The following is a 56507-nucleotide window of genomic DNA, read 5'->3' on the forward strand; positions in this document are numbered from 1 at the left end:
GGCGCGCAACCGGTGGACTGGCTGGCGCACTACCCGCTGCTGTCGATCATCATCATTGTCTCCTGGCAATGGCTGCCGTTTGCGATCCTGATCCTGATGACCGCCATGCAGTCGCTCGACCAGGAACAGAAAGAAGCCGCGCGCCTCGACGGTGCCGGCCCGATCGCGATCTTCTGGCACCTGACCCTGCCGCACCTGGCGCGGCCGATTGCGGTGGTGGTGATGATCGAAACCATCTTCCTGCTCTCGGTGTTCGCCGAAATCTTCACCACCACCAACGGTGGCCCCGGCTATGCCTCGACCAACCTCGCCTACCTGATCTACAACCAGGCGCTGGTGCAATTCGATGTCGGCATGGCGTCGGCCGGCGGCTTGATCGCGGTGGTGATTGCCAATATCGCGGCGATCGTGCTGGTCCGGATGATCGGCAAAAACCTGACAGACAAAGCCTGAGGCCTGCACCATGACCCTTCAACAATCCCGTCGTCTGCAAAGCCTGCTGCTGGGCACTCTGGCCTGGGCCATCGCGATCCTGATTTTCTTCCCGATTTTCTGGATGGTGCTGACCAGTTTCAAAACCGAAATCGACGCCTTCGCCACGCCGCCGCAGTTCCTCTTCACCCCGACGCTGGAGAACTACCTGCACATCAACGAGCGTAGCGACTACTTCAGTTTCGCCTGGAACTCCGTGGTGATTTCCTTCAGCGCCACGGCCCTGTGCCTGCTGATTGCGGTGCCGGCGGCTTACTCGATGGCGTTCTACGAAACCCAACGCACCAAACGCACGTTGCTGTGGATGCTCTCGACCAAGATGCTGCCGCCGGTGGGCGTGCTGATGCCGATCTACCTGCTGGCCAAGAGTTTCGGCCTGCTCGACACGCGCATCGCGCTGATCGTGATCTACACGCTGATCAACCTGCCGATCGTGGTCTGGATGATTTACACCTACTTCAAGGACATTCCTAAAGACATCCTCGAAGCCGCGCGCCTCGACGGCGCCACGCTCGCTCAGGAAATGCTTCGGGTGCTGCTGCCGATTGCCAAGGGCGGCCTGGCGTCCACCGTGCTGCTGTCGCTGATCCTGTGCTGGAACGAGGCGTTCTGGTCGCTGAACCTCACCTCGTCGAAAGCCGCGCCGCTGACCGCGTTGATCGCCTCCTATTCGAGTCCCGAAGGGTTGTTCTGGGCCAAGTTGTCGGCGGTGTCGACGCTGGCCTGTGCGCCGATCCTGATCTTCGGCTGGATCAGCCAGAAACAGCTGGTGCGTGGTTTGTCATTTGGCGCGGTGAAGTAGGGACACGGGGCATACACGATCCAATGCAGGAGCTGGTACAGCCTGTGATCTTTTGATCTTCGGCTCCTGCATAAACCCAATCAGAACAATTAAAAATGGAGGCCCATCATGGCCAACCTGAAAATCAAGAATCTGCAAAAAGGCTTCGAAGGCTTTTCCATCATCAAAGGCATCGACCTGGAAGTGAACGACCGCGAGTTCGTGGTCTTTGTTGGTCCGTCCGGTTGCGGCAAGTCCACACTGTTGCGGCTGATCGCCGGGCTGGAGGAAGTCAGCAGCGGAACCATCGAACTGGATGGCCGCGACATCACCGAAGTCAGCCCGGCCAAACGCGACCTGGCAATGGTGTTCCAGACCTACGCCCTGTACCCGCACATGAGCGTGCGCAAAAACATGTCCTTCGCGCTGGATCTTGCTGGCGTGGCCAAGGCCGAAGTCGATAAAAAGGTAAACGACGCCGCGCGGATTCTGGAACTTGCGCCAATGCTGGAGCGCAAACCGAAGCAGCTTTCCGGCGGTCAACGCCAGCGCGTGGCTATCGGTCGCGCCATCGTCCGTAATCCGAAAATCTTCCTGTTCGACGAGCCGCTGTCCAACCTCGACGCCGCCTTGCGGGTGCAGATGCGTCTGGAACTGGCGCGGCTGCACAAAGAACTGCAAGCGACGATGATCTACGTGACCCACGACCAGGTCGAAGCCATGACCCTGGCCGACAAAGTGGTAGTGCTCAATGGTGGACGCATCGAGCAGGTCGGCTCGCCACTGGAGCTCTATCACCAGCCCGCGAATCTGTTCGTAGCAGGATTCCTCGGCACGCCAAAAATGGGCTTTCTCAAAGGCAAGGTCAGCCGTATCGACGCTCAGGGCTGTGAAGTCGAACTGGACGCCGGCACCCGCATCCGCCTGCCGCTCAGTGGCGCGACGTTGAGCGTTGGCGGCCCGATCACCCTGGGGATTCGTCCGGAACACTTGAACCTGGCGCAACCGGGCGACTGCACCTTGCAGGTCACAGCCGATGTCAGCGAGCGCCTGGGCAGCGACACCTTCTGCCACGTCCTGACCGCCTCCGGCGAAGCCCTGACCATGCGCATACGCGGTGACCTGGCCAGCCGTTATGGCGAGAAGCTGAGCCTGCACCTGGACGCTGAACACTGCCATTTATTCGATGCCAACGGTGTGGCGGTTACCCGACCGCTACGCGCCGCCGCCTGATTGCCGAGAGCTCAACATGAAACTGAACAAGCAGAACCTTAGCCGTCTGGCGCCTGAAGTGGCGGTGCCCGCCTATGCCGTGGCGGACGCCCGGCAAGGTATCGCGCATATCGGTGTCGGTGGTTTTCACCGCGCCCATCAGGCGTATTACACTGACGCCTTGATGAACTTGGGTGAAGGCCTGGACTGGAGCATCTGCGGCGTCGGCCTGCGCCCCGAGGATCGCCGCGCCCGGGATGACCTGGCCGGCCAGGACTACCTGTTCACCCTGTTTGAACTGGGCGATACCGATGACACTCAGGTCCGGGTCATCGGCGCCATCAGCGACATGCTGCTGGCCGAAGACGGTGCCGATCCGCTGATCGACAAGCTCGCCAGCCCGCAGATTCGCATCGTCTCGCTGACCATCACCGAGGGCGGCTATTGCATTGACGACAGCAACGGCGAGTTCATGGCGCATTTGCCGCAGATCCAGCATGATCTGGCCCATCCGGGCAGCCCGAAAACCGTGTTCGGTTTCCTCTGCTCAGCCCTGGCCAAGCGCCGCGCCGCTGGCATTCCAGCGTTCACCCTGATGTCCTGCGATAACCTGCCGCACAACGGCGCGGTAGCCCGCAAGGCGCTGCTGGCCTTTGCTGCCCTGCGCGATGCCGGCCTGCACGACTGGATTGGCGCCCACGTCAGCTTCCCCAACGCCATGGTCGATCGCATCACGCCGATGACCAGCGCCGCCCACCGCCTGCAACTGCACGACGAACACGGCATCGACGATACCTGGCCGGTGGTCTGTGAGCCCTTTGTGCAATGGGTGCTGGAGGACAAATTCGTCAACGGTCGTCCAGCCTGGGAAAAGGTCGGCGTGCAGTTCACCGACGACGTCACACCCTATGAAGAGATGAAGATCAAACTGCTCAACGGCAGCCATCTGGCGCTGACCTATCTGGGAGTTCTCAAAGGTTATCAATTCGTCCACGAGACCATGAACGACCCGCTGTTCGTACGTTTCATGCGCGCCTACATGGACCTCGACGTAACGCCGCAACTGGCGCCGGTCCCGGGAATCGATCTGACACGTTACAAAGACACTCTGGTAGAGCGCTTCTCCAACCAGGCGATTGCCGATCAGCTTGAACGGGTGTGTTCTGATGGCTCCTCGAAATTTCCCAAGTTCACCGTGCCGACCATCAATCGGCTGATCGCCAATGGCGAAGAAACAGAGCGCGCGGCATTAGTGGTTGCCGCTTGGGCGCTGTATCTCAAAGGCGTCGATGAGAATGGTGACAGCTACGCCATTGCTGACCCTCGAGCTGAGTTTTGTCAGGCGTTGGTGGCGGATGATGTGTTGGTCACGCAGAGATTGCTCGCGGTTGAGGAGATCTTTGGTACGGCGATTCCTGAATCGGCCGAGTTTGTCGCGGCGTTTGAGCGGTGCTTGAACAGCTTGCGCGAGGATGGGGTGACCAGGACGTTAGAGAAGCTACTCGCAAACTGATCGTTCCCACGCTCTGCGTGGGAATGCAGCCCGTGACGCTCCGCGTCACCTCCAGGAACGGACGCAGAGCGTCCAGTGAAGCATTCCCACGCGCAGCGTGGGAACGATCAAGGTCTTTGCATGGCAAACCAAAAACTATTCCTGGGCATCGACTGCGGCACCCAAGGTACCAAAGCCATTGTCCTCGACTCGGTCAGTGGCAAGGTTCTGGGCCATGGCGCAGCCAGCCATAGCATGATCAGCGGCGCCAATGGCCGTCGCGAGCAGGACACTGACCAGTGGCTTGGCGCCTTGATACTCTCGACGCGCAGAGCGCTGCAGGCGGCCGATATCAGTGGTCAGGACATCCTTGGCATCGGCGTTTCCGGCCAGCAGCATGGCTTGGTGCTGCTCGATGATGAAGGTCAGGTACTGCGCCCGGCCAAGCTTTGGTGCGATACCGAGTCCACCCCGGAAAATGATCGGCTGCTGGCTCATCTGGGCGGCGAACGTGGTTCGCTGGAACGCCTCGGCGTGGTCATCGCACCTGGCTATACGGTATCGAAACTGCTCTGGACCAAAGAGCGGCATCCTGAGGTTTTTGCCGAGATAGCGACGATATTGCTGCCCCACGACTACCTTAATTACTGGCTGACCGGCCGCCGTTGCAGCGAATACGGTGATGCCTCAGGCACCGGTTATTTCAATGTGCGCAGCCGTGAATGGGATGTGTCATTGCTCAACCATATCGACCCCCGCGGTCGGCTGGCCGCGGCCTTGCCACAACTGATCGAAGCCCGTACGCCGGTGGGCACTTTGCTTCCAGACATCGCTGAGCTGCTGGGTGTCAATCCCAAAGCACTGGTATCCAGTGGCGGTGGCGACAACATGATGGGCGCCATCGGCACCGGCAACATTCAGCCCGGGGCGATCACCATGAGCCTCGGGTCCTCCGGCACTGTGTATGCCTACGCCGAACAGCCGCACGTCAGCCCGGACGCGTCGGTGGCAAGCTTCTGTTCATCCAGCGGCGGCTGGCTGCCGTTGATCTGCACCATGAACCTGACCAACGCCACGGGGATGATTCGCCAGTTGTTCGAGCTGGACATCGATCGCTTCAACCAGCTTGTCGCCCAGGCGCCTATTGGCGCCGAAGGTGTGTGCATGCTGCCGTTCCTCAACGGCGAACGGGTCCCCGCCCTGCCCCATGCCAGCGGCAGCCTGCTGGGTTTGAACATGACCAACCTGACTCAGGCCAACCTGTGCCGCGCCGTGGTCGAAGGCACCACCTTCGGTTTGCGCTATGGTCTGGATCTGTTGCGCAACAACGGTTTGCAGAGCCGCAGTATTCGGCTGACTGGCGGCGGATCAAAAAGCCCGATATGGCGGCAGATGGTCGCCGATATCATGAACACCCCCGTGATCTGCCCCGAACAAAGCGAAGCCGCGGCCCTCGGTGCGGCGATTCAGGCTGCCTGGTGCGAGTCCTGGGCAAATGGAACAGAACAAAGCCTGTTTGAACTGTGCGAGCGTTGTGTCAGCCTCGACCCAGTCAGTCAAACCTTGCCGGGCGCGGCCAGCGTAAACGCCTATCAACAGGCCTATGAACGCTATCAACAGCATGTGGCAACCCTTTAAAAGAGAGAACGACTATGTATTTGGTGTGTGGTGAAGCGCTGTTCGATTTCTTCAGCGAAAACGACATCAGCGGTCAGGCTTCGAAAGTGAATTACAAAGCGATTGCTGGCGGTTCACCGTTCAACGTGGCCGTAGGTTTACGGCGTTTGGGCATCGACGTGGCGCTGCTCGCCGGGCTGTCCAACGACTACCTGGGTCGACGTCTGCGGCAGGTGTTGCAGGAGGAAGGCGTGCGCCCGGACTACCTGTTGGACTTCGACGCACCGACCACTCTGGCGATGGTCGCCGTCGGCACCGATGGCTCGCCGCATTACAGCTTCCGCGGTGAAGGCTGTGCTGATCGTCTGCTGTTGCCTGCACATTTGCCTGTGTTGGGCGCAGATGTGCGCGGCTTGCATATTGGTTCGTTCTCGTTGGTGGTGCAGCCGATTGCCGATACCCTGCTTGCCCTGGTGCGCCGGGAAAGCGGCAAGCGTCTGATCAGTCTCGACCCCAATGTACGACTCAACCCCGAACCGGATATCGAACGGTGGCGCGAGCGCATCAGCACACTGGTCGAACATGCCGACCTGATCAAGGTCAGCGATGAAGACCTGAAGCTGCTCTACCCGGAGTGTGATCCGCAGAGCGTGATCGAAGGCTGGCTGGAACACCGCTGTCAGCTGGTATTCCTCACCCGTGGCAGTCAGGGCGCAACGGTATTCAGCCGCCGCCACGGCAATTGGTCGGTACCGGCTTGCCCCGTGGTGATGGCTGACACCGTGGGTGCCGGCGACACCTTCCAGGCGGCCCTGATCGCCTGGCTGACCGAACAGCGACTCGATTCAATCGAAGGCCTGCAACGCCTGACCCGCGAACAGATCAGCGCCATGCTCACCTTCGCTGTCAGCGCCGCCGCCCTGACCTGCAGCAAAACCGGGCCGGATTTGCCGTATCGGCATCAGCTGGATCTTCGCTGACGGTCCGGCTCTGAACCAATAGTGCTGCCATAGGCGCCGCGGCGTGCAAGCCAGCGAGGCCATGGCAGCAAAACTTCTTGCCGGTTTGTCGTAGCGGGTACCGATCCTTGGCTTTCCTTCAGCCAGTCAAACATCCGCTCGGCGGTGTCCGTAAGCAACCCGTCTATCCAGGCGACCTCAGTTCGCTATTGGTAAACAGCAATCCAGCTTGTTCAGTATTCGATGCGCCAGGCGAACCCGGGACTCGTTGGGATAGTTCTTGTTGGCCAGCACCACAATGCCGAGCTGTTTCGCAGGCACAAAGGCCACGTAGGCACCAAAACCACCGGTCGAGCCGGTCTTGTTGATCCAGACAGCCTCCTGCGGCGGCAGGGGCGGATTCAGTTCTGTGACGGCATTGCTCTGATAAATCATCTTGTCGGAGTTGCCTTCGATCAGCGTATTCAGCTCCGCCGGGTAGCTGTACTGCTCCCAGACCAGATCCTGCGTCATCGAACCCAGCTTGAAGTAGCCCGTATGGGTATCGACGATCGCACGTTTGAGTTTTGTCTCTGTCTGCGTGAGGCCCAGGTTGGCCTCGACGAAGTGGATCAGGTCCCTGGCGGTGGTTTTCACACCGTAGGCTTCAGCTCCAAGTACACCGGGGTTCAACCGGACCGGAGCATCCTCTTTGTTGTAGCCCTGAGCGTAGAGGGGCATCTTGCTTGCCGGAACGTTGATGAAGCTCTCAGGCATACCCAATTTGGGAAACAGCCGTTGCTCCATCGCCTCTTCAAACGGCATTTTCATGCTCTTGGCCGCGATCAAGCCGAGCATCCCGATACCGGGGTTGGCATAGGTCCTGTACGTGCCAGGGGCGTAGCTGGGCTGCCAGGCCTTGAAGTAGTCCATCATCTGCCCGGTATTCTGTATGTCGTCAGGAAACTGAAGAGGGAAGCCTCCAGCCGTGTGAGTCCCCAAATTCATCAACGTCACCTTGTCGAAATGACTGCCCTGGAGTTGAGGCAGATACTTGCCTGGGCTGTCGGTGAGTGAAAGCTGCCCATTGGCCTGAGCGTAAGTCGCCAACGTGGCCGTGAATGTTTTGCTGATCGAGCCGACTTCAAAGAGCGTATCGCTCGTAACCTTCTGCTGTGTTTCCCTGGAGGTCACGCCGTAGTTGTAGAACCGCTGCTTGCCATTGGCCGTAACCGCAATGGCCAGGCCGGGAATGTTGTATTGCTGCATGACCTCTCGAGCGGCATCTTGCACGAGGGTATCGATATCCGGCTGTTGGGTATTGGCCATGGCGAATTTGCCGAAAAAGACTGCCCAGGCGAGCAAGAGAAATTCTGCGCAACGCTTTGCGATTGGGCGCATTCGGATTGTCCTCAGGTCTTTTTAATGGGGGACGAAAACTATCATCTCAATCCGACTGCTTCAAAGGTGTTCTATCACCGAATGTTTCGCCAGTTCCGTAGCGACGATCAAGCATTCCATCCACCAAACGAATCCCACCCACCGAGACATCGGCAGCCCCGCCTCGGCAAACAAATCGTTAGCCTGCTTCCTTTTATTCCACCTCCACGCCATGATGCAACTCTCCAACCGCCGCCCGCGAACGAGCCCTCATGTCTGCGCAACAAATGGCCACACTCAGCTCCATGGCGATCACCCGGCAGATCGTCTCCATCGTTTTCTATACCTTCATCGCATTTCTGTGCATCGGCTTGCCGATCGCCGTGCTGCCCGGTTACGTCCATGAACAACTTGGGTTCAGTGCCGTGGTGGCCGGGCTGACCATCGGTTCGCAATACCTCGCGACCCTGCTCAGCCGCCCCATGGCGGGACGCATGTCGGACAGCATCGGCACCAAGCGCGCGATCATTTATGGCCTGATAGGGATTGTTCTGAGTGGCGGGCTCACGCTGATCTCTACCTTGCTGCAAAGCTTGCCGCTGCTGAGTCTGCTGATTTTGATCGGCGGCCGCTTATTGCTGGGCATCGCCCAAGGTTTGATCGGGGTCGGCACCATCAGTTGGTGCATGGGCCAGGTTGGCGTGGAGCATACCGCCCGCTCGATTTCCTGGAATGGCATAGCGTCTTATGGCGCCATCGCCATTGGCGCACCGCTGGGGGTGGTGATGGTCGGTGAGCTGGGCTTTACCAGTCTGGGCATCGCCCTGTCGCTGTTGGCACTGGCAGCCTTGCTGATGATTCGCAACAAACCCTCGGTTCCCGTCATTCGCGGCGAGCGCCTGCCCTTCTGGGCCGTGTTTGGCCGCATTGCCCCGTTTGGTGCCAGCCTGAGTCTGGCATCGATCGGCTATGGCACCTTGACCACCTTTATTACGCTCTTCTATGTCAGCCGCGGCTGGACCGGTGCCGCGTACTGCCTGACGGTATTCGGGATGTGCTTTATTCTGTCGCGTCTGCTGTTTATCTCCAGCATCAGCCGGTTCGGTGGTTTCACAGCGGCGATTGCCTGTATGTGCATCGAAACCGTGGGGCTGGTATTGCTCTGGCTTGCGCCATCGACAGGCGTTGCCTTGATGGGCGCCGGGATGACCGGATTCGGTTTGTCGCTGGTCTACCCAGCCTTGGGCGTCGAGGCGATCAAGCAGGTACCCAACACCAGTCGCGGTGCGGGGCTGAGTGCTTATGCGGTGTTTTTCGATCTGGCGCTGGCGATTGCCGGGCCATTGATGGGCGCCGTGGCGCTGAACCTGGGGTACTCGTGGATCTTCTTCTGCGCAGCACTGCTTTCGATGACGGGGCTGGGTCTGACCCTGTTATTGAAGTACCGATCCGTGTAGGAACAACTATTGATCGGCGGTCTGCAACCCTGCCCTGCTTGGCTTGCCCAGCTCATGGGAAAAGAAGCGGCCGGCTTCAGAGATCAAGTTGCGGTGAATGTCTTCGCGGTCGACGCCGACAGCGTCGGTACACAAGGCCGGCATCGCCACCAGTTGCTCCTCTGTACAGGGCGCCATGAACACAAAGTGCCCGGCACCGGCCAGCAGCTTGAAATCCGGAGCAGTCGGCAGTTTTCGCGCCAGCGCAGCAGCGTTTTTATCGATAGCCACCAGTTTGTCGCCATCACCGCTATAAAGCAGCACCGGCACATGCACCCCGGACAGCGTATTACGACCGAACTTCAGACTCAGCGGGGCCATCAGTAACAATGCATGAACCCTCGGGTCAGCGACTGGCCGCAAGTCATCGCGATCGACGATCAATTCGCCCTGGGTGTTACAGGCGTCGTTGTCGTCGGGGCGCTCCTGGCAATAACGGCGCAGGCGATCCAGATCCGGCGTGGCACCGGACAGGATCAATGCGGTTTCGCCGCCGGCCGAATAGCCAATCACGCCGACCTGGTCGGCATTGACGAACGGCGACAGCATCGGATCAGCCAGTGTTGCGGTGATCGCTTCGGAAATCTGGATCGGCCGGCCATACAGATTGCTCAATGTGCCGAGGCGACTGTGATCCTTGTAGTTGTCACCGGGGTGTATCACTGCTACCACCACAAAACCTTTGCGCGCCAGCGACGTGGCCAGATCATGCAAAGCCAGCGGGGTCCCGGTATTGCCGTGGGACAGCATCAGCATCGGAAACCGGCCAATCGCAATTTTGGCATCTTTGGAGGCTTCGATCTTATACCCCTCAACCTTGCTTGAATGCTCTATGCCGGTCGATGGGTAGAAGGCAATCGCCCGCATTGGCTGCAAATCCAGCGGATCGAGAAAGCTCATCTCATGGAAGCCGACGCTCCAATGAGGGTGCGGCGCAGGTGCGGCTTGCACTGTATTCAGGCTGCTGAGCAGGCAGATCAGTAACACTGCACAAAGACGCATCATGGGATGCCCTACCTTTGCTGCGTAATTAGAAAGCCCGTTTTTTGCTGCCAGCCCTTACAGCCAAGGCTTTGTGCCAGTCCTGGCCACTTCTGAGGCATGCACAGCGCGGGGTCGGTAACCCATGAGTGCATAACCCGGGCCAAAACCTGAAACGTCAAAAACAAAAAACTCCGTACCCTGACCATCTACTGATGGGCAGGGTACAGAGTTTAGTGGGTATTACCTGAGCTATTTACTTTTTTACACTAGTTTTACGCAGCGGCGAACAACTGCTCGCTGATTTGCACCTGGGCATCGCTCATGGCTTTAACGCGGACTTCGTCACCGTAGGCCAGGCCGTGGGCACGGACGAACTCGATGTCAGTGATGCCCATGAAGCCGAGCATGACTTTCAAGTACTCTTCGTGGCCGACGCCGGTAGCCTGGCCGACGTGCATACCGCCGGAAGTCGAAACCACGACGACTTTCTTGTTACCGCACAGGCCTTCAGGACCGGCTTCGGTATAACGGAAGGTCTGGCCGGCAACTGCGATGCGGTCGATCCAGGCTTTCAATTGGGTTGGAATGGTGAAGTTGTACATTGGCGCGGCGATGACTACGGCATCAGCCGCAAGGAATTCGGCCAGGGTCGAAGCACTCAGCTGCGCTTCGTGCTGCTGTGCAGCATCGCGCAGTTCAGCGGTGGTGCCGGCGGCAACCAGAGTGGCGGCGGAGAAGTGGCTGATCGCGTCGCTTGCCAGGTCACGGTAAGTCACCACAGCTGCCGGCTCTGCAGCTTGCCAGGCGTGAACGACGCTGCGGCTGAGCTGACGGGAAGCCGAGTTGTCGCCCAGGATGCTCGAATCAATATGCAACAGTTTCATGTGGGATCTCCAAGTGAGGATCGCCACCGGGCGATCAAGTGAGGACAATCCTACAGATGAAACCAATGGCTGATTAGTCGACAATAATGCGATAGTTCGTCCCACTGATAGAACAATTGAGTCCTGACCATGCAAGACCTGAATGACCTCTACTATTTCGCCAAGGTCGTGGAAGCCGGCGGTTTCGCCGCCGCAGGGCGCTTGCTGGGCATTCCAAAGTCGCGTCTGTCCCGGCGCATTGCCGAGTTGGAGGAGCGACTCAACGCCCGCCTGCTGCAGCGCACCACACGCCAATTGAAGTTGACCGCCGTCGGTGAGCGTTACCTGCGGCACTGCCAAGCCATGCTACTGGAAGCGGAAATGGCCGACGAAGCAGTCGCCAGCATGTCCAGCGAACCTCGCGGACGCCTGCGGGTGTCGTGCCCGGTTGGCCTGGCCCATGAGTTTCTGCCCTCGGTGATCAGCACTTTTCTGGAGAAATTCCCCCAGGTTCAGCTTGAGATGACGTTACTCAACCGCCGCGTTGACCTGGTGACCGAAGGCATCGATGTCGCCTTGAGAGTGCGAGAAATCGGGGATGAAGATCCACTGCTGGTCACCCGCCGTCTGCGCCAGGCCCAAATGGTGATGATTGCAAGCCCGGCCTTTCTGCGCGAACGGGAAATCAACAGTCCTGAGGACTTGAAAAACGTCCCGGTGCTGGGCGCGCTGGAGGCCGACCGCATGGTGCATTTGCGCATGCTGGATAAGCACGGAAAAATCTGTGAGTTGACTCTTGAAGCGCGCTTGGGCATCGATGATTTTATTGTGCGCAAAGCCAGCACGCTGGCAGGTTTGGGCTTCACTATCCTGCCGATGATGTATTGCGAGCAGGAGCTGGAAAACGGCCAGCTGGTGCAGCTACTGCCCGATTGGTCGTTGCCTGGTGGATGGCTGCTGGCGGTCTACCCTCATCGACGCGGCCTGCTGCCTGCGGTGCGCGCCTGGATTGATCATCTGACCGATTCGTTCAAAAGCTGCGGAGATCGACTGCTATGAAAGCCAGGCCCATGACTGAAGAAGATGTGGCGCACTTCTGCCTGGCACTGCCCGGTGCCAGGGAAGATTACAAATGGGGTGGTGTGCGGGTGTTCTCGATTGCCGGGAACAAGATGTTTGCGCTGCAGAACCTGCGGGGTGCCTCACTGGCCTTCAAGGTCGATAAAGAGCTGTTTCTCGGCCATGTCGACCGCCCAGGCATTCATCCTGCGCCTTATCTGGCACGGGCGCAGTGGATCATCATGGAAACGCCCTACCCGCTGGCCACCGAAGAACTGCAAGGCTTGCTGCAACGCTCCCATCAATTGGTGGTCAGCAAGTTGCCCAAGCGCATGCAGATCGGCTTACAACTATAGGGAAAACAGCCTGGCGCCAAGGAACAACCGGTCGACCCAGAACACCTGGTGCAGCAGGACGATCGCCCAGAACACCAGCTGATACGAGACCTTGCGCGTCTTGTGCCGAAAAAACTGTTGAGCCAACAAAGCCCCTGGCCAGCCACCGGCCAGTTCCAGGGCATGCAGGACGTTTTCCGGAGTTCGCCAACTGTCGGCGCGGGCCTTGCGCTTGTCACTCCAGTACAGGAAAAACGCCAGTACGCTCACAACTCCATAGGCTGCCAAGGGAATCAAAGAGACACCCCGCAGCCACAGGAGTACCGAGCCCAAGACCGGCAGCGCACACAACACCAGGAAGACCAGCCCTTTGAATCGCGGGTTTTGAATGGCAATCCCGGGCTTTGGCCCGGAGTTGCCACGCGGCCGAAGCTCGATCACGGTTTGGCAGCCGCCCAGTCGACCCAGCCAAACTGCCAGGTGGCGAGAATCAGCAGGCCAAAGGCAATCCGGTACCAGGCAAATGCCGCGTAGCTGTGGCTGGCAATGAACTTGAGCAGCCCCTTGACCGCAATCATCGCGAAGATGAACGCGGTAACGAAGCCAATGGCGAAGACTGGAAAGTCATCGGGCTGGAATAAATGACGGTATTTGTAGCCCGAGTACACCGCCGCACCGACCATGGTCGGCATTGCCAGAAAGAATGAAAACTCCGTAGCGGTTTTGCGCGACAGGCCAAACAGCAAGCCACCGATGATGGTCGAGCCGGAGCGGGAGGTACCGGGAATCATCGCCAGACACTGGGCAAAGCCGACTTTCAACGCGTCTTTCCAGGTGATTTCGTCGACGCTTTCGGCATGCACTTCATGTTGACGTTGCTCGGCCCAGAGCATGATGATCCCGCCCACCACCAACGCTGTAGCGACGGTAATCGGGTTAAAGAGGTAATGGTGAATCAGGTTGGCGAAAATCACCCCCAACACCACGGCCGGCATAAAGGCAATCAGCAGATTGACGGTAAATCGTTGGGCATTGCGTTGTGTCGGCAACCCGAGAACAACATCCAGGATCTTGCGGCGAAACTCCCAGACCACAGCCAGAATCGCCCCGAGCTGGATGATGATGTTGAAGGCCATGGCCCTTTCCCCACCAAAATTCAGCAAGTCCGCGACAATAATCTGGTGCCCGGTACTGGAAATGGGCAAGAACTCTGTGAGCCCTTCTACAACTCCTAAAATCAATGCCTGAGTGGCGGTCCAAAGATCCATCTATCCCCCATGAAGCCATGCCCCAGGCATGCCTCGTTAATATATTTCATAGCGTACAGTGCGATAGCGCAGCTGAATTCCTGCGCGCACAAGATCAACAAAAACCGTAAAAAAGCTTGAAAAAACAAGCCGTATTCAGGTTTTTCATGCGCGGCCGAAATGCTACCAGACATACCCGATTAACGCTGTAGCCTTAGTACACTTGGGTAACGTTGGCTCCCAAAGCATTCCGGGATGCTGGCGGGCATTTATGACAAGAAAAAGAATACGCCGTGACGGGTTATCAAAAGCGGGTGCTCAATGCGGCCATTGATGTGGCCCGGGCCGTTGAGCAAGGCTCCGATCTTTGCGCAAATACCCCGATCACGCTGATTAACGCGTCAGGCCACTCTCTGGTTACAATCGCCCCCCCTCTTCGACTACCCCAAGGAATCCGCATGTCCGGGCTTGAACTGTTTGCCGCCGCGCTCGGTGTAATTGCCGTCTGGCTGACAGTCAAACAGAACCCCTGGTGCTGGCCGATCGGCCTGGTCATGGTGCTGCTCTACAGCTGGATCTTCTTTGAGGTGAAACTGTATTCGGACATGCTCCTGCAAGTGATCTATGCCGCGTTGCAGCTCTATGGCTGGTGGCAATGGACTCGCGCGGGCGAGGCTCGGCAGGGACGGCCAGTCAGTCAACTGGACACTCCATCGATGCTGCTTGGCCTTGCTGTCGGTGCAGTCGGCAGTCTGCTGCTTGGGGCCGCCATGGCCTACTGGACGGATGCGGCTCAGCCATGGCTGGACGCCGCGCTGACCGGATTCAGCCTGGTCGCACAACTGTGGATGGCGCAGAAGCGCGTGCAGTGCTGGCCACTGTGGATTGCGGTGGATGTGATTTTCGTTGGTCTGTTCGTCTACAAGGGCCTGTACCTGACAGCCGCGCTCTATGGCCTGTTTACCCTGCTGGCCGTGCAAGGCTGGCGGGAATGGCGCGCTGCTCCGGCGTTGCGCGCATGAAAGTACTGGTCTTGAGCGGCCCGGAATCCAGCGGCAAGAGTTGGCTGGCCGCCGAGTTGCAAGCCCGTTTCGGCGGGTTGCTGGTGGGCGAGTACGTGCGGCGCTTTATCGAAAAGGAGGCCCGCGAAACCCGCTACGAGGATATTTCGGTGATTGCACTTGGCCAGCTACGGTGGGAGGACAGGGCTCGCGCCAGACAACCATCACTGTTGATCCTCGACACCCACCTGCTGAGCAACATGCTCTGGAGCCATGCGCTGTTCGGTGACTGCCCGGCCTGGATCGAAGAAGCCTTGCTGGCGCGGCACTACGATCTGCACCTGCTGCTCAGCCCGGAGGCGGTCGTCTGGACTGACGACGGTCAACGCTGTCAGCCGGATCTTGCCGATCGCCAGGCATTTTTCCAGGCCAGTCGCGATTGGCTCGACCGGCACCAGCAGACTTACCAGATGCTGCGTGGCGACTGGGCACAGCGCAGGCGCGATGCATTCGAGGCGGTTAATCGGCTGCTGGGCGCCTGACTTCAGCACGCCCCGCCCGGCAAGATGTCCATTCCTGAAACACCCTCCTCCCCACAAACCCGCCAAATGAAGCGGCTCAAGCCTCGCCGGGGGCAAAGTGTTAATCAACGGAAACAGTCGATCTACACAGTCCATGATGAGCAATGGCGGACAGATAAACGGCGCAATGCCCGGCCATCTGTCTCAGCGTCGTTACAACAAATTTTGACTCCTGCAACAAAGAATCACAACCCACTGTTTTAACTATAAAAATAAAAGGCGGCACACCTTCTGCTCTCTTCCTCGCAACGCTGAGAAGGGCCAGCGCACTTTAAGAAGGAATTGCCGTCGTGGGGAATATCGATAAAGGCATTTTTCGCCTCCTGCTGATCGGATGTGCATTGGGTTCGAGTATCAGTCTGCCCGTCCAGGCCGGTGATGGGGTCATCGTCCTGATGCGGGAGGTCCAACCGCGTTCCGCGACCCGCCCCCCCCTGGTTCCCGACCCTAACCCCTTGACCGCCAATGCCAACCCCTCCAGGCAAGTCATCAGTGCAACGAACGAATTGACGGACGGCGACTTTGCCAGCATCAGCAGCGGCGCAGGCATCACCGGAATGATCGCTCAAGGCACCGGCACGCTGCGCGGCAACATCAACGATCAGACACAGCTGCCCGGCGTGTCCGCTGGACATTCCCCAGGTTCCGGCAACGGTATTGCCAACAGGATCAACGGAACCATCCAGCAAGGCCTGGGCGGTCTGAAAATGATCTCGGGAGACCGTTGAAATGAATCGCACTCTGCTGATTCTGGCCATGTTTTGCAGTGCGCCGACCTTTGCCCAACCTCCTGCCATCGATACTGCCTCCATCGACAACTCCGGCAGTCAGTACCAGGGCAACTTCTCGGTCAACCAGGCTGCCGGCGATCAGCAACAACAGGCCAACGCCCGAGCCATCGCAATTGACACCGACGCCAGCGCCACCACGCAGATTCGCCAACGGTTGCGTACTCATGTCGATCCCAGGATCGATGCCCAGTCAACCATTAAAGGCAACTCCTTCAGTAACGGCAATGGCGTACTGGGGGTCAACCAGAGCTCGGGCGCCAGCAACCAGCAAGCCAACGCCCTGCGGATAAGCATCAGTGCTACGCCGCAAAGTATCGACGACAGCGTCCTCATGCAACAGAACGTGGCACTGCTCAACAACTCCGATTCAACTGATCTTACTCCTGGCCATCGCCAGGTCGCTACCAGCGACCAGGCCTTCACCGGTAGCCGTGGGGTGATCCAGTTGAATCAGAGCGCCGGGGTGGGAAACCGAACGGCCAACACCCTGAGCGTACGGGTCGCGGATTGACCCAAACAGGTAAGAACAACACTTAACCTAAAATAAAGTACGGAGAATCACCATGAAACCCTCGATGGCAATCAAGCCTCTGGTTTTCGCAATTGCTGCGGTCATGGCTGTTGCTGTACAAGCTGCAGATCCACAACCAAATCCAAAAGACACCACCAACGCCGGCGGCACCGCGAAAGCCTGGGATACACAAACCAGCATTGGCAACTACATTCTCAATGAAGGGACTAAAAACAAAGCCGAGATGAACAACTCGGCCACGGGCGCCTCCGGTAACGTGGGCGTCAACGTTGCAGCAGGCGACGGCAACCAACAAGACAACGCTGCGGCCATTGCCAGCGGCGATGGTTCGTTTGTCTTTGGTTCAGCGTTGGCAACCGCTCAGGTCACGCAAAACGGCGACAGTAACTCGGTCGACAACTTCTCCACTACAAACAGCGCCACTATGAGCGGTTCGGCCAACGGCGGCAGCGGCAACCTGGGCATCAACATGACTGCCGGCGACCTTAACCAACAGAAAAACACCATGGCGATCGCTGTGTCTGGCGGTAAGCACGCTACCGCAACCGCAAGTGCCGATCAGCAAGGCCTTGGCCTGATAGTGAATAACAAAGCCGATCGGACGTTCCGCAAGGATACGCTGTCGTCTACCAACTCATCCAGCGGTCATTCCTCTTCCAGTAATTCATCCAGCTTGCACGTTGAGAAGCACGTTGATAAGCGCTTTGAGAAGGACGTTGATAAGAAAGTTGCTGTGAAAGCTGATGTGAAAATTGATGTGGACGCTGCCAAGACCGTTACTAAGGATGATGGCCGTCACGAGCGCCGCAGTGCAACTTTCGACGCATCGATCAAGGCAAAGGTCGACGCATCGGTCGAAAAATCGTTCGACAAAAAGGTCCACGAAAAGGTCGACAATTCGTTCGACAAATCGCGCGAATTCAGTGAGAGCAGTTCTTTTGAATTGAGCAACACAGTGTCCTGGCAAGTGCTGACCCCAACTGGCTGGGCAAACCCTGTGACCAACACTGCTACCTTGAACGGTTCGGTTAATGGCGGCAGTGGCAACCTGGGCGTCAACGTGGCTGCCGGTGTTGGCAACCAACAAAGCAACTCTCTGTCCATTGCAGCCGGTTGCAAAACTTGCCTGTAAGCTAATTTCCAGGGTCTGGAGGCCCCCTTCGGGGGGCCTTTTCTCACTACTACACGAAGGCATCCGACCATGCGTATTTTCGCCCTAGCGCTCCTGCTTTGTCTGGCTGGCCTGAGCGAAGCAGGACAAATGCCGCTTTCCGTCTTGCCAGGTGGAACGGTCGTTTTCAAACCGATCCAGAGCGTACGTGAGCGCAAATTCGCCGACCTGGTCCAACAGAAAACCGACTTCAGTTGCGGCGCAGCTTCCCTGGCCACCATATTGCGCCAGGCCTATTGGCTGGACGTGAATGAAGAACAAATCATCGAAGGCATGCTGGCTCACTCCGACCAGGATCTGGTCCGCGTCCAGGGCTTCTCCATGCTCGACATGAAGCATTATGTGGAAAGTATCGGCATGCGGGCCCGTGGTTACCGGGTATCGCCGGAAGGTCTGACCAGTGTCGCCATTCCGGTCATCGTGCTCATGGACATCCGCGGCTACAAGCACTTCGTGGTCATGCAAAAAGCGGAGAAAGACTGGGTGTATATCGGTGATCCGGTACTCGGTCACAAACGCTTCAAGTTCGACGACTTTGTCAAAGGCTGGAACGGCATCATCTTCGCCGTCATAGGCCAGGGCTACGACAAGACCAACGTCTTGCGCGAACCACCTATGCCACTGACCGCCAAGAACCGCATCAACACCTTCAGCCCGGTGCAAGACGCAGAGTTGATGGATTTCGGATTCATCCGGAGCGACTTCTTCTAATGGCAAGGGAGCACGAAGCTCCGGGAGCATCCAATGAAGACTCCATACTGGCTGGCCGTCGTTTGCCTGGCCGCCAGCCTGCCGATCCAGGCACAAGCGTTCAAACCGATTGAACTCAAGGATCAGGAGTTGGCGACCCTTCGCGGCCGGTATGTCATGCCGGGCCGGATCATCAGCTTCGGGATTGTCATGACCAGTACCTGGCAAAATGCCAGCGGTGACGTGATCGGGGCAACCTCCTCGATGCAGATTCAAGAATCGACCATCAAGCCACAGTTTTATGTGTCGATAATCGACAAAAAAGGTGATGGCTCGGCGCCCTTACAAGGGGCCGGCATTGTCAGCGGCGGCAGCGGCCTCAACAGCACCCAGGGTGTAACCCAGGTCGTGCGCACCGCCGGAGACAACAACGGCGCCTGGAACAACGTTGATATCAACGTCAGAGAAAGCAACCAGGTGCCACAGATGCAAACCCAGGGCCAGCCACTGATCGCTGGCACGACCCTGACCGGCGCCAACGGTGCCGGGACCTTCAGTATGTCGTCGAGTGGCGCGGGCGTGCAGTTGAACATCCAGGCCAACAACAATCAGGGCAGTTCCATGCAACGTATTGCCCAGGGCGGCCTGATGCAGAACGCGACTTTGCTCGGCGGCAGAAACCAGGTGAACAACCTGACGTCCCTCAATGTCGTCCTGCGCAACAACCTGCCGACAGCCGGGGCGCTGGACTGCAGTCTGGACCAACTGAAAGGCCTACGCACTCTGGGATACTGATCTACGCTCAGTCTCATAAAAATGTAGTCAGAAGGGACGGCTAACCCATGCACCGATCGTTTTCGTTAAAAGCAGTCGTTTGTTTGAGTACCCTGGTCCCGGCCACATTGTTGCAAGCAGCACCGGACCCCCAGGTAGAAGCCCTAAAACAAGAACTCACGGAGCTGAAAACACGTTACGAAGCACAACAGAAGGCGCTGATGGTACTTGAACAGCGCGTTAAGCAAGTCGAAGAAACACCTGCAACACCTGTCCCCAAACGCCTGACAAAATCCCCGGCCGAACAGACCAGAGGTGGTCAGGCGGTGGCCACCGGTGCACCTGGAACCACGGGCAGCTCCTACGGGCAGTCGCTCAAGGAAGATTCGGCACCGGCACAAAGCGTTTCCAACCTCTACGACGAAGCCAGCGGTTTCTTCGGCGGGGGCAAGTTCAGTGTCGAAACCGGCCTGACCTACACCCACTACGATACCCGGCAGCTGGTTCTAAACGGTTTTCTGGCACTGGACTCGATTTTTCTCGGCAACATCAACATCGACAAGATCAAGGCCGACACCTGGACCCTGGACCTGACAGCCCGCTACAACCTGGCGCAACGCTGGCAATTCGACGTCAACGTCCCGGTCGTCTATCGCGAATCGACGTACTCTTCTGGTGGTGCAGGAGGCGCAGCCCCGGTCTCATCCGAGGCGACCGTTACCCGCGATCCGACCATAGGCGATGTCAACTTTGGTATTGCCTACAAGTTCCTCGATGAATCGGTCAACCTGCCCGATGCGGTCGTCACTCTGCGAGTCAAGGCGCCGACGGGTAAAAATCCGTACGGAATCAAGCTGGTCAATGACCCGAACAACGACAATTTGTCGGTACCTCAGTCACTCCCTACCGGCAACGGTGTCTGGTCGATTACCCCGGGTATCTCGCTGGTCAAGACCTACGACCCTGCCGTGCTCTTCGGCAGCCTGGCCTATACCTACAACAAGCAGGATTCATTCAGCGATATCAGCCCCACTATAAATACCAAGGTCCCGGGAGACGTGAAACTGGGCGATTACTGGCAGGTCGGCGCCGGCATTGCGTTTGCCTTGAACGAGAAGATGAGTATGTCGTTTTCGTTTTCCGACCAATTCGCCCGCAAAAGCAAAGTCAGACCGGACGGCCAGGGCTGGTCAACAATCCCGGACAGCGACTACAACGCTGCCAACTTCAACATCGGCCTGACCCTGGCGGCAACCGACAAACTGACGATAGTCCCCAACCTCGCCATCGGCTTGACCCAGGACGCACCGGCCTTCTCCTTCAGCCTGAAATTCCCGTACTACTTCTAACGGCCACTCAAACGGCAAAGCCCGCTTCGGCGGGCTTTGCCGTTTGAAGCTTGAACGTCAGCGTATCTGGTGCTTGTGCAACAAGCGGTAGAAGGTAGGCCGCGAAATACCGAGCACTCTTGCCGCGATACTCAAGTTGTCACTGTGGCGATTCAACACATCGCACAGCGCCTGGCGTTCGGCGCTGTGTTTGTAGTCCTCAAGTGTTCCCATGGGCGCTGCAATGGCCTGATGGCTGAGTAACCCCAAGTCCCGGGCTTCGATTTGCCGCCCTTCGGCCAGGACCAATCCCCGGCGAACACGGTTGGCCAGTTCACGCACATTGCCCGGCCAGTCATGTTTGCCCATGGCGATCAGCGCGTCCTCACTGAAACTGCGCGGACGCCGCCCGGTTTCCTGGCTGTAAAAGTGGGAAAAATGGTTGGCCAGCTTCGGCAGGTCACCATGGCGCTCGCGTAAAGGCGCGGTGACGACCTGTAAAACGTTCAGCCGATAATACAGATCTTCACGAAAACGCTTTTTCTCGATAGCGGATTCAAGATCGACGTGGGTCGCTGCCAGTACCCGTACATCGACCGGAATAGGCTGGCTGCCACCGACCCGCTCAATGTGCTTTTCCTGTAAAAACCGCAGCAGATTGGCTTGTAACTCCAACGGCAGGTCGCCGATCTCGTCGAGAAACAGCGTGCCGCCGTGGGCCGCCTCGATCCGTCCGACCTTGCGCTGGTGAGCGCCGGTAAAAGCGCCCTTTTCATGACCAAAGAGTTCTGACTGAATCAGATGTTCAGGGATAGCACCGCAATTGATCGCCACAAACGGCTTGCTGCGGCGTTGTGACTGCCGGTGCAAGGTTCTAGCCACCAACTCCTTGCCGGTGCCGCTCTCGCCGCGGATCAAAACCGGCGATTCGGTAGGCGCCAGTTTGCTCAACAGTTTGCGCAACTCGCGAATCGGCCGACTGTCACCGAGCAATTCATGTTCCAGCTTATAAACATGAATCGAGCCTTGGCCGCGCAACCGTGCCATGCCGAATGCACGCCCCAGGGTTACCTGAACCCTGGACACATCGAACGGCAAGGTATGAAAGTCAAAAAACCATTCGCAGACAAAATCACCGACATTCTGCAAACGCAGAACGTCCTGGCTAAGCACAGCGATCCATTCGGTTCCGCTGTGGCTGATCAATTCCTTGACCGCCTCCTGTCGCTCCAGGTGAAACGGCTGCAGCCGGAGCAGGCCGACATCGCAGGAACGGTCAGAGGCCGATTCCAGCGTACAGCTGTCTACATCCCAACCCACCGAGCGCAATCCGGGCAGCAGACGGTGACAATCATCACAGGGATCGACCACTAGCAATCGTCGTAAGGCAGGCGCTTCGATCATGACTGTTCCTTGGCGCCAAATTTATGAAATGTTATTAGAAACAGTCATTTGGCAGAACCAGTTGTAACATTAGCAATATTTTGACGCCCTCTTGTATCAATTGATTATAGGGCTAAGACCGAATCCTTCCGAGTTCGTTATAAGGGGGGAAGGCTATTAGCTGCCTAACTAATTAAAACCTTTCATTCAGCTTTCAAAATCGCGGTTTAAGCATTGTGAATAAAAAAAGTTTAAAAAACTTGTTATCGTGTGTGACCTGCCCCCACTCTGCGGGCATCAGTACAAGTAACCAGCCGAAAGGTAAGCCCAACCGACGGCACATCACTTGTTTGGGCACAAGGAGAGAAGACCCCATGAACGCCCCGCTCCGCATCAACGAAGCACTTTTGATTGCCGGCCACGCATTCGAGCCTTTTCAATGCGTTGCCTGGGCCCCGCAAGACGGTAATGGCGAACTCAGCCTGACCGTTATCGACCGGACCAACACCCATATTGGCCGCAAACAGATTCCGAGCAGTGCCTATTCCGACCCGGCGCAACTGGAAAGTCTGCTGGAAGAGGTACGTGCTGAGTTGAGCCAGGAAGGTTATAAACTGCAATCCTGGACAATGCCGGAATAAGCACGCTCACGGATCACTATCAGTGATCCGCGCAATGCTCTCGCCCAACTCTGGATATACCGCCTTTCGTCGCGTTTGCTTTAATGCTTGAAAGCGATCTGGCGGTATATCAGCTTCTTGAAGTTCCCCGGTTCCCTCCCGTTTACGATTTTCAATGTCGTATGCAAACAGATTTGGTTTCAGTGAACGCGTCGAGCCAATCGGCGCCGAAATCTCGCCCGATTCCAGACTGTTTGAAACCACCAAAAGGCATGTTCGCATCAATGAGCGTGTGGCTGTTGACCCATACCGTACCGGCCTCAATCAGCGAGAGACGGTCGTCGGGATTGATGACTAGCGTAGGTGAAACGTAAAAACCTTCACCGTTGGGCACCGTTGTGCCGCTGATCAGTTCAACGTGGTGGCCTGGGATGTGGAAGTGACCAATCAGCTGGGAGAACTGGTGGCCAGCTATGACATTTTGACCTTGGTGGTGAAACGCGAGGAGTAACCACGGCTGCAGATCGTTCCCACGCTTCCGCGTGGGAATGCCGCCTTGGACGCTCTGCGTCCGCCCCTTGGTGACAAGGAGCGTCACGGGATGCATTCCTTTGCTGCGCGTGGGAACGATCCTCAGGCCTGAAGGCTTTTTCCCACACTTGATCTTCCCTTTCGCTTACGGCAACTTGCGCGCCTCTCACTACAAGGAGCTGCCGATGTCCGGTTCAATGGCCCAGGCGTTCGCGCACAATTTTCTCGGGCATTCACCACGCTGGTACAAGGCAGGCATTGTCGCGTTCCTGATCCTCAACCCGCTGGTGCTCTGGACCGTCGGCCCGGTGGCTGCCGGTTGGCTGCTGGTGGTGGAGTTCATTTTTACCCTGGCCATGGCACTCAAGTGCTACCCGCTGATGCCCGGCGGATTGCTGATGGTCGAAGCCCTGCTGCTGCGCATGACCACGCCTCAGGCACTGTATGACGAACTGCTGCATAACTTCCCGGTCATCCTGCTGCTGATGTTCATGGTGGCGGGCATTTATTTCATGAAAGACCTATTGCTGTTCCTGTTCTCGCGCCTGCTGCTGGGGGTTCGGTCCAAGGCGTTGCTGGGGTTGATGTTCTGCTTTCTCTCGGCGTTTCTGTCGGCGTTTCTCGATGCCTTGACGGTAACGGCAGTGATCATCAGCGCCGCGGTGGGGTTTTACTCGGTCTATCACCGTGTTGCCTCGGGCAATGATCCACGCCAGGACAGCGAGTTCAGCGACGACAAACACCTGCCGAAGCTGCACCACAAAGACCTTGAACAGTTCCGCGCCTTTCTGCGCAGCCTGCTGATGCACGGCGCAGTGGGCACCGCCCTGGGTGGTGTCTGTACGCTGGTGGGCGAGCCACAGAACTTGCTGATCGGCCATGAGATGGGCTGGCACTTTTCCGGGTTCTTCCTGAAGATCGCCCCGGTATCGCTGCCGGTCCTGGTGGCAGGCCTGGTGACTTGCGTGCTGTTGGAGAAGTTGCGCTGGTTCGGTTACGGCACCTTGCTGCCGGATAACGTGCGCGCAGTACTGGCCAACTATGCCGCTGAAGACAACGCCGAACGCACCTCCCGTCAGCGCGCGGCGCTATTGGTTCAGAGCCTGGCGGCACTGATTCTGATCGCCGGGCTGGCGTTTCACATCGCCGAAGTCGGCCTGATCGGCTTGATGGTGATCGTGCTGATCACCTCGTTCACCGGCATCACTGAAGAACACCGCATCGGCAACGCCTTCAAGGACGCAATGCCATTCACCGCATTGTTGGTGGTGTTTTTCGCGGTGGTGGCGGTGATCCACGATCAACAGCTGTTCACCCCATTGATTCAGTGGGTGCTGGCCCTGCCGCCCGAGCAACAACCGGGCATGCTGTTTATCGCCAACGGCCTGCTATCGGCCATCAGCGATAACGTGTTCGTGGCGACGATTTACATCACAGAAGTGAAACAGGCGTTCATTTCCGGCCATATGAGTCGCGAACACTTCGAGACCCTGGCCATCGCCATCAATACCGGCACTAACCTGCCGAGCGTGGCGACGCCAAATGGGCAAGCAGCGTTTTTGTTTTTGCTGACGTCGGCGATTGCGCCGCTGATTCGTTTATCGTACGGGCGAATGGTATGGATGGCGCTGCCATATACGGTGGTAATGGGTGTGCTGGGCTGGTTTGCGGTCAGTTACTGGCTGTAAGCCGAAAGATAATCGCGTAGCAGCTGCCGAAGGCTGCGTTCGGCAACTGCTACGAAGAGCCGGCTTCAGCGCGGCAGGATAGACCGCTCGAAGGCCCCTGCCGCGCCATCCTCGACATTGCTGCCGGTCACCCGAGACGGTGCCAGGCGCGTCCGTCACGGGCCAGCAATTGCTCTGCCGACGCCGGGCCGTCTTCACCTGCCGGGTAAGTCTGAATGGTGGAGTCCTCCTTCCAGGCATCAAGGAACGGCTGCACGGCGCGCCAGCCATTCTCGATATTGTCGGCACGCTGGAACAACGTCTGGTCGCCGGTCAGGCAGTCATAGATCAAGGTTTCGTAGCCGGTAGACGGCTGCATCTCGAAGAAATCCTTGTAGGCGAATCCCAGCTCGATGTTGGCCATGGCCAGCGCCGGCCCGGGGCGTTTGGCCAGCAAGTCGAACCACATGCCTTCGTTGGGCTGGATCTGGATCCGCAGATAGGTCGGTTGCAATTCATCAACTTCGGTATCGCGGAACTGCGCGTACGGCGCGGGTTTGAAGCAGATGGCGATTTCCGTGTGGCGCACGCTCATGCGTTTGCCTGTACGCAGGTAGAACGGCACGCCGACCCAGCGCCAGTTATCGATCATGACCTTGAGCGCGACGTAGGTTTCGGTGTTGCTGTCGGGTGCTACCTTGGGCTCATCGCGGTAACCGGGCAGCGGCTTGCCGCCAAGTTCGCCCGCTGCATACTGGCCGCGCACCGAGTTCGCCAGCGCCTCCTCGGTGGACCAAGGGCGAATCGCTCCGATGACTTTGGCCTTTTCCCCACGCACCGCATCGGCACCGAAAGCGGCCGGTGGTTCCATCGCGACCATTGCCAACAACTGGAACAGGTGATTGGGCACCATGTCCCGCAGCGCGCCGGTGTGTTCGTAGAAGCTGCCGCGCGTCTCGACACCGACGGCTTCCGCCGCGGTGATTTGCACATGATCGATGTAATGGTTGTTCCAGAAGGCCTCGAACAGGCTGTTGGAAAACCGGCTGACGAGGATGTTCTGAACCGTTTCCTTACCCAGGTAATGGTCAATCCGGTAGATCTGCTTCTCCGTCATGACCTTGAGCAGACAGGCGTTCAGCTCTTGCGCGGTTTGCAGGTCGGAGCCGAAAGGTTTTTCGACCACCACCCGGCGGAAGGCCTCCGGCGCTTCTTCGAGCAGGCCGGAGGATCCGAGACGACGCACCACTTCACTGAAAAAGCGCGGCGCCGTCGCCAGGTAAAACACTGCGTTACCGGTGCCACTGGCGGCGATTTTTGCCGCCAGTGCCTCGTAGGTGCTGTCGTCGAGGAAATCGCCCTGGACATAGCTGATGCCCTTGGCCAGTCTGGACCACGACGCTGGTTCAAGGACGTCGTCGCCTTTGCCGATTTTGTTGGCCGCCTCGGTACGAATGAAATCTTCGAGCTTCTTGGCAAAGTCCGCATCGCTGATCGCGTTGTGATCGACGCCCACGATACGCAGGCCATCGCTCAGCAAACCATCGCGACTGAGGTTGTACAGCGCCGGCATCAGCAGGCGCTTGACCAGATCACCATGGGCGCCGAACAGAAACAGCGTGGTCGCCGGCGCGGGTTCAGCCTTGGATTTTTTTCGGCGCGAGGTCATTTCTTGGGTGTCTCGACATGGCCGCCAAAACCGAAGCGCATGGCTGACAGTAATTTGTCGCCATAGGTACTTTGCTGGCGGGAGCGGAAGCGCGCGAACAACGAGTTGGACAAGACCGGTACTGGCACCGATTGCTCCATGGCCGCCTCGATGGTCCAGCGCCCCTCGCCGCTGTCGGCCACGGCGCCAGAATAACCGTCGAGTTTCGGATCGCTGGCCAGCGCATCGGCGGTCAGGTCCAGCAGCCAGGAGGAAACCACGCTGCCACGGCGCCAGACTTCGGCGATGTCGGCCACGTTCAGATCAAAGCGCTGATCTTGCGGCAGGTTTTCCGAGGCTTTGGTTTTGAGGATGTCGAAACCTTCGGCAAACGCCTGCATCATTCCGTATTCGATGCCGTTGTGAATCATTTTCACGAAGTGCCCGGAGCCCGCCGGGCCGGCGTGGATGTAACCGCGTTCGGCGCGATCATCCTCGGCCACCCGATCCTTGGTCCGCGGGATGTTGCCCAGGCCCGGCGCCAGGCTGTCGAACAGCGGGTCCAGACGTTTGACCACATCGGCATCGCCGCCAATCATCATGCAATAACCGCGCTCCAGCCCCCACACGCCGCCGGAGGTGCCGACGTCGATGTAGTGCAGGCCTTTTTCCGACAGCGTGTGAGCGCGACGGATGTCGTCCTTATAAAAGGTGTTGCCGCCGTCGATGATCACATCGCCAGCATCGAGCAATTGACTCAAGGTTTCGATGGTTTCTTCGGTCGGCCCACCGGCTGGAAGCATTACCCAGACCGCTCGCGGTTTTTCCAGGCCCGCGACCAGCGCCGGCAAGTCCGCAACACCGGTTGCGCCCTCTTCGCTCAGGGCGGTGACAAATGCGGCGTTGCGGTCGTAAACCACGGTGCAATGCCCATTGAGCATCAGTCGCCGCGCAATATTGCCGCCCATGCGGCCCAGTCCGATAATCCCCAATTGCATGTACTGATGCTCCTTACTACAAATAAATATGTTTTAAAAGTTATAGCGCAATGAGGCTAATGAAGGTTAGTCGAAAGCGTCCAGACATAGTTTCCTCTCAAGCGGAGCAATACGCTGGATCACCTGAGACATTACGAAGAAGACAGACGACAATTAGAAATAAAAAAGTTCCATTCGCAGAAAAAAAGAAATCAGAAACGGCACCGGCTGCTTCCCGCCCTCGCAACGAGGATCACAACCACTTCTTCGCCCCATGCAACTGTTAACTTGCGCTTAATAGAATGGCCACACACTGCGCCCATGACCTCATATCACGGACGAAGCAGGCACCACACATTCTTGATGGAAAACACAGCATGAAACTTTCAACTCTGATCCTCGCTGGCCTGATGGCCGTTAGTTCTGCCGCCGTGTTCGCCGAAGGGGGCGCCGAACGATCCAGACAGCATTGGGACAACTTCAATCTGAGTCAGCAAGAAGTCCACGGCAAATCCGATAACACGGCGTCTGCCGACACGGTTAAAACCGCACCTGCCAATGACGATCAGGCAGTAAGGAAACAAAAACCCAGCGCCTGATCCCAACGCAGCAATCTACTGAACTCTGGCAATACCGCTCCTTTGGCAGAGATTAACCTTGGCGTCCTTCCGGACGCCTTTTTTATGCCTGGAACATTCGTAACGCCCGCCTTACTGGTCGGCGCAGCCACTCATGCACGCCTGGTGCCCGACGGTGTTACAAGGCTTTGGTCCAGAACAACATACGGCCATGGGCCGGGTCTAACATCCCTGCGGCGAAACCGAATTTACCGTAGGACGCCTGAGCTACCTCATTGCCCTCGAGGACTTCCAGGGTGATTTTGCAGCAGCCACGCTGGCGGGCAATGTCCTCGACCTTTTTCAGCATTTTCTGGCTCAGGCCACGCCCACGAAATTTCTTCACCACCGACACGTCATGAACGTTGACCAATGGACGGCAGGCGAACGTTGAAAACCCTTCGAAACAATTCACCAACCCGGCCGGCTCGCCACCGACGAATGCTAATACACTGAATGCATGGGGACGCTTGGCCAGTTCGCCGGGCAGATTGTGCAACACATCGGCCGATAATGACTCGCCGCCGCCCATGGGATCTTCGGCGTAGTGATTCAGGATAATGCTGATGGCTTCGGCATGCACCGGGTTGGTATAGCTGGCTTGTAGTACCAGAATTTCTGCGGATTCCATTTCCATCCTCGATCGCATAGTGATGTTCGCTCCCTCAACGCGTCTCCAGACGACGGAGAAGGTCAACGGACCTTATCGTGACCGGGCCGGTTCCGACAACAGCTGCGTGAGATTGCTGTAGTCCCTGGAATTTACCGTCGGCGTCAGCGTCAGCGTCTTACGCCGCAAATCTGCTCTCCGGTCCAGATTTCAACGCGCTCCAGAAAACCGCTGCAATTGCATCTCCCGCAAGCGACTGAGGGTGCGGCGAAACGCAAACTCCAGGTAACCCTCGGTGTACAACGATTCCATCGGCACCTGGGCCTCGATGTACAGAGGAACCTTACGGTCGTAACACTCATCGACCAACGCGATGAAGCGCCGCACGCTGTCGTCATGCACCGACAACTGCGGCAGCTCCCGATCTCCTGCATCGACCCGCTCGACCCCGTCTTCGGTGCCGCGGGCAATTCGCCCGGGACGCTTGTGAGCGCTGAGGTTCGGTACTTCGCTCAATAGAATAGCGTTGAACCTGTCGCACAACGCCATGAAGTCCATCGCTGCAAAGGGTTGCTCGCACAGGTCCGCATAAAGACTCCAGAGCACGGTTTCGCTGGACTGCACGGCAGTGAGACTACGGTAACCGATGCTGACCGGCTCACTGGAAACGGCATGCCCGGCAGCCAATCCCTTGAACACTTCGTCCATGACGTCCGGTTGGCCAGCCGTACGGACCCAATAACGCTGAACTCCGAGGCCCGGATGCAAGCGATGGTCTTCCCTGCCATCCATTGCCACCACCTGCATATGGTTTTTGATCGCTTCAATGGCCGGCACAAACCGCTCACGATTGAAGCCATCGGCGTAGAGCTGCACCGGAGGTTGATTGGAAGTGGACACGATGACCACGCCTTCCTCGAACATCACCTGAAACAATCGCCCGAGAATGATCGCGTCGCCGATATCGTTGACGAACAACTCGTCGAAACACAGTACCCGCACCTCAGCGCTCAGCTCACGGGCCAGCGCCTTTAGCGGGTCGGCAGTACCGGTCAATTGAAACGAGCGCTGATGCACCCAGCCCATGAAATGGTGAAAGTGCTGACGTCGGGCCGGTATCCGCAAACTTTGGTAGAACTGATCCATCAACCAGGTCTTGCCTCGGCCCACCGGCCCCCAGAGGTAGACGCCGCTGATGTGCGTATGGCCCTGGTGCAGCGTTCTGTGACACTGCTCAAGCGCCTGCACCGCTTGCCATTGGGCGTCGTCCTGGACGAAGCCCTTTTGCTCGATGGCGTGTTGATAGGCGCTGAGGGGGGAATCGAAGGTCATACGGGCAAATGGGTCCGGGGGCTGAAGCCGGACAGTATGCCAGTAAACAACGATATCTCCCGTAGCAGTTGCCGCCAGGCTACGTTCGGCCGCGTAGCGGTCGTAATTCGGTCATCGCGATTAGCCTGGAGAACCGCGATGGACGATTTTACGACCGCTACGCGGCCGAACACAGGCTTCGCCTGCGGCTACAGGAGCGTACAGTTACAACGAAATATCCAGCCGAGCGATCTTGCCTTGCTCGTCGAGCCGGAACACATAGCGCAGCTCCAGCGGGCTTCCGGGAAAGGTGCCGCGGATCTGGTTTTTGACCAGCACCTTGCCGGTGCGTTGCTGCACATCAAGGACTTCAACCCGCGGTTGGTAACGTCGGGCGGCGTCCTCCATCCATTGGGCAATGGCAATGGTGCCGACCCGATGCTCGCCCTCATCGAAAACGTTGGCATCCTCGGCGAAGAAACTGGCGACCGCCGAGCTGTCACGGGCATTGGTGGCAGCAATGTAAGCGGCGATGGCGGGCGCGAGTGAAGAGGCTGGATTCGACATGTTGATACGGCTCCTTGTTTGTTGATTCTGGAGCCATGCTAAGACAGCCATGTGTCAATTCTTGTCAGGAGTGAAGCGCCCCGCCTCATCCAGTTGCATCAACTTGCGCCAGGCCCGCAACAGATCACTGCGACGCCCCGGATAGCGCTCACCCTGCTCGCTGGCGGCGGCAATCCGGTCGGTGCGAAAAGTCCGGTAGGCCTCACGCAACTCACACCAGGCGACAATCACCCGCACCTCATTGAAAAAGCCTAACGCCAACGGCCATATCAGCCGCTGGCTGGGGACTTTATTCACGTCTGCGTAATCGATGTGCAGCTTTGCCTGGCCGCGAATGGCCTGGCGAAAGACATTCAACTCCACGGCATTCTGCGGATACCCATAACCGGGCGGTCCGGGCAACACCGTCGGATTGCGCAAGGCATCCTGCGCCGCCGGTGCCAATACCGCCGCGATCTTTGCCAGGGCATCGGCCGCCGCTTTACTCAACACTTCATCGCCGCGCTGATCGACATAACGCAAACCCAACACAATGGCTTCAGTTTCGTCGGCGTTGAGCATCAACGGTGGCAGAAACAGACCGCTGCGCAGTACGTAGCCAATGCCCGCCTCGCCAAAGATCGGCGCCCCAAGGGCGGTCAATTCGGCAATGTCGCGGTAAATCGTGCGCTCGGAAATCTCCAGCTCGCTGGCCAGCGCCGCTGCCGTCACCGGGCGGCTCTTGCCGCGCAGTACTTGCAGCAACGTCAATAAACGGGTGGTACGCGACACGCTGATCACGCTCCTGTTCGAAAGGTTCGTGAAGATTAGCAGAGCATCCTGTCAGAAATTGTCAGCAGAGAAATAGGCGGTGAACCGCCACTCGCAGGTGTGCCCGGAAAAATGCCTCGCGGGTATGCCTGCGATGACGATCTGACAAGCAATGGATATTTCTGCAGAAGAAAATAGATTCCAATAGAAATTTATTTTATAGGAGTTGCCCAAGATGTATTTTTGATCCATTCAACAGCCACCCGCCTCTGGAGTCATCCCATGCCTTTAGTTCGTGTCGACATCAAAAAGCATCAGGATCCCACCTACGTAAAACGGGTCGGCAAGTTGATCTACAACGCCATGCACACCGCTATCGGCGTCCCCGATCACGACAACTTCCAGATCCTCGCCGAGCACGATGAACAGCACTTCATCTACGACCCGGTTTACCTGGGCATCAACCGCACCGACAACCTGGTGATCATCCAGATCACCCTGAACGAAGGTCGCAGCACCGAGCAGAAGAAACTGCTCTACAAGGCCATCGCCGAGAGCCTCAACACCGAACTGGCCGTGCGCCTGGAAGATGTGTTCATCAACCTGGTGGAGGTCAAGAAAGAGAATTGGTCGTTCGGCAATGGGGTTGCTCAGTACGCCGATTGATTGAACTGGACGCTGATCGTTTGCCGCAGCATTCTCTGCAAACACACCGCTTGATCGCGGCTTACGCCCCGATCCCGGGGAGCTATCCATGAAAAACGCGCTTATTTCGCTTTCGTCTTGTCGGGCCTGATCTGGAGCACCAACTTCATCTTCATGAAATGGGCGGCGGCCTGGATTTCGCCGACACAGATCTTTTTTTTGCGGGTGCTGTTCGGCTTTGTGCCAATTCTGATTTTCGCCCTCAGTCGGCGCGCACCGAGCTGCTCGCATCTGCGTCACGGACACCACTTTATGGTCATGGCCTTACAGGCGACGGTGATCTACTACGCCTTTGCCAAGGGTGCTGCCGGACTGACCCATGGTGGTTTCTACCGTCACTTCGATTCCAGGGAAGCCCTGGCGCAGGAGGCATGTGGTCGTGCATTCGAGCAATCGGCGCAGCACTGACGGTGCCGTTGACAAGCTTCGATGGCCAACAGCATGATCGGCCTATGAACATTCTCGCGCTTGATCTCACCCGCACCACCACGACCGCCTCCGGCGGGTCGTGAGGTCGTTACGTGGATTGAACATCGCGCAGTGAACCCAAGGCCCGGCCAGCAATGGACAGGGGCTTCTGTTTCTCCGTCCACCTGGCACACAAGGAGAAACACCATGCCGTCACTCAGCACCAGGCACCCCGCTCTATTGATCATCGATATGCAGGTCGGGCTATTCAATGGACCGCACAAACCCCATGACGCAGAGCGCGTTCTGGCCAACATCAATCAACTGATCGCCAAGGCTCGTCAGACCGGCGCGTCAATTTTTGCGGTGAGGCATACCGGCCCGCAAGGTTCGCCCATCGCCTCCGGGAGCCCACTGTGGCAACTGCTGCCCACCCTTGAACTTGATGCGAGCGTTGACACACTGTTCGATAAAACCAGACCCAGCTGCTTTTTCGGTAACCGTCTGGCTGATCAGCTGACAGCGGGCGGGATCAATGAGTTGGTCATCGTCGGTATGAAAACCCAGTACTGCATCGACACCACCTGCCGTGTTGCCGTCGAACTGGGATTTCAACCAATACTGGTAGCGGACGCCCATACCTGCATGGACACGCCAGCGCTGCCGGCCAAAGCGATCATCGAACACCATAATGCGACGCTTGGCGGGGCTTTCGTGAAACTGCTGAACACGGCAGATGTTCAATTTTGACGGGATAGGTGCCGCCGCCAAAAGATCGTCCGAACGCGACGTGATGGAACACCGTTGCTACGCCGACCGAGGTGAGTACCGATCCCCTGTAGGAGCTGGCGCAGCCTGCGATCTTTTGATCTTGCTCGGGACAGCTGTTTCGATAAGCTGCGATCTTTGGACCCAAGCCGCGCCGCGCCAGCTACCCTTGTCAAACAATTCCCGAGCCAGCAATCCCGGGTCTTTTCAGAGATGTCCCGGGGATGGGCAAAACACTATTTTCAGCGTCGGCAAATCCACCTTTTGAAGTCATCAGGAGCGCAGCATGCCCATCACCGTTCTGGTACTGGTTGAAACCATTAACGACTATTTGCCGATTCTTGAAAGCCAGGGGTTTCACCTGATTCTTGCACCAACACCCGCCGAGCGAGCCCACGCCATTCAGACCCACGCCAGACAGATCCGGGCGGTACTGACGCGCGGTCCGCTTGGGTTTTACGCCGAAGAAATCGCTGCTCTGCCGCTGCTTGAAATCATCTGCGTAATCGGCGCGGGCTATGAACATGTCGACCTGCAGGCCGCCAGCAATCGGGGCATTACCGTGACCAACGGCGCGGGGGTCAACGCTTCGTCGGTGGCCGATCACGCGATGGCGCTCTTGCTGTCTCTGGTACGTGGCATCCCTCAAGCCGATGCGGCGGTCCGGCGCGGCGAATGGCCGAAGATCATGCGGCCTTCACTGGCTGGCAAGCGCCTGGGCATTCTCGGCCTGGGCGCGGTGGGTCTGGCCATCGCCAAACGCGCCGCCAAGGGCTTCGATATGTCGGTGAATTACCACAGCCGCCAGCAGCGCGACGACGTCCCTTATAACTACTGTGATTCGGCGACCGAACTGGCACGTGCTTCGGACTTCCTGATCATTGCCACTCCCGGCGGCGCCAGCACTCGCCACCTGATCGATAAAAAAGCCATTGATGCCCTCGGGCCGAAGGGTTTCATCGTCAATATCGCCCGGGGTAGCGTGATCGTCACTGACGAGCTGATCAGTGCCCTGGAACATCGGCGCATCGCCGGCGCGGCGCTGGATGTCTTTGATGACGAACCGCAAGTGCCGGACGCCCTCAAGATCCTGAACAACGTGGTACTGACACCCCATGTCGCCGGGCTATCGCCGGAGGCGACGCAGGCGACCGTGCATTTGGTGGCCGATAACCTGCTGGCGTTTTTCTCCGGCAAAGCGGTGCTTACCCCGATCCCGCTGCCTCCCCCGCGCGACTAAAAAGGACGGAACTCTTTGCGGGTCCCTCTACAGAACTCCCAGCAGTGTCCAGAGGCGACGGGACTCCGCATCGGCGGATATCAGCTCGCCAAGCAATTCGCTCAGCGGCTTGTTGCCCCACTCCACCCCTCGCCGGATCAGATAGGGCACCGGACTATGAGGCTCGGTCCGTGCCAGGTATTCGGCGATCAGCAACAACTGGCGATAGGCTTCTTCCCGGTTCGCAGGCTCGCTGAACACCCTTGGCACATCGGCCTGGGGAGGCCGATCAGAATCCGCTACTGTCGGGGTAGGTTCACGTTGCGATTGAGCGGGCTGTTGCGGGTGCATGGCAATGAACTCCTTGATGAGTACCAGCATTGAGCAAATGCCATGAGCGAATCCACCAGGCTTGAGCTGATCCGCGGTGACAGTCACCTCACCGGCCGCCTGCTCGACAGCGAGCTGGAAGGCCCGTTGCGCATTGAGGAAGCCGGTCGCCAGCAAGCCGACCTCAGTTACAGCCAGGGGCAATTGCAGGGGTCGAGCACTCTCTATCACCCCAACGGCAAGGTCAGCGCGCTATTGCCCTATGTCAGCGGCAAGCTGCACGGCATGGCAACCTTTCATGCACCTGAGGGCTGGTTGCAACGCAAGGCCACCTATCGCAAGGGGCTGCTGCATGGCGAAGCGAGTAATTACTTTCCCGGTGGGCAACTGGCTGAACTGGAGCATTACCGCGACGGCGTCCGCGATGGGTCGTATCAGCGCTTCCATCCCAACTGAAAGAAGGCCCTTGACGCCCGTTACCTGAACGGTCAGTTGCTCGATCCCGGACAGCCTTTCGCCAGCGATGGACGCCCGCTGGACCCCGAGGGCAAGCCCATGTCGCGGTTACGTTGGCGGTGGCCGCGGCGACCATCGGGTTGGCCGGACTCTGGCACATGCCGAAGGTGGGAATGCTCACCAGCGGAATGTGGTCCATGATATTCGCCGCCGGCAGCCCGCCGGTGAGCGTGCGATTGACCGGCAGCACATTGAGCACCGTCGGGGCCACACCGAAACTGCATTGCAAGGTAGCGGGGTAGCACACACCTGCGGACATCCCACCTGACACCTCCTGTGCGGATGGAGAACTCATGGCAACTGACCCTCGCCAATGATCAACCATAGCTCGCAGGTGCCCGGCCTGCACGGCTGAACGCCAATCAGCCCATCAAGAACGCTGATTATCCGGCAACACGCTAACCTATAAGACCTTGTGGCACTTGTGAGCACACCACTGCGCGAATTAGATTAGCCAATAATGTCGGGCCTCCAAAATAAGCAGAAGGGATAAGCATGGCGCTTACTGACCAGTCCACCCGTATCCGCTCCGGCGAAGAACTCGATGTCAGTCGCATCGATCCGTACCTCAAGGCGCATATTCCTGGCCTGAGCGGGACGCCGCAGATCAGCCAGTTTCCGGGCGGCGCGTCGAATCTGACCTACCTGCTGGAATACCCTGAGCAGGAATTCGTCCTGCGCCGGCCGCCGTTCGGCCACAAGGCCAAGTCGGCCCATGACATGGGCCGTGAATACCGCATTCTCAATCAGCTCAAAGACGGCTTCCCGTATTGCCCGAAAGCCTACGTGCACTGCACCGACGAGTCGGTGATCGGCGCCGAGTTCTACGTGATGGAGCGGGTCAACGGCATTATCCTGCGTTCTGACCTGCCAGCGGAACTGGGCCTTGATGCGCAGAAAACCGAAGCGCTGTGCAAGAGCTTCATCGACAAGTTCGTCGAACTGCACCGGGTCGACTACAAGGCTTGCGGCCTGGCCGATCTGGGCAAGCCCGAAGGTTATGTCCAGCGGCAGATTCGCGGCTGGAGCGATCGCTACGACAAGGCGCTGACCCCCGACGCACCGAGCTGGGAAACCGTCAAAGTCTGGCTCAACGACAAGATGCCCGCCGATCACCCGACCTCGAGCATCGTGCACAACGACTATCGCTTCGACAACGTGATCCTCGACCCGAACAACCCGATGCAGATCATCGGCGTGCTGGACTGGGAACTGACCACCCTCGGCGATCCGCTGATGGACCTGGGCAACACCCTCGCCTACTGGATCGAAGCCGGCGACCCGGCCCCCGTGCAACTGATGCGCCGCCAGCCGAGCCACGCACCGGGCATGCTGACCCGCCGCCAGTTCGTCGATTACTACGCCGAACGCGCGGGGCTGCAGATCGACAACTTCGACTTCTACTACACCTATGGGCTGTTCCGCCTGGCCGGTATCGTGCAGCAGATCTACTACCGCTTCTTCCATGGCCAGACCCAGGACAAACGCTTCGCGCAGTTCATTCACATGAACAAACTGCTGGAGCAGATGAGCCTGCAAGTCATCCACACATCCAGCCTCTGACTACGCGCCTCGCACCTGGCATACAACAAGGAGAAAACCATGTCCAAGACTCAGCTGTTCGACCTTGACGGCAAGATCGCTTTCGTTTCCGGCGCCAGCCGCGGTATCGGTGAAGCCATTGCCAAACTATTGGCCCAGCAAGGCGCCCACGTAATCGTCTCGAGCCGCAAACTCGACGGTTGCCAGCATGTTGCCGACGCCATTATCGCCGACGGTGGCAAGGCCACAGCCGTCGCCTGCCATATCGGTGAAATGGAACAGATCACTCAGGTCTTCGCCGGGATTCGCGAGCAGTTCGGGCGTCTGGATATTCTGGTCAACAACGCGGCGACCAACCCGCAGTTCTGCAACGTGCTGGATACTGACCTCGGCGCCTTCCAGAAAACCGTCGACGTGAACATTCGCGGCTACTTCTTCATGTCGGTGGAAGCCGGCAAGCTGATGCGCGAGACCGGTGGCGGCAGCATCATCAACGTCGCGTCGATCAATGGCATCTCGCCGGGGATCTTCCAGGGCATCTACTCGGTGACCAAGGCTGCGGTGATCAACATGACCAAGGTCTTTGCCAAGGAGTGCGCACAGTTCGGCATTCGCTGCAATGCGTTGCTGCCGGGGCTGACTGATACCAGGTTTGCTTCGGCGCTGGTGAATAATGACGCGATTCTCAACGTCGCTCTGCAGCAGATCCCGCTCAAGCGTGTGGCGGATCCGAGTGAGATGGCCGGTGCAGTGTTGTATCTGGCAAGTGACGCGTCGAGTTACACCACTGGGGTTTCGTTGAATGTGGATGGTGGATTTTTGTCCTGATTACAGCGGGTTTTGGGTGAACAAGAGGCAGCCTTCGGGCTGCCTTTTTTTTTTCCGGCGATTGTAATTCCACCTTTGGCTTCGACGGTGCAACACAATCCCGATTTCGCGCCCATCATCGATCTCACTGTGTTGCACGATCCCTGTAGGAGCCGAGCTTGCTCGCGATGGCCTGACAGCCGGCCAGTCTCTCGCTGGTGTACATATCCATTTCTTGCGGTAACGACGGGAATGGATATTCACTCAGTCGATATCAAGGGTGAATGTGCCGCCGCCATCGCGAGCAAGCTCGGCTCCTACAGGGAATGGTGATCACAACCAAAGAATGAATATTTATTCCGAATCTTGAATTTTGAGAATATTTATTCTATTAATGTGCACCCTGAAAACAAAAATCCAAAAGGACCCCAACGATGCGCGAACTTGGAATCGGTTTGATAGGCACAGGCTTCATGGGCCGCGCCCACGCCCTGGCCTTTCGCAACGTCAGTGCAGTCTTCGAACTCCCCATACACCTGCATCTGGCCGCACTGGCCGACGCCGACACCCAGCGTGCCGAACACTGCGCCAACGCCTGGGGCTTCGAAAAAGCCCATGGCGACTGGCAACAATTGATCGACGACCCAAAGGTCAACGTCGTAGCAATCACCACGCCCAACCACCTGCACTACCCCATGGCCATGGCCGCCCTGGCCGCAGGCAAACCCGTGTACTGCGAAAAACCACTGGCCGTCAGCCTCGAACAGGCCGATCAGATGCGCCGCGCCGCCAAAGCCGCCGGCGTGGTGACGCGGGTCGGTTACAACTACCAGCACAACCCGATCATTGGCCTGGCCCGTGAGTTGATTCAGAGCGGCGAGCTCGGAGAGATCATCAGTTTTCAGGGCGAGTTCAGCGAAGACTTCATGGCCGACCCGCAATCACCCTGGTCCTGGCGCTGCGAAGCACAGCATGCCGGTGGTGCCCTGGCGGATCTGGGCAGTCATTTGCTGGCGATGGCCCGGTACCTGGTCGGTGATGTGGAAGCAGTATGTGCCGACAGCCAAACCGTGCACCGGCAACGCCCTGCCACCACCGGCAGCCATGAACAACGCACCATCGCCGTCGATGATCAGGCCCATGCCTTGCTGCGGTTTACCAACGGTGCACGTGGCACGTTCAGCAGCAGTTGGCTCAAGCATGGTTACAAAAACCACCTGAGCTTCGAGATCAGCGGCACCCGCGGCACTCTGGCGTTCGATCAGGAGCGCTTGAATGAATTGCGCTTGTGCCGTGCGGGTCAGGAAGGCTTTCAGCGTTTACTGGCCGGCCCTTCCCTGCCCGGTTATGCCGCCTTCAGTCCGGCGCCGGGTCATCAGTTGGGCTACAACGAGTTGAAGACGCTGGAGGTGCACGGGTTGATTATGGCACTGGCCGGGCAAGGCTCGGACGGTACCGACTTTGAAGAAGCCTGGGAGGTGGAACGCCTGGCGACGGCCATTCGGCTGGCCGCGCTGGAGCAACGTTGGGTCAGGGTGGATGAGATGTAACTGCGCGTTCTGGCGCGGTGGGTTTCGAAGCAAACCACGGCTTCGAAGCCCACCCACCAATCGCTTCAGGTCTTGGTAATGACGCCTGTCAAGCCGCCAATTTTCTGCTGGCAATCGCCGCCGACGCCGCCAACATTGCCCGCAACAGCACCGCACAACCAGCCGCCAGATCGTCCGGCGCGGCGTTTTCGATTTCGTTGTGGCTGATCCCGCCTTCGCACGGCACGAAGATCATCCCGGCCGGGCCCAGTTCAGCGAGGAAAATCGCGTCATGCCCGGCGCCGCTGACGATGTCCATGTGCGACAGGCCCAAGCCCTGGGCGGCACTGCGCACGGCATCGACGCAGCCTTTGTCGAAATACAGCGGAGGGAAATCGGCGGTCGGCGTCAGCTCGAAGCTCAGGCCGTGCTCCTGGCAAGTGGTGTCGATCACCTGCCTGACCTCAGCAATCATCGAATCCAGCCGCGCGGGTTCCAGGTGACGGAAGTCCAGGGTCATGCGCACCTCACCGGGGATCACGTTGCGCGAGCCGGGGTAGGCTTGCAGACAACCCACGGTGCCGCAGGCGTGAGGCTGATGACTCAGTGCGGCACGATTGACCGCCGCGACCACCGCCGCCGCGCCGACCAGCGCGTCCTTGCGCAGGTGCATCGGGGTCGGACCGGCATGGGCTTCAACGCCCTTGAGTTTGAGATCGAACCACTTTTGCCCCAGCGCGCCCATCACCACGCCGATGGTCTTGCGCTCATCCTCAAGGATCGGCCCTTGTTCGATGTGCGCTTCAAAATAGGCGCCCACAGCATGGCCACTGACCTTGCGACTGCCGGCGTAACCGATGGCGTTCAGCGCTTCGCCGACCGTCACGCCTTGGGCATCGGTCTTGGCCAGGATTTGCTCCAGGGTGAATTTCTCGGCGAACACTCCAGAGCCCATCATGCACGGAGCAAACCGTGAACCTTCTTCATTGGTCCAGACCACCACTTCCAGCGGTGCCTCGGTTTCGATGCCCAGATCATTGAGCGTGCGCAGCACTTCCACACCGGCCAACACGCCGAAGCAGCCGTCGAATTTGCCACCCGTGGGCTGAGTATCGATATGGCTGCCGGTCATCACCGGCGGCAGCGTTGGATCGAGCCCGGCACGACGGGCGAAGATGTTGCCGACAGCGTCGATGCTCACGGTGCAGCCAGCCTCCTCGCACCATTGCACGAAGATGTCACGGGCCTGGCGGTCGAGGTCGGTCAGGGCCAGGCGACAGACGCCGCCCTTGACCGTGGCGCCGAGTCTGGCCAGTTCCATTAACGACTGCCACAGACGGTCGCGGTTGATGTGCTGATGGGTGGACTGCAGAACGTCAAGGGCAGCGTTCATGATGATCTCCTCAGACAGTTGTTATGGGTTTCTTCAGGTATTTCTTTGGTGTATTCGAGGCCGCCATCGCGAGCAGGCTCGCTCCCACACTGGATCTCCAATGTTCACAAAACCCTGTGGGAGCGAGCTTGCTCGCGATGAGGCCATCCGTCACGCCGCAGATTTCGCCACAGTCGGGCTCCGCTGCATCGAGCACAGCCCGTAATACAACAACCCACCCAGCGCCGAGCCGGTGAACCAGCCGTAGCTGTAAAACCAGCTGAATGCGTTGCTGCCCAACGACAGCAAGGTCAGCGCCACCGGGATGCCGAACGCGATAAAGCCGTTCCAGTTCCACGCCGGATACACGTCATCGCGGTACAGCCCCGCCAGGTCGAGCTGCTGTTTCTTGATCAGGAAATAGTCCACCACCATGATCCCGGCGATAGGCCCGAGCAGGCTGGAGTAGCCCAGTAACCAGTTGGAATACACGGTTTCCAGGCTGATATCTGAGACCAGCAAGCCGAGTTTTTTCAGCAGCTCGTGAGCCATCAACGCCAGCCCCACCAACCCGGTCAACATCACCGCTGTGGTCCGATTGATCAGCTTGGGCGCGATATTCTGGAAGTCGTTGGTCGGCGAAACAATGTTCGCCGCAGTGTTGGTGGACAAGGTCGCAATGATGATCAGCGCCATGGCCAGCGCCACCCAGACGGGGCTTTGAATATGACCGATCAGGGTCACTGGATCGGAGACCGTCACCCCTACCAGCCTGGCGGATGCGGCCGTCATCACCACGCCAAGCGCGGCGAACAGGAACATCGTCAGCGGCAAACCGATGATCTGCCCGAGGATCTGGTCCTTCTGGCTTTTCGCGTAGCGGCTGAAGTCCGGAATGTTCAGCGACAGCGTCGCCCAGAACCCGACCATGGCGGTCAGCCCGGCAAAGAAGTAACCGGCCACGCCAGCACCTTCCGGGCGTTTGGGCGGTTGCGCCATCAATTCAGTCAACGAGACATTTGGCAAGGCCCAGACCAGCAAACCTGCGCCCACCAGCACCAGCAACGGCGCAGACAGGGTTTCCAGCCATTTGATCGATTCCGCGCCGCGCAGCACCACCCACAGGTTTAGCGCCCAGAACAGCATGAAACCGATGACCTCACCGGTGCCGCCGAGAGCTTTCCAGCCCTCGAATACCGAACCGAGAAACAAGTGAATGGCCAGGCCGCCGAACATCGTCTGGATGCCGAACCAGCCACAGGCCACCAGAGCCCGGATAAGACATGGCACGTTGGAGCCAATCACCCCGAAGGACGAACGCAGCAGTACCGGAAAGGGGATGCCGTACTTGGTGCCGGCAAAGGCGTTGAGGGTCAAGGGGATCAATACGATGATATTGGCGAAAAGAATGGCCAGCAGCGCCTCGCCGACCGACAGCCCGAAATACGCGGTGAGCACCCCGCCGAGGGTGTAGGTCGGTACGCAGATCGACATGCCGATCCAAAGCGCCGTGATGTGCCATTTGTTCCAGGTGCGCTCATGCACTTTGGTCGGCGCAATGTCGTGGTTGTAACGAGGACTGTCGAGTACGTCGCTTCCGGCATCCAGCTCGTACAAGCCTTGGCGTTCGGTCACCTGTGATCTGATCTGTTGCATGGCCGCTCCACTGTTCTTTTGATTATTTTGCTCATCGGGTTGGCTGGCGGGTTAAACCGCAAACCGGGCGATGGCCGGAGTACTTACGACTTCTGCGGACCGGCCAGCGTGTCAGCGGCGGCACTCAATAAACGTGCCGGGTATCCCACTGGCTCACTTGCCACTCCGTAAAATCCATGTAAACAACTGATGTTCATCAGTTTTATTTAATGACTCATTGAGCCCTTGGCTACTTGCCCATTCACTCAGGCTGAATGTCAGGCAAGTTGTCCGAACAGTCAGGACTCAATCTGGTGCATCACTATTTTTTAAAATGATTTCGCCCGCTGACAGGCATAGCTCAAACGGCTGATTTCACATAGGAAATCTTGACCATATTTGGATCCTGTCAAGTGCGTCAAAATGGTGAGCGACCTCACCATTTTGGTGATTTTTATAATTATTCGTTTATTTTCAATGAGTTAAACACGTTATAAGCTTATAAAAAATATTCTTGCTCATTCAAAGAACACCAGCTAGCGTTTATTCCTGACAGCACTGACAGGAATATAACTTCCTCCAGCTTGCCGTAACGACAACACCTAGAACTGGCATTAGCCGGTCAAGCCTGTGAGGAACTCGGAATGTCTCTGTTGATCCGTGGCGCCACCGTTGTTACCCATGATGAAAGTTACCGCGCTGACGTGCTTTGCGCTGACGGTTTGATCCAGGCAATCGGCAATAATCTGGATATCCCCACCGACTGCGAAGTGCTCGATGGCAGCGGTCAATACTTGATGCCCGGCGGCATCGATCCCCACACCCACATGCAACTCCCCTTCATGGGCACCGTCGCCAGCGAAGACTTTTTCAGCGGCACGGCAGCCGGACTTGCCGGTGGCACCACTTCGATCATCGACTTCGTGATTCCCAATCCGCAGCAATCGTTGCTGGAGGCTTTTCATCAGTGGCGCGGCTGGGCCGAGAAGTCCGCCGCAGACTACGGTTTTCACGTCGCCATCACCTGGTGGAGCGAGCAGGTTCGCGAGGAAATGGCCGAGCTGGTCAGTCACCATGGCGTGAACAGTTTCAAGCACTTCATGGCTTACAAGAACGCGATCATGGCCGCCGACGATACGCTGGTGGCCAGCTTCGAACGCTGTCTGGAGTTGGGCGCGGTGCCGACGGTGCACGCGGAAAATGGCGAACTGGTCTATCACCTGCAACGCAAACTGATGGCCCAAGGCATCACCGGCCCCGAGGCGCATCCGTTGTCGCGGCCATCCCAGGTTGAAGGCGAAGCGGCCAGCCGCGCAATCCGGATAGCCGAAACCCTCGGTACGCCGCTGTATCTGGTCCACGTCTCGACCCGTGAGGCACTGGATGAAATCACCTATGCGCGCAGCAAGGGGCAGCCGGTCTACGGTGAAGTCCTGGCCGGACACCTGCTGCTGGACGACAGCGTCTACCAACACCCGGATTGGCAAACAGCCGCCGGTTATGTGATGAGCCCGCCCTTCCGCCCTCGCGGCCATCAAGACGCGCTTTGGCACGGCCTGCAATCGGGCAACCTGCACACCACCGCCACTGACCATTGCTGCTTCTGCGCCGAACAGAAAGCCGCTGGCCGTGATGACTTCAGCAAAATCCCCAACGGCACTGCCGGTATCGAAGACCGCATGGCCGTGCTCTGGGATGAAGGGGTGAACACCGGACGGCTGTCGATGCAGGAATTCGTCGGCCTGACCTCAACCAACACCGCGAAGATCTTCAACCTCTACCCACGCAAAGGCGCGATTCGCGTCGGTGCCGATGCCGATCTGGTGCTCTGGGACCCGGAAGGCACCCGCACCATTTCGGCCAAGACCCATCACCAGCAGGTCGACTTCAATATCTTCGAAGGCAAGACCGTGCGCGGCGTACCCAGCCATACCATCAGCCAGGGTCGGCTGGTCTGGGTCGACGGCGACCTGCGGGCCGAGCGCGGTGCCGGGCGTTACATCGAACGCCCGGCCTATCCGGCGGTGTTCGATCTGCTGAACAAACGCGCCGAGTTGCAGCGACCGGTTCCCGTAAAGCGCTGAATCCGGGGCTTGATCGTTCCCACGCTTTTGATCGTTCCCACGCTCTGCGTGGGAATGCAGCCCGTGACGCTCTGCGTCACAAGCGTGGGACGCGGAGCGTCCCCGGAGGCGTTACCACGCAAAGCGTGGGAACGATCACCAGGTAGAACGTGCGATACCCCAATACCAATGCCCATCAGAGGCAGTACCTCAAAAACCGTGAGGCCATCACCGTGATCAAGACCCTGAGCCACCTCCCGCATCCCCATGAGGACGCGGCCGCCCTTGCCGGCCATTTCACCGATCTGGCGCCGCCGCTCAATGCCCGTCAGGCCACACTGGAAGCCTCGCGCTGCCTGTATTGCTACGACGCACCGTGTGTCAATGCGTGCCCGAGCGAGATCGACATTCCGTCGTTCATTCGCAATATCCATCAGGAAAACGTTCAGGGCGCCGCGCAGACAATCCTTTCGGCGAACATCCTGGGCGGCAGTTGCGCACGGGTCTGTCCGACCGAAGTCCTGTGTCAGCAAGCCTGCGTGCGCAACAACGCTCAAGAGTGCGCGCCAGTGCTGATCGGCTTGCTGCAACGTTACGCCGTGGACAACGCGCAGTTCAGCGAACACCCATTCAAACGTGCCGCGCCGACCGGTAAACGCATCGCTGTGGCCGGTGCCGGGCCGGCGGGGTTGTCCTGCGCTCATCGCTCGGCGATGCATGGCCATGAGGTGGTGATTTTCGAGGCCCGCGAGAAAGCCGGCGGACTCAACGAATACGGGATCGCCAAATACAAGCTGGTGGACGACTTCGCTCAACAGGAACTGGAGTTTCTACTGGGTATCGGCGGGATCGAGATCCGTCACGGGCACAAACTCGGCGACAACCTCAGCCTCACTGAACTGCATCAGCAGTTCGATTCGGTGTTCCTCGGCCTCGGCCTGGCTGCCAGCAAGCAGCTCGGTCTGGCCCACGAAGACGCCCCCGGCATGCTCGCTGCCACCGATTACATCCGTGAGCTGCGCCAGGCCGATGACCTGACGCAATTACCACTGGCCGATCGCTGCATCGTCCTTGGCGCCGGCAATACCGCCATCGACATGGCCGTGCAAATGGCTCGCCTCGGCGCTCGCGACGTGAACCTGGTGTACCGCCGCGGCCTTGCGGAAATGGGCGCCACCGAGCATGAACAGAATATTGCCAAGGCCAATCAGGTACGTCTGTTGACCTGGGCTCAGCCCGAAGAAGTCTTGCTCAATAAAAAGGGTCAGGTACGCGGCATGCGCTTTGCCCGCACGCGGCTGGAAAACGGTCTACTGCAACGCACCGGCGAAACCTTCGAGCTGGCCGCCGATGCGATCTTCAAAGCCATCGGCCAGTCCTTCGACGACGCAGCGCTGAACGATCCGCTGGCCCGTGAACTCAAGCGCGAGGGCGAGCGCATTCTGGTGGACGAACAGCTGCGCACCAGCATCCCCGGAGTCTATGCCGGAGGCGACTGCACCAGCCTCGGCCAGGACCTCACCGTCCAGGCCGTGCAGCACGGCAAGCTGGCCGCTGAAGCCATCAATGCCCAACTCATGCTCAATGTGGAGGCTGCATAAATGGCCGATCTGTCGATTGTCTTCGCTGGCATCAAAGCCCCCAATCCATTCTGGCTGGCCTCCGCACCGCCCACCGACAAAGCCTACAACGTAGTCCGCGCCTTTGAGGCCGGCTGGGGTGGCGTGGTCTGGAAAACCCTCGGTGAGGACCCGGCGGCGGTCAACGTGTCGTCGCGCTACTCCGCCCACTTCGGCGCCAACCGCGAGGTCATCGGCATCAACAACATCGAGCTGATCACCGACCGTTCACTGGAAATCAACCTGCGGGAAATCACCCAGGTCAAAAAGGACTGGCCGGACCGCGCACTGATCGTGTCCTTGATGGTGCCCTGCGTCGAAGAGTCGTGGAAAGCCATCCTGCCGCTGGTACAAGCCACCGGCGCTGATGGTGTCGAGCTGAACTTTGGTTGCCCTCACGGCATGCCTGAACGCGGCATGGGCGCAGCGGTCGGCCAGGTCCCGGAATACGTCGAGCAGGTTACCCGCTGGTGCAAGACTTACTGCTCACTGCCGGTGATCGTCAAACTCACGCCCAACATCACCGACATTCGCGTTGCCGCCCGCGCCGCCCACCGTGGCGGTGCCGATGCGGTGTCGCTGATCAACACCATCAACTCCATTACCAGTATCGACCTGGATCGCATGGTCGCTCATCCAATGGTTGGCAGCCAAAGCACCCATGGCGGTTACTGCGGCTCGGCGGTCAAACCGATTGCGCTGAACATGGTGGCCGAGATTGCCCGTGACCCACAAACCCGTGGCCTGCCGATTTGCGGCATTGGCGGCATTGGCAATTGGCGCGATGCGGCAGAATTCATCGCCCTGGGCAGCGGCGCGGTGCAGGTGTGCACGGCAGCGATGCTGCATGGTTTTCGCATCGTTGAGGAGATGAAGGACGGTCTGTCGCGCTGGATGGATAGCCAAGGCTACACCAGCCTGCAGGAATTTTCGGGTCGGGCGGTGAGCAATACCACGGACTGGAAGTACCTGGACATGAACTACCAGGTCATCGCCAAAATCGACCAGGACGCGTGCATCGGCTGCGGTCGCTGCCACATCGCCTGTGAAGACACCGCGCACCAAGCGATCGCCAGCCTCAAGCAGCCTGACGGCACGCATCAATATGAAGTAATCGACGACGAGTGCGTGGGCTGCAATCTATGCCAGATCACCTGCCCGGTTCAGGACTGTATCGAGATGGTACCCATCGACACCGGCAAGCCATTCCTGGACTGGGACCACGATCCGAGGAATCCGTATCGCGTGGCGGTTTAAACGGACCTGCTGATGATCGTTCCCACGCTCTGCGTGGGAATGCCTCTCAGGACGCTCTGCGTCCGCTTTTGTGACGCAGAGCGTCACGGGCTGCATTCCCACGCAGAGCGTGGGAACGAGCTGCGTGGGTTCACGGCTCTAACCCAATCCCCCGCAGAATCACGCTGGTCACGGTCTGTACCGCCCGTTCAAACTGCATATCCGACAGCGGTTGGTGATCGTTGAGGATCATCACCTGGTGATCGAAGTCAGCGTAATGCTGGGTCGAGGCCCAGATCATGTACAGCAGCGCGGAGGGTTCCACCGCCAGGATGCGTTTGTCTTCCACCCACTGACGAATTTTCGCTTCCTTCATTTTCGCCCAGTCGTACAGGCTCGCATCCAGCGCCTCTCCAAGGGTCGGTGCGCCATGAATGATTTCATTGGCCCAGACTTTCGAGCCATAAGGCCGGCTACGGGAATGGTTCATCTTGGCGCGGATGTAGCTGCTCAGCACCACCCGCGGATCATCGAACATCTCGAAGCACAACGCGTCCTGCTTCCACACATCCAGCAGATCAAACAGCACGGCGCTGTACAGCTCACTTTTGGTGCTGAAGTAGTAGTGCAGGTTGGAGCGCGGCAGTTGCACTTCTCTGGCAATATCGGCCATCGCCGTGCTGCCGTATCCTTTCTCGGCGAAGATTTTTTCGGCCGCCAGCAGAATTTTTTCGACGTTACTGCGACGAATCTCGATCTTGTGATTGCCCATGAGGGCTCCCTGACGACAGCGTTGGTCAAGACTAGCATCCGCTCTAGTTCGGGGCGACAGCCGCAAACGAAACTTCGTACGCTAGACTTCCCCCGAGAAAACGCTGAGTACCGTTTCGCTCGGCACCTGCGTCATGCTCTATTAGCGCCCCCTCGTATTCAATGAAGGTACCTGCCAATGCTGATCAAAAAAGCCCTGACTACCACCGCCCTGCTGAGCGCGCTGCTCGCCGCCTCTTCGGTGTTTGCCCACGCGCACCTGAAAAGCGAAACGCCGGCCGCTGACAGTACCGCTGCTGCCCCCAAGGAATTACGACTGGTGTTCTCCGAAGGTGTTGAAGCAGCCTTTACCAAAGTCACCCTCAGCAAGGACGGCGCTGATGTCGCGGTCAAAAGCATCACCACCGAAGGCAGCGACAAAAAGACCCTGATCGTGACTCCAGCAGCTCCATTGGCAGCGGGCAATTACAAGGTCGAGTGGCACGCGGTCTCGGTCGACACCCATAAAAGTGAAGGCAACTACAGCTTCAAGGTCGGCCAATAATTCATGTCGAGCGCGCTGGTCCTGTGCCGATTCCTGCATTTCGCCGGGGTGCTGATGCTGTTTGGTGCCTGTGTCTTCAGGCCCCTGCTGTTACGCCGCGAGCCGCTTACAGAGGCGCTTGGCGTACTGGATCGACGTCTCGCTGGCGTAACGAAACTGCTCGCCTCGTTGGCGCTCGCCAGCGGGGCTTGCTGGCTGTTGCTGATCACCGGCAGCATGGCTGGTTCATGGCAGGCGGCGATTGACCTGCCGACGTTGCAGTTAGTCCTGAGCAATACGTTTTTCGGGCAGGTCTGGAGCTGGCACCTGCTGCTCAATCTGTTGTTAATGGTGTGCCTGATCACACCGCCAGGCAGATCGTTTCCTCTACGACTGGCCCTGAGCAGCCTGCTGCTGGCAACGCTGGCGCCGGTCGGACACGGCGCAATGCTCGATGGTCTCAACGGCCAGTTACTGATCCTCAACCAGGTGATTCATCTAGCGTGCGTCGGCGCCTGGCTCGGTGGGTTGATGCTGTTGGTCATGATTGTGCTGCAACCAGCAACCCATCCGGTCAGCTTGATACTGCAACGATTCAGCGGTGTCGGTTACGGGCTGGTGGCCGGTTTGCTGGTCACCGGGTTGATCAACGTCCGCGTACTCACCGGCGCCTTTTGGCCGACGCCGTTGCTGTCCGGTTTTGCGCTGATTCTACTGATCAAGGTGCTGCTGGTCGGCGGCATGCTGGGACTGGCGCTGTTCAATCGCCTTAGAGTGAAAGACTGCCACAAGCGCCTGTCGACACTGCGTACCAGTGTGATGCTTGAGTGGCTGCTGGGCGTTGCCGCCGTCGCGGCGGTATCGCTGCTGGGGACGATGCCACCAATGATGGCGAGTTAGAGTCACCTTGATCGTTCCCACGCTCCGCGTGGGAATGCCGCCCTGGACGCTCTGCGTCCGCCCTTGATGTGACGCAGAGCGTCACGAGATGCCTTCCCACGCAGGAGCGTGGGAACGATCAAACGATCAATTTTTACCTGCGACGCCCTCTTCCCCCGCCGTATCAATGCTCACCACCACCGACATCCCCGGTCGGAGCCGTTCGCTTTGTGGCTGATCGGGATCGACGGTAATACGCACCGGAACCCGCTGGGCGATTTTGACGAAGTTGCCGGTGGCATTGTCGGCTTGCAGCAGACTGAACTCCGAGCCGGTGGCCGGAGAGATCCGCTGCACCCGACCGTGGAATTTCTGGTGATTGAGGGCGTCGACGGTAAAAGTCGCTGGTTGGCCAGTCTGAACATTGTCCATCTGGGTTTCTTTCAGGTTGGCGATCACCCACAGCTGGTTCGGCACCAGCGCCATCAACTGCGCGCCCGAATTGACGTAGGCTCCCAGACGCACACCGATCTGCCCGAGCTGACCGTCCTGTGGGGCGATGACCCGGGTATTGGACAGATCGATGCGCGCCAGTTCAACCACAGCCTCAGCGCTGGCCACCGCCGCCTCCAGCGAACCGCGATTGACGATCACCGTTTGCAGGTCCTGCCGGGCGATTTCCAGGGTCGCCTGGGCTTGAGCCTCGGCGGCGATGGTTTGCGCGTTGGCCGCGCGGGCCACATCCAGATCGCGCCTGGAGACCGAGCCGTCAACGATCAGCTCTTCGTTACGCCGCAGGTCTGCCGCACTTTTACGGACCTGGGCCTGACTGTCGACCAACGCGGCCTGACGCAATTTAATGGTCGCTTCGGCACTGTTGCGTTGTTGCACCACATTGGCCAACCCCGCCTTCTGCACCGCGAGTTGCGCCAGCGACTGATCCAGACGCTGCTTGTAGATGCGGTCGTCCAGGCGCACCAGCAGATCCCCGGCTTTGACGAACTGGAAATCCTGCACCGGCACCTCATACACATAGCCGCTGAGCTGCGGCCCGATGATCGTCACCTGGCCCCGGACCAACGCGTTCTCCGTAGTCTCGATGGCGCTGCTGAACGGTGGCAATTGCCAGGCATACAGCACAATCAACACTCCGACGATTGCAATGGCAGCAAAGCCCATGGACGAGATAACCCGCACCCGTAGCGAGCGCGGCTCGGTGGCCGGCGTAGATGGCAGCTCGGTGCCCTCGGGCGTTGCGGCAATGGCGTTGGTGGTCGTCTTCGTCAGTTCGGTCATGGAGAGGTGGCACCACTGGGTTGAACAGGGGATGGGGTGGCAGGCACAGGCTTGGGCGCTTTGGTCGTGCTCATCAGCCACAGGCTGCGCAAAAAAATCCAGAGCATGGTCAGCACGGCGATCACCGCAATCAGCATGAACACATCGTTATAGGCCAGCACGTTGGCTTCACGGGTCGCTGCGCTAGCGAGGCTGCGTATGCCCTGGAGGGTGCGTAAATCCGGGTCAGCGATGATTGATCCATAAGCCGAGCCGCCGCTTTGCACGCGGCCGGCTACCCGTGGGTCGAGCAGCGTCAGGGGCTCGACGATAGTGTTGGAATGAAACTTCTCGCGCACGATCTGGAACGTCCCCAGCAACGCCGAGCCGATCAGCCCGCCGAGGTTCTGACAGATCCCGAACAGCACCGAAAAACTCACCAGATTGCGCGGATTGGTCAGCACATTGCGTGTGCCATAGACCATGGTCGGCCCGAGAAAAAACGTTCCGCCAAAGGCCAGCAGGAACTGGCTGAAGTACATGTTGGCCGGGCGGGTCAGGTTGTTCGAAAAACTGTCCATCACCGAGCCCACCGCCATCAACGCCAGAGAGATGACCACAGGCATGAACAGATGCGCCGGGTTGATGGTCAGGGCGCTGGTCGCCAGGCCGGCAATACTGCCCAGCAGCATGACGGCATAAAGGGTGCGCATCTGCTGGCTGCTCATGTTCAGCGCCTGCAAAAATCCCACCGCTCCGGTGGACTGCTCCGAGAGCACCATACGAATCAGGATCACCGCCAACGCCAGACGAATCATCGCCCCGCTGCCCAGCCATCGGGTCATCAGCATCGGGTTGCTGCGGTTATGCTCGATGGCCAGCCCGGCCATGATCAGCATGATCGAGCCCGCCGAAGCAATGCCGATCCACGGTGCCTCAAGCCACCAGTCGATACGCCCCAGCGACAGCACCGCGCAGAGTAAAGCGACGCCGCTGGCCAGCAACGTGAACGTCAGGAAGTCGAGTCTCTCAAAGGTTTTGAAGCGGTCGCCCGGCGGCAGCTTGAGCAGGAACACACAGCCCAGCGAGGTCAGCGCCAGCCCCAGCTCGAACAGATACAGCCCTCGCCATTCGGCGATCTGTAGCAAATCTTCGGAAAACAACCGGGCCAGCGGCAAGGCCAGTTGCGAGGTGCCCAACCCCAGCACCAGTGCCTTCATTCGCCACTTCGCCGGGAAGGCCTGGATCATGTAATACAAACCCAACGAGTTCAGCGCTGCGCCGACCATGCCATGGGCGGCCCGCACGGCAATCGCCGAGTTCAGGTCATTGACGAACAAATGGCCAAAGGTCACCAGCGCATACAGCACCAGAAAAACCTCGGTAAACGCCCGCAGACCGAACTGCTGACGAAATTTCACCAGCAGCAGGTTCATCGACACGTTGGTCATGACATAGGCCGCCGGTAACCAGGCCATCTCGGCGGTGGTCGCCCCCAGCGCACCTTGCAGGTAAGGCAGATTGGCGATTACCAGCGAGTTCCCCAAACCGCCGGTCAACGCCACCAGCAGTCCGACCAGCGCATAGGCCAGACGTTTGCGTGTGGGGTGCAGCGGGGTCGACGGCGAACCCGGCAAGCTGGGCCGTTCGTGGGGTTGCCAGGATCGCGGGGCGTAGTGATCCATTTTTTAACCTTGATGTCTGTGCCTGTTGTAACCACGACTGCGCACAGTAATGCCATTGCAGTGTTACTAGTAAACCTGAGCAGGGTGCATCTTGCCAGTTACACCGTTTGCACCGCTGCAAAAGACATTACCCGCTATCAGGAACTTCTATGCGCTTCACTGGTGGTATTTCAGTGAGGCTTGCCCCCTCACGCCTTGAACAGCATGTAGCCGGCCACGACGATGCAAATGCTGGCAAATCCCACCTGCAACCCTCTGGCCGAAACGCGGGATGTCAGCCGTCGACCAAACAGCATTCCGACGATGCTCGCGACAATAAAAGCCCCACCCGTAGCGCTAATGGACACCCCTGCCTGAAACGCGCCGATAACCCCTATCGCCGAAATCAGGCTGATCACCATCAACGAGGTGGCAACGATTCCACGCATCTGTACATCGGTCAGTTGCTTGAAGGCCGGCACGATCAGAAAACCGCCGCCGACTCCGAGCAGCCCGGAAACAATGCCCGTGACAGCGCCCAATGCCGCCAGGGTCGCCGTGCATTTAGCGGTCCAGGAAAAGCGCCCGGTGCGTTGATCGAGCATGCAGTTTTTCTGCCCCCAGGAAGCGCTGCCATGATCACTCGGCCCGCAATCGCGCGACTCGCGCCGCAGCATCCGCCACGCCACGATGACCATGAGCAGGCTGAACAGAATCATCAAGACTTTTTCCGGCAAGCGATGGGCGAAGTAGATACCCACCGGCGAGAACAGCGCCCCGAGCAATGCGATCAACAACGCCGCGCGGTAACGCACCAGGCCGTGTCGCAAGCCATCGATGGCACCGACCGCCGCCGCGCTGCCCACGGCGAACAGCGCCACCGGTGCCGCCTGGGTCATGCTCCAGCCTAAACCCAACACTAAAGCCGGCACCGCGAGAATGCCGCCACCGGCACCGGTCAAGCCCAGGACCAAGCCCATTACCACACCAAAGAATGTTGTAAGCAGCATAAAACGCTCTGATCGACTTTTAAGACAACCGGAAAAAACCGGCACTGGAATCCCCTACAATACAACCCACGACAACTTATCCGCACTTGAATCACATCAATGCTGGTCAGGGTGCAGACAATCTATTTACCTTCTGGACTCATCCCGAAAGGATCTGCCCCATGTCAGCGTTGATTCAAGCCTTCCTGGACGAAGCCTCGTCGACGTACACCTACGTGATCTTTGAACTCGATGGCGGGCACTGCGCGATCGTCGACTCGGTGCTCGACTATGATCCCGCATCGGGGCGAACCGCTACCACCCAGGCCGACCGAGTGATTGCCTTCATCCGCGAACATCGTTTGCAGGTGCAGTGGCTGCTGGAAACCCACGCCCACGCCGACCACCTGTCCGCGGCGCCCTACCTGCGCAGGGAACTGGGCGGCAAGATCGCCATCGGCCAGCTGATTTGCAAGGTTCAGGACGTGTTCAAAACCCTGTTCAACCTTGAGCCGGAATTCAAAATCGACGGTTCGCAGTTCGACCATCTGTTTGCACCGGACGAGGAGTTCACCATCGGCAACCTCAAGGCCAGGGCGTTGCATGTGCCGGGTCATACCCCGGCGGACATGGCCTACCTGATCGACGATGAACTGATTCTGGTGGGCGACACCTTGTTCATGCCCGACGTGGGAACCGCACGCTGCGACTTCCCCGGTGGTGACCCGCGGCAAATGTTCGCCTCCATACACAAGCTGCTGGCATTCCCCGCAGGCACCCGCCTCTACGTCTGCCACGACTACCCGCCTGCGGACCGCGCATTTGCGTGCCAGTCCAGCGTCGCCGAACAACGCAAAAGCAATATCCATGTGCATGACGGTATCGACGAAGCCGCTTTCGTCGCCATGCGCACCCGGCGTGATGCCGGGCTATGCATGCCGAGGCTGTTGCTGCCGGCGATTCAGGTCAACATGCGCGCAGGGAATCTGCCGCCCGCCGAAGACAATGGTGTGACTTACCTGAAGATTCCGATCAATCGGTTGTGACGTGCAAGCGGCTCACTGACAGTCGACCACCTGACACTCTGAAGCGCCCGTTGACCTTTCCCGTTTGCTGACTTGATCCTGTCGGGGCACCACACATGCGTAATTCAGGATCACCTATGATCTGGAATTCCAGGGCCATGTCCGCATAGCCCGAGTTCTTGCCATAGGCATCGATGGTTTTCTGTAAGGCCCGATTGAAAATATCAATGAACCGCGCGGACGTACCACTTGCCCGCAACTGCTGAGCCACCGCAACGAAACTGACCGAAAGCCGGGTACCGAAATCCGAGTCCACCGGGAAAGGTGAAGCAACCACGGCGCCCACACCTCGACGCACCAGCATATTGACGAAAGTCTGACTGGCGGCCGAGACGCCAAGGGTGGAACACGCCGTCAGGATTGCCACGCTACCCGGCGTGAAATGCCTTCTCATGTCAGAGTCCAGCACCCGGCCAGGAAGCCCTGAGGTGGAGAACGTGACGTCACCCTTGCCGTGATGCGCGAGAAGCACCAAGGCGCTGCTGGTCACCGAAGGTGTGTCAGCCTGGGTCATGAACTTGAGCAAGTCGGTGTTGTTCTGATACCAGTTGACATCACGCCCTTGCATCCGCCAGTCATCCTTCATCAACAACTCGGCGGACTCGGCCCCCACGCCATCCAGTGCTTTGGGAATTGCAAAGTCCCAACCGCTGAAACAGGTGCCGGGTTCGAGCGTCTGGGCGTCCTGTAACGGCTGGACAACGGTAATTCGATGGGAGAACAGTTGGTCAGGCGCATCGGCGCCCAACAAGGCCAGCGGCAGGTTTTGCATTTCTCCCCACGAATCGAAGTAACGCACCAATACCACCGGGACTTCGACACGTTGTGTCAGACGCTGCATCGCCGCCCTTGCCGCGTCAGCATTCCGCTGATCTTCCGGGGTACGGCCGTTGAACAGCATATTGTTCATCTGCCTGACGACATCGGTGTAAGGCTGGGCGGAACCCAAGTGCTCGCGGGTGTTCGCGATTGAGGCTGGCAGCATGGAGTCCTGCTCCAGAAAGTGCGTCAGATTGCCTGCAAGCTCCCACGCATAGACTGGCGGCATCTTTCCTTGACGCTGGGCGGCGTCAAACTCTGAGTGATCAACGTACACCGCAACCGTCGCAGCATCGCCCTCGCCCCTGGGAATCAAGTCAAACAAATGTAAGGCGGCGTCTGCGGACGACGTCTGCCGCGCATTTTTTCCGACCTCCAGCAGCCTCTCCAATCCGGACACCAGTTCTCCGCCTCTCAGGCTGGTGTCGCACGCCGGCGGGTACTGCTGTCCGACGTCGCTCACCGGCACACTGACCACGATGTAGTCCAGAGGCCGCAGCCCCGCAGCATCCCAAATCGAGAGGACGACCTGCGCACAACCCGCCTGACGGGCGATAAGCGGCCACGCCATGGGCGCATCGACACTCAACGCCTTGGCCAGGTCGCTCAAGCCGATGAGGTGATGGCGCGCTTTTTCCCGCAGAGACTCGTCAGCGGTCCTGGCCGGCAGGCGATCGCGGTGGACATTGAATCTGCGAGCCCGAAAATCCGAACCCGGTGCCGGCTCGAGTATGCCGCCCATCAGCACTGGCCGAACCAGCAAGTGGATCTCGTCGCTGTCCGGATCCGCAGCGATTTCTTGCTGCAGCAGGCTGCTGATCCCGCTACTCAATGCCCCGGGATAGATGCCCCGACCAAGATCCAGTACAAAATCATAGGGTTTGCCTGCGGCCAAGACATTCTTGACCTGCCTGGGCGAGGATTGAAACCAGGCATTCCAGTTGATGGAAAAGGTCGGGGTCGCCTTGCTCAAGCGCTGTGTGTAATTCGGATTGTTTCTCGCCTCGCTCACCAGCGATGGACCAATTTTCTCGATAGCCGATGCCTGGCGGTTGGCCAATGCCACCTGCCATTGAGCACGCATCCCCTCATCGACGCCCATCCAGGTGATGTACGGGGAGGACTGCACCGCATCGATCGCCTCACTCTCCCGAGCGATAATGTTCGAGGTGACATATTCCTCGGCGTAGTTCATGACCTGGGTGATGCGCTCGCGTGCTGGAGCAGGCAATGCTGAAAAACGCGAAGCCTTGTAGATGGCAATCAACCCGCTGAAGCGATGATCGCTTTGCGTCACGAATGCGGCCT

At 58.6% G+C, this 56507-nt stretch carries 51 protein-coding genes and 7 pseudogenes (1 of these 58 running past the window's edge); 35 read left to right on the forward strand and 23 right to left on the reverse strand.

Going from position 1 to position 56507, the window contains the following annotated elements; genetic code table 11:
- The 6 genes from AC07W5_RS11825 to AC07W5_RS11850 all read left to right on the forward strand — a co-directional run.
- The coding region (locus tag AC07W5_RS11825) for a carbohydrate ABC transporter permease (RefSeq protein ID WP_495023426.1) at positions 1-453 on the forward strand (453 nt) is incomplete at its 5' end.
- Positions 454-463: 10 nt separating this feature from the next.
- On the forward strand, positions 464-1294 hold the full coding sequence (locus AC07W5_RS11830; protein ID WP_494991692.1) for a carbohydrate ABC transporter permease: 831 nt from the start codon (positions 464-466) through the stop codon (positions 1292-1294).
- A gap of 108 nt (positions 1295-1402) precedes the next feature.
- Complete coding sequence (locus AC07W5_RS11835; RefSeq protein ID WP_494995304.1) at positions 1403-2506, forward strand: ABC transporter ATP-binding protein; 1104 nt, start codon at positions 1403-1405, stop codon at positions 2504-2506.
- 16 nt (positions 2507-2522) lie between these two features.
- Positions 2523-3998, forward strand: a complete 1476-nt coding sequence (locus tag AC07W5_RS11840; RefSeq protein ID WP_495023427.1) for a mannitol dehydrogenase family protein — start codon at positions 2523-2525, stop codon at positions 3996-3998.
- A 120-nt stretch (positions 3999-4118) separates the two neighbouring features.
- Positions 4119-5615, forward strand: coding sequence for a xylulokinase (gene xylB / locus AC07W5_RS11845; protein WP_495023428.1), 1497 nt, complete (start codon positions 4119-4121; stop codon positions 5613-5615).
- Positions 5616-5629: 14 nt separating this feature from the next.
- Complete coding sequence (locus AC07W5_RS11850) at positions 5630-6574, forward strand: carbohydrate kinase family protein (RefSeq protein WP_494995301.1); 945 nt, start codon at positions 5630-5632, stop codon at positions 6572-6574.
- Positions 6575-6583: 9 nt separating this feature from the next.
- Here AC07W5_RS11850 and AC07W5_RS11855 read toward each other — a convergent pair.
- Positions 6584-6714: pseudogene (locus AC07W5_RS11855) on the reverse strand (IS5/IS1182 family transposase); the annotation flags it as partial.
- A 37-nt stretch (positions 6715-6751) separates the two neighbouring features.
- Positions 6752-7933, reverse strand: a complete 1182-nt coding sequence (gene ampC, locus AC07W5_RS11860) for a class C beta-lactamase (protein WP_495023429.1) — start codon at positions 7931-7933, stop codon at positions 6752-6754.
- Positions 7934-8184: 251 nt separating this feature from the next.
- On the opposite strand from ampC, the gene AC07W5_RS11865 reads away from it, so the two are divergent.
- Positions 8185-9369, forward strand: coding sequence for an MFS transporter (locus AC07W5_RS11865; protein ID WP_495010878.1), 1185 nt, complete (start codon positions 8185-8187; stop codon positions 9367-9369).
- A 6-nt stretch (positions 9370-9375) separates the two neighbouring features.
- Here AC07W5_RS11865 and AC07W5_RS11870 read toward each other — a convergent pair whose 3' ends face one another.
- On the reverse strand, positions 9376-10413 hold the full coding sequence (locus AC07W5_RS11870; protein WP_494995298.1) for an alpha/beta hydrolase family protein: 1038 nt from the start codon (positions 10411-10413) through the stop codon (positions 9376-9378).
- Between the two features lie 251 nt (positions 10414-10664).
- The gene (locus tag AC07W5_RS11875; protein WP_494995297.1) at positions 10665-11276 is read right to left on the reverse strand and encodes an FMN-dependent NADH-azoreductase; all 612 of its coding nucleotides are present in this window, start codon (positions 11274-11276) and stop codon (positions 10665-10667) included.
- Positions 11277-11405: 129 nt separating this feature from the next.
- Here AC07W5_RS11875 and AC07W5_RS11880 point away from each other — a divergent pair, with 129 nt between their 5' ends.
- On the forward strand, positions 11406-12314 hold the full coding sequence (locus tag AC07W5_RS11880; protein WP_494995296.1) for a LysR substrate-binding domain-containing protein: 909 nt from the start codon (positions 11406-11408) through the stop codon (positions 12312-12314).
- On the forward strand, positions 12311-12670 hold the full coding sequence (locus tag AC07W5_RS11885; protein ID WP_494995295.1) for an MmcQ/YjbR family DNA-binding protein: 360 nt from the start codon (positions 12311-12313) through the stop codon (positions 12668-12670). Before AC07W5_RS11880 ends, AC07W5_RS11885 begins: the two co-directional genes overlap by 4 nt.
- On the opposite strand, the gene AC07W5_RS11890 is transcribed toward AC07W5_RS11885, so the two are convergent.
- Both AC07W5_RS11890 and AC07W5_RS11895 read right to left on the reverse strand, forming a co-directional pair.
- Positions 12665-13090: a DUF1294 domain-containing protein gene (locus AC07W5_RS11890; RefSeq protein ID WP_495023430.1), complete on the reverse strand. Its 426-nt coding sequence runs from the start codon at positions 13088-13090 to the stop codon at positions 12665-12667. The genes AC07W5_RS11885 and AC07W5_RS11890 overlap by 6 nt on opposite strands.
- A complete protein-coding gene (locus AC07W5_RS11895; protein ID WP_494995293.1) occupies positions 13087-13917 on the reverse strand; it encodes an undecaprenyl-diphosphate phosphatase in 831 nt (276 codons plus the stop codon). Before AC07W5_RS11895 ends, AC07W5_RS11890 begins: the two co-directional genes overlap by 4 nt.
- Before the next feature lie 437 nt (positions 13918-14354).
- On the opposite strand from AC07W5_RS11895, the gene pnuC reads away from it, so the two are divergent.
- The 8 genes from pnuC (at position 14355) to fapF (ending at position 20785) form a co-directional block, all read left to right on the forward strand.
- Entirely contained in the window at positions 14355-14918 is a 564-nt protein-coding gene (pnuC, locus tag AC07W5_RS11900) for a nicotinamide riboside transporter PnuC (RefSeq protein ID WP_494995292.1), read from the forward strand.
- Positions 14915-15439 (forward strand): AAA family ATPase, encoded by a 525-nt coding sequence (locus tag AC07W5_RS11905; RefSeq protein WP_495023431.1) that lies wholly within the window; start codon positions 14915-14917, stop codon positions 15437-15439. Before pnuC ends, AC07W5_RS11905 begins: the two co-directional genes overlap by 4 nt.
- 329 nt (positions 15440-15768) lie before the next feature.
- A complete protein-coding gene (fapA, locus tag AC07W5_RS11910; protein WP_494995290.1) occupies positions 15769-16206 on the forward strand; it encodes a functional amyloid chaperone FapA in 438 nt (145 codons plus the stop codon).
- A gap of 1 nt (position 16207) precedes the next feature.
- Positions 16208-16780, forward strand: a complete 573-nt coding sequence (fapB, locus tag AC07W5_RS11915) for a fibril amyloid subunit FapB (protein WP_495023432.1) — start codon at positions 16208-16210, stop codon at positions 16778-16780.
- 52 nt (positions 16781-16832) lie between these two features.
- The gene (gene fapC / locus AC07W5_RS11920; protein WP_495023433.1) at positions 16833-17933 is read left to right on the forward strand and encodes an amyloid-like fimbrin subunit FapC; all 1101 of its coding nucleotides are present in this window, start codon (positions 16833-16835) and stop codon (positions 17931-17933) included.
- A 69-nt stretch (positions 17934-18002) separates the two neighbouring features.
- The gene (gene fapD, locus AC07W5_RS11925; protein ID WP_495023434.1) at positions 18003-18683 is read left to right on the forward strand and encodes a fibril amyloid maturation endopeptidase FapD; all 681 of its coding nucleotides are present in this window, start codon (positions 18003-18005) and stop codon (positions 18681-18683) included.
- Positions 18684-18716: 33 nt separating this feature from the next.
- On the forward strand, positions 18717-19457 hold the full coding sequence (fapE, locus tag AC07W5_RS11930; RefSeq protein WP_495023435.1) for a fibril amyloid subunit FapE: 741 nt from the start codon (positions 18717-18719) through the stop codon (positions 19455-19457).
- Between the two features lie 47 nt (positions 19458-19504).
- Positions 19505-20785, forward strand: a complete 1281-nt coding sequence (gene fapF, locus AC07W5_RS11935) for a fibril amyloid transporter FapF (protein WP_494995285.1) — start codon at positions 19505-19507, stop codon at positions 20783-20785.
- Between the two features lie 57 nt (positions 20786-20842).
- On the opposite strand, the gene AC07W5_RS11940 is transcribed toward fapF, so the two are convergent.
- Positions 20843-22168, reverse strand: coding sequence for a sigma-54 dependent transcriptional regulator (locus AC07W5_RS11940; protein WP_495023436.1), 1326 nt, complete (start codon positions 22166-22168; stop codon positions 20843-20845).
- A gap of 353 nt (positions 22169-22521) precedes the next feature.
- Here AC07W5_RS11940 and AC07W5_RS11945 point away from each other — a divergent pair, with 353 nt between their 5' ends.
- Positions 22522-22788 carry a hypothetical protein gene (locus AC07W5_RS11945; RefSeq protein ID WP_494995283.1) on the forward strand — a complete coding sequence of 89 codons (267 nt, stop codon included), beginning with the start codon at positions 22522-22524 and terminating at the stop codon, positions 22786-22788.
- A gap of 151 nt (positions 22789-22939) precedes the next feature.
- On the opposite strand, the pseudogene AC07W5_RS11950 reads toward AC07W5_RS11945, so the two are convergent.
- Positions 22940-23092: pseudogene (locus tag AC07W5_RS11950) on the reverse strand (aldehyde dehydrogenase family protein); the annotation flags it as partial.
- A 391-nt stretch (positions 23093-23483) separates the two neighbouring features.
- Here AC07W5_RS11950 and nhaB point away from each other — a divergent pair.
- Positions 23484-24986, forward strand: coding sequence for a sodium/proton antiporter NhaB (nhaB, locus tag AC07W5_RS11955; protein WP_495023437.1), 1503 nt, complete (start codon positions 23484-23486; stop codon positions 24984-24986).
- Between the two features lie 127 nt (positions 24987-25113).
- On the opposite strand, the gene zwf is transcribed toward nhaB, so the two are convergent.
- Positions 25114-26634, reverse strand: coding sequence for a glucose-6-phosphate dehydrogenase (zwf, locus tag AC07W5_RS11960; RefSeq protein WP_495010888.1), 1521 nt, complete (start codon positions 26632-26634; stop codon positions 25114-25116).
- Positions 26631-27611: a phosphogluconate dehydrogenase (NAD(+)-dependent, decarboxylating) gene (gene gnd / locus AC07W5_RS11965; protein ID WP_494995280.1), complete on the reverse strand. Its 981-nt coding sequence runs from the start codon at positions 27609-27611 to the stop codon at positions 26631-26633. The genes zwf and gnd overlap by 4 nt, the downstream gene beginning before the upstream one ends.
- Positions 27612-27967: 356 nt before the next feature.
- On the opposite strand from gnd, the gene AC07W5_RS11970 reads away from it, so the two are divergent.
- On the forward strand, positions 27968-28189 hold the full coding sequence (locus AC07W5_RS11970) for a hypothetical protein (protein WP_495023438.1): 222 nt from the start codon (positions 27968-27970) through the stop codon (positions 28187-28189).
- A 157-nt stretch (positions 28190-28346) separates the two neighbouring features.
- Here the strand turns inward: AC07W5_RS11970 and AC07W5_RS11975 are convergent, their stop codons facing one another.
- The 4 genes from AC07W5_RS11975 to AC07W5_RS11990 all read right to left on the reverse strand — a co-directional run bounded on the left by AC07W5_RS11975 (position 28347) and on the right by AC07W5_RS11990 (position 31466).
- Positions 28347-28838: a GNAT family N-acetyltransferase gene (locus AC07W5_RS11975; protein WP_494995278.1), complete on the reverse strand. Its 492-nt coding sequence runs from the start codon at positions 28836-28838 to the stop codon at positions 28347-28349.
- A 189-nt stretch (positions 28839-29027) separates the two neighbouring features.
- Positions 29028-30149 (reverse strand): cell division protein ZapE, encoded by a 1122-nt coding sequence (gene zapE / locus AC07W5_RS11980; RefSeq protein WP_495023439.1) that lies wholly within the window; start codon positions 30147-30149, stop codon positions 29028-29030.
- A 204-nt stretch (positions 30150-30353) separates the two neighbouring features.
- The gene (locus AC07W5_RS11985; RefSeq protein ID WP_494995276.1) at positions 30354-30695 is read right to left on the reverse strand and encodes a nuclear transport factor 2 family protein; all 342 of its coding nucleotides are present in this window, start codon (positions 30693-30695) and stop codon (positions 30354-30356) included.
- 54 nt (positions 30696-30749) lie between these two features.
- Positions 30750-31466, reverse strand: a complete 717-nt coding sequence (locus AC07W5_RS11990) for a helix-turn-helix transcriptional regulator (RefSeq protein WP_495010892.1) — start codon at positions 31464-31466, stop codon at positions 30750-30752.
- Between the two features lie 261 nt (positions 31467-31727).
- On the opposite strand from AC07W5_RS11990, the gene AC07W5_RS11995 reads away from it, so the two are divergent.
- The 5 genes and pseudogenes from AC07W5_RS11995 (at position 31728) to AC07W5_RS12015 (ending at position 34566) form a co-directional block, all read left to right on the forward strand.
- Complete coding sequence (locus AC07W5_RS11995; protein ID WP_495010893.1) at positions 31728-32111, forward strand: tautomerase family protein; 384 nt, start codon at positions 31728-31730, stop codon at positions 32109-32111.
- Between the two features lie 84 nt (positions 32112-32195).
- Positions 32196-32441: pseudogene (locus tag AC07W5_RS12000) on the forward strand (EamA family transporter); the annotation flags it as partial.
- A 12-nt stretch (positions 32442-32453) separates the two neighbouring features.
- Positions 32454-32552: pseudogene (locus AC07W5_RS12005) on the forward strand (TetR family transcriptional regulator); the annotation flags it as partial.
- Positions 32553-32765: 213 nt separating this feature from the next.
- The gene (locus tag AC07W5_RS12010; RefSeq protein WP_495023440.1) at positions 32766-33308 is read left to right on the forward strand and encodes a cysteine hydrolase family protein; all 543 of its coding nucleotides are present in this window, start codon (positions 32766-32768) and stop codon (positions 33306-33308) included.
- A 304-nt stretch (positions 33309-33612) separates the two neighbouring features.
- On the forward strand, positions 33613-34566 hold the full coding sequence (locus AC07W5_RS12015; RefSeq protein WP_495023441.1) for a 2-hydroxyacid dehydrogenase: 954 nt from the start codon (positions 33613-33615) through the stop codon (positions 34564-34566).
- Between the two features lie 27 nt (positions 34567-34593).
- On the opposite strand, the pseudogene AC07W5_RS12020 reads toward AC07W5_RS12015, so the two are convergent.
- Positions 34594-34794: pseudogene (locus tag AC07W5_RS12020) on the reverse strand (type VI secretion system protein TssA); the annotation flags it as partial.
- A 144-nt stretch (positions 34795-34938) separates the two neighbouring features.
- Between AC07W5_RS12020 and AC07W5_RS12025 the strand changes: the two are divergent.
- Positions 34939-35532 (forward strand): annotated as a pseudogene (locus tag AC07W5_RS12025) (toxin-antitoxin system YwqK family antitoxin).
- Here AC07W5_RS12025 and AC07W5_RS12030 read toward each other — a convergent pair.
- Positions 35447-35655: pseudogene (locus AC07W5_RS12030) on the reverse strand (DUF4280 domain-containing protein); the annotation flags it as partial. The pseudogenes AC07W5_RS12025 and AC07W5_RS12030 sit on opposite strands and share 86 nt — an antisense overlap.
- 231 nt (positions 35656-35886) lie before the next feature.
- Between AC07W5_RS12030 and AC07W5_RS12035 the strand changes: the two are divergent.
- The 3 genes from AC07W5_RS12035 to AC07W5_RS12045 all read left to right on the forward strand — a co-directional run bounded on the left by AC07W5_RS12035 (position 35887) and on the right by AC07W5_RS12045 (position 39290).
- Positions 35887-36954, forward strand: coding sequence for a phosphotransferase family protein (locus AC07W5_RS12035; RefSeq protein ID WP_495023442.1), 1068 nt, complete (start codon positions 35887-35889; stop codon positions 36952-36954).
- A gap of 39 nt (positions 36955-36993) precedes the next feature.
- Positions 36994-37761: an SDR family oxidoreductase gene (locus AC07W5_RS12040; protein ID WP_494995269.1), complete on the forward strand. Its 768-nt coding sequence runs from the start codon at positions 36994-36996 to the stop codon at positions 37759-37761.
- A 413-nt stretch (positions 37762-38174) separates the two neighbouring features.
- Positions 38175-39290 (forward strand): Gfo/Idh/MocA family protein, encoded by a 1116-nt coding sequence (locus tag AC07W5_RS12045; protein ID WP_495023443.1) that lies wholly within the window; start codon positions 38175-38177, stop codon positions 39288-39290.
- An 88-nt stretch (positions 39291-39378) separates the two neighbouring features.
- Here AC07W5_RS12045 and AC07W5_RS12050 read toward each other — a convergent pair whose 3' ends face one another.
- Positions 39379-40662 (reverse strand): Zn-dependent hydrolase, encoded by a 1284-nt coding sequence (locus tag AC07W5_RS12050; RefSeq protein WP_494995267.1) that lies wholly within the window; start codon positions 40660-40662, stop codon positions 39379-39381.
- Between the two features lie 150 nt (positions 40663-40812).
- Positions 40813-42297, reverse strand: coding sequence for an NCS1 family nucleobase:cation symporter-1 (locus AC07W5_RS12055; protein ID WP_495023444.1), 1485 nt, complete (start codon positions 42295-42297; stop codon positions 40813-40815).
- Between the two features lie 623 nt (positions 42298-42920).
- Here AC07W5_RS12055 and hydA point away from each other — a divergent pair.
- From hydA to preA, 3 genes are all read left to right on the forward strand, one after another.
- Complete coding sequence (hydA, locus tag AC07W5_RS12060) at positions 42921-44360, forward strand: dihydropyrimidinase (protein WP_494995265.1); 1440 nt, start codon at positions 42921-42923, stop codon at positions 44358-44360.
- A 212-nt stretch (positions 44361-44572) separates the two neighbouring features.
- Positions 44573-45940 (forward strand): NAD(P)-dependent oxidoreductase, encoded by a 1368-nt coding sequence (locus AC07W5_RS12065; RefSeq protein ID WP_495023628.1) that lies wholly within the window; start codon positions 44573-44575, stop codon positions 45938-45940.
- The gene (gene preA, locus AC07W5_RS12070; RefSeq protein WP_495023445.1) at positions 45941-47215 is read left to right on the forward strand and encodes an NAD-dependent dihydropyrimidine dehydrogenase subunit PreA; all 1275 of its coding nucleotides are present in this window, start codon (positions 45941-45943) and stop codon (positions 47213-47215) included.
- Positions 47216-47345: 130 nt separating this feature from the next.
- Here preA and AC07W5_RS12075 read toward each other — a convergent pair whose 3' ends face one another.
- Positions 47346-47966 (reverse strand): TetR/AcrR family transcriptional regulator, encoded by a 621-nt coding sequence (locus AC07W5_RS12075; protein WP_494995263.1) that lies wholly within the window; start codon positions 47964-47966, stop codon positions 47346-47348.
- 177 nt (positions 47967-48143) lie between these two features.
- Between AC07W5_RS12075 and copC the strand changes: the two genes are divergently transcribed.
- Entirely contained in the window at positions 48144-48509 is a 366-nt protein-coding gene (gene copC / locus AC07W5_RS12080) for a copper homeostasis periplasmic binding protein CopC (protein WP_494995262.1), read from the forward strand.
- A gap of 3 nt (positions 48510-48512) precedes the next feature.
- On the forward strand, positions 48513-49388 hold the full coding sequence (copD, locus tag AC07W5_RS12085) for a copper homeostasis membrane protein CopD (RefSeq protein ID WP_495023446.1): 876 nt from the start codon (positions 48513-48515) through the stop codon (positions 49386-49388).
- Between the two features lie 126 nt (positions 49389-49514).
- Here copD and AC07W5_RS12090 read toward each other — a convergent pair whose 3' ends face one another.
- The 3 genes from AC07W5_RS12090 to AC07W5_RS12100 form a co-directional block, all read right to left on the reverse strand.
- Positions 49515-50663, reverse strand: a complete 1149-nt coding sequence (locus AC07W5_RS12090; RefSeq protein ID WP_495023447.1) for an HlyD family secretion protein — start codon at positions 50661-50663, stop codon at positions 49515-49517.
- Positions 50660-52327, reverse strand: a complete 1668-nt coding sequence (locus AC07W5_RS12095) for an MFS transporter (protein WP_495023448.1) — start codon at positions 52325-52327, stop codon at positions 50660-50662. Before AC07W5_RS12095 ends, AC07W5_RS12090 begins: the two co-directional genes overlap by 4 nt.
- A 188-nt stretch (positions 52328-52515) precedes the next feature.
- Positions 52516-53316, reverse strand: coding sequence for a sulfite exporter TauE/SafE family protein (locus AC07W5_RS12100; RefSeq protein WP_495023449.1), 801 nt, complete (start codon positions 53314-53316; stop codon positions 52516-52518).
- Between the two features lie 161 nt (positions 53317-53477).
- Here AC07W5_RS12100 and AC07W5_RS12105 point away from each other — a divergent pair, with 161 nt between their 5' ends.
- Entirely contained in the window at positions 53478-54341 is an 864-nt protein-coding gene (locus AC07W5_RS12105; RefSeq protein WP_494995257.1) for an MBL fold metallo-hydrolase, read from the forward strand.
- On the opposite strand, the gene AC07W5_RS12110 is transcribed toward AC07W5_RS12105, so the two are convergent.
- A protein-coding gene (locus AC07W5_RS12110; RefSeq protein WP_495023450.1) for a TRAP transporter substrate-binding protein crosses the window boundary here: on the reverse strand, positions 54328-56507 show its 3' portion. It continues 670 nt past the right edge of the window; 2180 of the gene's 2850 nt are visible here — the last part of the coding sequence; its start codon lies beyond the right edge, outside the window — the gene reads right to left on this strand; its stop codon occupies positions 54328-54330. The two genes, AC07W5_RS12105 and AC07W5_RS12110, sit on opposite strands and share 14 nt — an antisense overlap.

Source organism: Pseudomonas sp. GW821-FHT01E05 (assembly GCF_059422425.1).

What these genes read in the sequence shown, in the direction of transcription:
- zapE (WP_495023439.1), bottom strand. Translation starts at nt 30,149, where the DNA reads ATGACCTTCGATTCCCCCCTCAGCGCCTATCAACACGCCATCGAGCAA.
- AC07W5_RS12010 (WP_495023440.1), top strand. Translation starts at nt 32,766, where the DNA reads ATGCCGTCACTCAGCACCAGGCACCCCGCTCTATTGATCATCGATATG.
- AC07W5_RS11895 (WP_494995293.1), bottom strand. Translation starts at nt 13,917, where the DNA reads ATGGATCTTTGGACCGCCACTCAGGCATTGATTTTAGGAGTTGTAGAA.
- AC07W5_RS12075 (WP_494995263.1), bottom strand. Translation starts at nt 47,966, where the DNA reads ATGGGCAATCACAAGATCGAGATTCGTCGCAGTAACGTCGAAAAAATT.
- AC07W5_RS11885 (WP_494995295.1), top strand. Translation starts at nt 12,311, where the DNA reads ATGAAAGCCAGGCCCATGACTGAAGAAGATGTGGCGCACTTCTGCCTG.
- gnd (WP_494995280.1), bottom strand. Translation starts at nt 27,611, where the DNA reads ATGCAATTGGGGATTATCGGACTGGGCCGCATGGGCGGCAATATTGCG.
- copD (WP_495023446.1), top strand. Translation starts at nt 48,513, where the DNA reads ATGTCGAGCGCGCTGGTCCTGTGCCGATTCCTGCATTTCGCCGGGGTG.
- AC07W5_RS11970 (WP_495023438.1), top strand. Translation starts at nt 27,968, where the DNA reads ATGAAACTTTCAACTCTGATCCTCGCTGGCCTGATGGCCGTTAGTTCT.
- AC07W5_RS11945 (WP_494995283.1), top strand. Translation starts at nt 22,522, where the DNA reads ATGAACGCCCCGCTCCGCATCAACGAAGCACTTTTGATTGCCGGCCAC.
- hydA (WP_494995265.1), top strand. Translation starts at nt 42,921, where the DNA reads ATGTCTCTGTTGATCCGTGGCGCCACCGTTGTTACCCATGATGAAAGT.
- AC07W5_RS12040 (WP_494995269.1), top strand. Translation starts at nt 36,994, where the DNA reads ATGTCCAAGACTCAGCTGTTCGACCTTGACGGCAAGATCGCTTTCGTT.
- AC07W5_RS12045 (WP_495023443.1), top strand. Translation starts at nt 38,175, where the DNA reads ATGCGCGAACTTGGAATCGGTTTGATAGGCACAGGCTTCATGGGCCGC.
- AC07W5_RS11865 (WP_495010878.1), top strand. Translation starts at nt 8,185, where the DNA reads ATGTCTGCGCAACAAATGGCCACACTCAGCTCCATGGCGATCACCCGG.
- pnuC (WP_494995292.1), top strand. Translation starts at nt 14,355, where the DNA reads ATGTCCGGGCTTGAACTGTTTGCCGCCGCGCTCGGTGTAATTGCCGTC.
- AC07W5_RS11850 (WP_494995301.1), top strand. Translation starts at nt 5,630, where the DNA reads ATGTATTTGGTGTGTGGTGAAGCGCTGTTCGATTTCTTCAGCGAAAAC.
- nhaB (WP_495023437.1), top strand. Translation starts at nt 23,484, where the DNA reads ATGTCCGGTTCAATGGCCCAGGCGTTCGCGCACAATTTTCTCGGGCAT.
- AC07W5_RS12090 (WP_495023447.1), bottom strand. Translation starts at nt 50,663, where the DNA reads ATGACCGAACTGACGAAGACGACCACCAACGCCATTGCCGCAACGCCC.
- AC07W5_RS11870 (WP_494995298.1), bottom strand. Translation starts at nt 10,413, where the DNA reads ATGATGCGTCTTTGTGCAGTGTTACTGATCTGCCTGCTCAGCAGCCTG.
- fapF (WP_494995285.1), top strand. Translation starts at nt 19,505, where the DNA reads ATGCACCGATCGTTTTCGTTAAAAGCAGTCGTTTGTTTGAGTACCCTG.
- copC (WP_494995262.1), top strand. Translation starts at nt 48,144, where the DNA reads ATGCTGATCAAAAAAGCCCTGACTACCACCGCCCTGCTGAGCGCGCTG.
- AC07W5_RS11905 (WP_495023431.1), top strand. Translation starts at nt 14,915, where the DNA reads ATGAAAGTACTGGTCTTGAGCGGCCCGGAATCCAGCGGCAAGAGTTGG.
- fapD (WP_495023434.1), top strand. Translation starts at nt 18,003, where the DNA reads ATGCGTATTTTCGCCCTAGCGCTCCTGCTTTGTCTGGCTGGCCTGAGC.
- AC07W5_RS12015 (WP_495023441.1), top strand. Translation starts at nt 33,613, where the DNA reads ATGCCCATCACCGTTCTGGTACTGGTTGAAACCATTAACGACTATTTG.
- xylB (WP_495023428.1), top strand. Translation starts at nt 4,119, where the DNA reads ATGGCAAACCAAAAACTATTCCTGGGCATCGACTGCGGCACCCAAGGT.
- fapC (WP_495023433.1), top strand. Translation starts at nt 16,833, where the DNA reads ATGAAACCCTCGATGGCAATCAAGCCTCTGGTTTTCGCAATTGCTGCG.
- AC07W5_RS11875 (WP_494995297.1), bottom strand. Translation starts at nt 11,276, where the DNA reads ATGAAACTGTTGCATATTGATTCGAGCATCCTGGGCGACAACTCGGCT.
- AC07W5_RS11835 (WP_494995304.1), top strand. Translation starts at nt 1,403, where the DNA reads ATGGCCAACCTGAAAATCAAGAATCTGCAAAAAGGCTTCGAAGGCTTT.
- AC07W5_RS12105 (WP_494995257.1), top strand. Translation starts at nt 53,478, where the DNA reads ATGTCAGCGTTGATTCAAGCCTTCCTGGACGAAGCCTCGTCGACGTAC.
- AC07W5_RS11975 (WP_494995278.1), bottom strand. Translation starts at nt 28,838, where the DNA reads ATGGAATCCGCAGAAATTCTGGTACTACAAGCCAGCTATACCAACCCG.
- AC07W5_RS11985 (WP_494995276.1), bottom strand. Translation starts at nt 30,695, where the DNA reads ATGTCGAATCCAGCCTCTTCACTCGCGCCCGCCATCGCCGCTTACATT.
- AC07W5_RS12050 (WP_494995267.1), bottom strand. Translation starts at nt 40,662, where the DNA reads ATGAACGCTGCCCTTGACGTTCTGCAGTCCACCCATCAGCACATCAAC.
- ampC (WP_495023429.1), bottom strand. Translation starts at nt 7,933, where the DNA reads ATGCGCCCAATCGCAAAGCGTTGCGCAGAATTTCTCTTGCTCGCCTGG.
- AC07W5_RS11940 (WP_495023436.1), bottom strand. Translation starts at nt 22,168, where the DNA reads ATGATCGAAGCGCCTGCCTTACGACGATTGCTAGTGGTCGATCCCTGT.
- AC07W5_RS12095 (WP_495023448.1), bottom strand. Translation starts at nt 52,327, where the DNA reads ATGGATCACTACGCCCCGCGATCCTGGCAACCCCACGAACGGCCCAGC.
- AC07W5_RS11830 (WP_494991692.1), top strand. Translation starts at nt 464, where the DNA reads ATGACCCTTCAACAATCCCGTCGTCTGCAAAGCCTGCTGCTGGGCACT.
- AC07W5_RS11840 (WP_495023427.1), top strand. Translation starts at nt 2,523, where the DNA reads ATGAAACTGAACAAGCAGAACCTTAGCCGTCTGGCGCCTGAAGTGGCG.
- AC07W5_RS12035 (WP_495023442.1), top strand. Translation starts at nt 35,887, where the DNA reads ATGGCGCTTACTGACCAGTCCACCCGTATCCGCTCCGGCGAAGAACTC.
- AC07W5_RS11880 (WP_494995296.1), top strand. Translation starts at nt 11,406, where the DNA reads ATGCAAGACCTGAATGACCTCTACTATTTCGCCAAGGTCGTGGAAGCC.
- fapB (WP_495023432.1), top strand. Translation starts at nt 16,208, where the DNA reads ATGAATCGCACTCTGCTGATTCTGGCCATGTTTTGCAGTGCGCCGACC.
- zwf (WP_495010888.1), bottom strand. Translation starts at nt 26,634, where the DNA reads ATGACCTCGCGCCGAAAAAAATCCAAGGCTGAACCCGCGCCGGCGACC.
- fapE (WP_495023435.1), top strand. Translation starts at nt 18,717, where the DNA reads ATGAAGACTCCATACTGGCTGGCCGTCGTTTGCCTGGCCGCCAGCCTG.
- AC07W5_RS11995 (WP_495010893.1), top strand. Translation starts at nt 31,728, where the DNA reads ATGCCTTTAGTTCGTGTCGACATCAAAAAGCATCAGGATCCCACCTAC.
- AC07W5_RS12100 (WP_495023449.1), bottom strand. Translation starts at nt 53,316, where the DNA reads ATGCTGCTTACAACATTCTTTGGTGTGGTAATGGGCTTGGTCCTGGGC.
- preA (WP_495023445.1), top strand. Translation starts at nt 45,941, where the DNA reads ATGGCCGATCTGTCGATTGTCTTCGCTGGCATCAAAGCCCCCAATCCA.
- AC07W5_RS12055 (WP_495023444.1), bottom strand. Translation starts at nt 42,297, where the DNA reads ATGCAACAGATCAGATCACAGGTGACCGAACGCCAAGGCTTGTACGAG.